Below are 57,671 nucleotides of genomic sequence, written 5' to 3'. Positions count from 1 at the left end.
CCTGCGACGCATGCGCCTTGGCACCATCGCGATGGTCTTCCAGCAGTTTGGTCTGCTGCCATGGCGTTCCGTGCGCGAAAATGTCGGCCTCGGGTTGGAGCTTGGCGGCATGGCCACAGCCGACCGCAACGCCAAAGTCGAAGAACAACTCGCCCTCGTGGGGCTCGCCGATTGGGCGGACCGCAAGGTGGGTGAGTTGTCCGGCGGTATGCAGCAACGCGTCGGCCTCGCCCGCGCCTTCGTTACCGATGCGCCGATTTTGCTGATGGACGAGCCCTTCAGTGCCCTCGACCCGCTGATCCGCACCCGCCTGCAAGACGAGTTGCTGGAGCTGCAACAAAAACTCAAGCGCACTATTATTTTCGTGTCTCACGATCTGGACGAGGCGTTCAAGATCGGCAACCGCATCGCCATCATGGAAGGCGGGCGCATCGTGCAATGTGGCACCCCACAGGACATCTTCACCAACCCGCAAAACGATTACGTGGCGGATTTTGTGGCGCACATGAACCCCCTTGGTGTGCTGTGCGCCCGCGACATGGTGGAACCAGTGAAAGGCACGCCCAAGGCCACCATCGACGCGGATACGGACGTGACCGAGATCATGGACCAGATGGCCGACACCCCCGTTCTGGGTGTCACCCGCGACGGGAAGTTGATCGGGCAGGTCACCCGCGACACGGTGCTGGCCAAGCTGGTCAACCCGCGCGGGTGATGACTTAAGGCACACACCAAAGTCAGTCCCCGACTGGTTTCCCAAGCTCTATCTGCTGATAACAAATGACTATTGCCGTCGGCGCATCATCATTTCTTGGCAAAACGTCACGACAAGAGTAGCATCGTGGCAATTATTTCATTTTTTAACCGGGTTCTATTTTCATGAACAAACCATTTTCCCAAGACAACAAAGTCGGCAAGCTTCACACCACGCTTGGCAAGGACCATTTGGTTCTTCTGCGATTTGACGGCCATAGCAGCATTGATGATCTGTTCGAGTTCAACGTCGAGGCGTTGTCTCACGAGGCGAATATCGACCTCACCAACATCATCGGTACCCACGCCACCGTGGAACTTGATTCCATGTCAGGCGATAAATCCTTCTTCGACGGGGTTGTTACCGAGGCCGAGTGGACGGGCGTCCAAGAGAACGGCAACACCTATAATCTAGTCCTCCGCCCGTGGTTCTGGCTGGCGTCACGCCGCCGCAACCAGAAAATCTTCCACAACATGAACGTAGTGCAGATCGTGGAAGAGGTCTTCGGGGACTATTCCGGCCATGGCGACACGCCGTTCGAGGTTCAGCTGTCCCGCTCCTACCCCGAGCTTGAATACACAGTTCAGTACCGCGAAAGCGACTTCACCTTCGTCGCCCGTCAGCTGGAGCGATTCGGCATCCACTACTACTTTGTCCACGAGGAAGGCTCTCATAAGTTGGTCCTCAACGACGACATGGACAACTTTCCGCAGATCGATCAGGAAACGGTGCCTTTCTACCCCGTCGACGGCCAGCATCGCCCGCCAGAAGAACACTTCTGGCACTGGCAGCCCCGCCGCTTGCTGACCACCGGCGCGATCACAATGACCGATTACAACTTTAAGACCCCTGTGTCGCAAATGCTGACGGAGCATGTGGGCGATGCGCAATATGACAACGGGCAGATCGAAAGCTTCGACTATCCCGGCGACTACCTCGATCGCCAGCGCGGCGACGCGGTGGCAAAATTGCGTACGCTGCAAGAGCGCTCCAACGACCACTTCCACTCGGTTGTGGGCGACGTGGTATCGCTCAATGCCGGGTGCCGTGTCATAGTGGGCGGTCAGCAGGTTCCAGGCATCCTCGACGAGGAGTTTCTGTGCGTTCGCGTTGACTACAGCTTCCGCTCGCAAGCTTACGGCTCGGGCAACTCCGGCGATGACGGGTATGCCTACACCGCCAGCTACATCATGACCCCGATAACCGAGCCGTTCGAACCCGAGCGGATCACCCCCCGCCCCATCGTACACGGCCCGCAAACCGCGACCGTCGTTGGCGAGGGTGAAATTGATTGCGACGAATATGGCCGCATTTGGGTGCATTTCCATTGGGACCGCCTGAAAGCCTATTCGATGCGATGCCGTGTGTCGCAAAATTGGGCCGGTAAAGGCTGGGGCGGCATGATCATCCCGCGCATCGGCATGGAAGTCGTGGTCGAATTCCTTGAAGGCGACCCCGACCAGCCACTGGTCACCGGCTGCGTCTATAACGGCAAGAACAACGCCCCCTACGCATTGCCCTCCAACAAGACCAAATCCGTGTTCAAGACCGACACCCATCAGGGCAGCGGCTTTAACGAGCTGACTTTCGAAGACGAGAAAGATCAGGAAAAGATCTACATGCACGGCCAGAAGGATCAGGAGATCCACATCGAGAACAATCGCGAAAAGCGGGTCGACAATGACCAGTTCGAGACCGTTGGCCGCGACAAATCAATCACTGTCGGCCAGGATCACACTGAATCCGTAGCACGCGATGCCCGCCACAACGTCGGGCGAGACGTGAATTACACCGTCGGTCGCGATCAGATTGAAAATTACGGCAAGGACCACGTCCACAACGTCGGCAACATCCACAAACAGGCGATCTATGCCGATCATCTCGTTTCAGTGGGCCGCAACGTGGAGCAGGAGGTGTCCGGCAAATACACGTTGAACGTGGTCGACAGTATCACCAACAACACCGGCAAACACACACTTATGGCTTACGAGAAGTTCACCATCAAAGGCCCGGGCTGTTCCATCACCCTCGGTGGTGGAACGATCGAGCTAAAGGCGGCACAGATCAACCTCAAAGGTCAGGTCTCAATGGGCGGCGCAGGCTCCGCACAGGTCCCTACACTGTCAGGTGCGGCGAACAAGGCCCTGCCCTTGGTCGAGGAATGCCCGAAAGAGGGGGAATAGAGCCTTCTCAGACTGGGGGCTCGCGATATGCGGGCTCTTTTACGTTCAGGAGTCTTCTTTTTCAATCTCCGCGGCAGCCTCCAAGAGCTTCGCGGCGCCCAGTTTGATCGCAGCGTCACGACACGGTGCGATCAAAGTACAAGCGGCACCCAAGTAGCCCGTCGCCACAAAGAGATTGATCATCGCGTTTTTGATTTCAACCCCTCCAACAATGATGGGGCGTTCGAATTTCATCATGCCAGTGGATATGTCGATACTCATCCACGGATCTGGTTTGGCCGCCTCTTTTGCCGCGATATCGGCGTAGCGCGCAACAACGCCTCGGGGCGTCAAAACGTCCAGCGCCTTTTGATCGGGCAGAACCATCGTAAGCAGTTCGGGGTTTTGCTTTATGACTGCTTCCAGACCAAGCGCAGTGGCTAATCTGGGATCAGTAAACAGTAGGTCAGGCTCTGCACGCAAAAGGGCCTGCCGTCTGACCTCTGGAGGAACCGAGCCAAAAAACGCCGCTGCCGCATCATCAATCTCTGATTGGCGCAAAGCCGCGCCTGCTCCTTGTTTGTTGCCCCGCAGTGCCTGGCGGGAACCGGCGTCAAGGGCATCATCCGTCGATTGTCTGAGGCTTCGCTCCACCGCTTCCCGCAAAAGGGTGCCGAAAGGAGTAGCGGAGGTCGACGAAGGGACTGAGCTGGCTACAATCATCGTCGCCACAATAACCGAATTTCCAAACGATAGATTGAGCATCTGCCATATCCAAACTGTAGGTGTTACAGGTGAGCCAAGTTTGTTTCACCTGACAGTATAGCAGATTTTCGGATCCGTAGCGCTACCGCGATTAGACCACCAGATACACCTTCGCCCGCCCTGCCCCGACACCTTCGAGCACGCCGGCCTCCTCCAGCGCCGTCAGGTCGCGGGTGGCCGTGGCGGGGGCGATGCCGCCCAGTTTGACGTAGAGACGCGCTGTAAGGCCCTCTGCGACGCTCTCAGGCCCCAGACCCCACCATTTGCGCAGCACAGCCCCCTGACGGGCATTCATGACACTCTCGTGGCGCAGGAAGAAGCGGTTGCGGGCCGCGAGGAACCGCGCCTCGGCGTGTGCTGCGTCAACACCGGCCAGCAGCGCCTCCAGAAACCAGCCGACGAAGGGGGTCGCGTCGATGCCCCCCTGCCCTTCCTGCCGCCCCGCTTGCAGCGCGTCATAGTAGCCTTGCTTGTCCGCCTCGATCTGGCGGGACAGCGAAAACGGCAGCAGGGCGGTTTGGGCGAAAACATACTCTATCAACGCCCGACCAATGCGCCCGTTGCCGTCGCTGAACGGGTGGATGCTCTCGAACCACAAATGCGCCAAGGCCGCACGAATGGCGGGCGGGCTGTCATCGGCGGCGAGCCAGGACAGGAATTCCCCCATCTCGTAGTCGACCCGCGCGGCGGGAACGGCGCGATATAGCACCTCGTTCTCCCGACCTGCGATATTGCTCTTGGCGATCACCATGTCGAAGCTGCGCCACTGGCCGAGGTCTTCGACCTCCGCTTTGGCGAATAACGTCGCGTGCCAGCCTTGCAGCCGTTCGGCGGTCAACTCCCCTGCCCCACTGCGCGCGTCGCGCATGACCGTGACCACATCATCGGCGCGCCTGTTGGCGTGGGTTAGAGCCTGATTTGCCATGCTCGCCACAATCGACGCCTGTATCTGGGAGGCATCCAATTCCACCCCTTCGATGGCGAAACTGTGGACGGCTTCACGGGTGAATTCGCGCAGAATGATCTGGTGCCGCTCGTCATCGGTGAGGCCCGCATACATGCCACGAACCTCCCCCACCGCCTCGGACGCGGCGGCCAGAAGCGGCGCAAGGGCGGTCGCGTCATAGGTAAAACGCGGCCAATAGGGGGAGGACCAGATTTCTGCCATGAGGTGCTTCTATCGGCTAATCAAATCAAAAACCAGCCCATTTTGATTTGATTAGCGCGAATAATTCCCTCAAACACCCCAAACGGTAACCCATGGGTTACCCTAGAGGCTCTTGATGGAGGGCTTGCCCTCCTCCTTCAACGCGTCTTCGAACGCCTTGATCGCCCGCTGCAACTGCGCCTTGGGGATCGACGCATAATCCTGCTTGGACACGATGCGGCATTCCCCCTGACGGGCGGTCACCTTGGTTTGGCCGACATGGAACTCGAACTTCTGCTTGGGGGCTTTCGGCGCAGGCTTGGCGACCGGAGCAGACCCGCCCGCGAAATCCGCCAGCACCGCGTTCTGTGCCTCCGGTGTCGACGCGACGGACAGACTGGTGCGCAGATCACTCACGCTCCCCTGCCCCGCTTTCAGCGCCCGTGCGGCGTCCACGCCCAGATTGCGCGGCACCGATTTGGGCCACGTCAAGTCGCCTTCCAGCGCGTCGAGCAGCGTCACGAAGCTGCGGATGTAGGACTTCTTCATCTTATGCAGCGCCCCATAGAGCCGCCCCACCAGCACGTCCGCCGATGGCTCGTCCACCTGCGGATCGTTCGCGGCGGTGATCGCCACCTGCGCCATTTCGGCAAAGGTCAGATCCTCGCGGACCACGTTCTCCTCGACCATGTCGATATAGCGAGTTAGGCGGTTGTCGTCGGCCCGCGCAATCCGCGCGATGATGCCCGCATAAGCGTCGTCGCCAGTCTCTGCGAACAGCTGCGACAGCGCGGTGAACCGGCGCCAGCCTTTCTTCAACTGCAAGCGCCCGTCTTCGCCGCGATAAAGCTCTACCGGTTCCTTCTGCCCCCGCGCCATGATCGAGGCTTTCAGCTCCTCCATCTCGTCGCTTTGGGCCACCGCGTCCAGCTCCAGACGGTCGCGCGGCAGGTCGTCGGTGTGGACCTCGGCGAGCGCTACACGCTCCAGCACACGGCCCTCGTCGGCGGCGGCCCGGAAGGCTTTGGCGTCCTCGGCATTCTGGCGGCGCTGCTCCACCTTTGCCTCGGTGCTCTCGGTCAGGTTCTCGGCGGCGTCGCGCACCGCGGCCCCCATCGGACCAACGGAGCGTTCGCGGGGTTTCATCGACTTGGTTTCCAGCGGCGCGAAGCCGAATTTGTTGTCGCGTGTCATGGGGTCAATCCTTTCCTTGCTCGGACTGGCGCTTCCACGAGGCCAGCAGAGTGTTGCGGAATTCATCATAGGCGCGGTCAAAACTTTGCCGCGCACGCTTCCACGTTTCGCGGGTCATTTGCCGGTAATCCTGCTCATAGACGCTCATCTGGAAGCGGCCCGATTGCTCCACCGCGCGGGTCATCTCGATCGGGTTCGCGCAGACATCCGCCCCGAACACGTTGCGAAAGGCATCCATCATGGCGAGGTGCAGCGGGTTGGTATTTTCAAAGCGCGTCATGAGGAGGCGTACATCATGGAAGCGTTTGGGAAGCGTTAACCCTGCGTCCTCTGCGAGCGTCGCGAAGCCTTCGGAAATGTCCTGCATCGCGTCGCCCAACTGGCCCAGATAGGAGGTCGTGGAGTCGTATTCCCAGTAGCCGGGGCCGGAGGGGATATAGAGGATATCGGCGGCGAAAGCGGCGTTCAGCGACTGATAGCCGATGGCGGGCGGGCAGTCAAAAATGATCAGGTCGTACTGGTCGTCCGGCAACTCATCAAGGTAGCGGGCAACGCAGCCGAAGAAGCTCCATGCTTTGTGGAGCGAGCGGTATTGCGCGGAGGCGAATTCGACAAAGGCCGCGTTGGCGCAGCTTGGGATGATGTCGATGGTCGGCCAGCAGGTGGGCTGGATGAAGTCTTGGAACCGTTGCGCGCCAATGGATTGAACATCCTCGGGCAACTCATCCGAAGAAGGGTAGGGGCAGTCGTCGGGGTCGTCATAGCTCTCCGTGATCCGGTCCGCCTCGCGGCACAGATCGCGGCACATGATGCCCCAGACGGTGTTGGTCTCCTTCACCTCGTTGAGGCCCATGGAGTGGGTCAACGTCGCCTGCGGGTCGAAGTCGATGCACAGCACGCGGTAGCCGTCGAGCGCGGCGGCATTGGCGAGGTGTTGGGCGACGACCGTTTTGCCAACGCCGCCCTTAAAGTTGCTGACCGCCACCCGCATCGCGCGGCCCTTGGGGCGCTCGGGCTTCAGGTTCTTGCCGCGGAACTTGATGCGCAGACGCAGCTCGTTGATCTCCTCAAGGGTAAACCAGCGCTGGCGACCGTCCTCTTGGGTCTCGCCCTGGGGCAGGGACGGGTCGTCCGCCAGCTTCTTGCGCAGCGTGTCGGCGGGGACGTCGAACATGAACTGGGAGATTTCCCAGATGGAGAAGGGGCGCAGCGTCTTGGTTTCCCCCGGCGAGAAGGTCGCGCGGCGCACAGCAGTCTGCTGCGCGAGGGAGCGTTCGTTCATGTCTTGAAGGTCTGAATGGTCTCTCATAATGCCTGCTCTTGTTTTTGTACGTTTTCTGCTGAATAACGGGAAAATGCGAAACAGGCAAAACCCAATTTCAGAAATATCGCGTTTTTCATCGATTCGGCGAATTTGCGGGATTTTCAGGATTCAGCGCGAGTCCGGACGCTAGATATGGTGACACCTTCTCTCGACAGAGCCGGAATAAGGTGACAGCAGACACTAAATAGGGTGACAGCAGTTATGTCCCCCTTCACCAATATACCTATATTTTCTTTTTGATTTGGAAGATTTGAAGATAATCCCGTTCTTGCAAACCTGTTGACAGAAAACGGGAAATCGTGCCTTTGTCATCCTCAAGCAGAATCGCATCCAAAGAAGGTGCAAAGGGCCGCTAAGGCTTTGAGGCAAAAGGCCGGACGACTTGGACCGGCGCTAGGTGACAGGCATGGTATCGTGGAACTTAAGAAGCTGACAGGCCCTCAGGCGGGGTCTTTGAAATATGATTTGCTGACGGCGCTTGGGGTCGCGGGGCTTCATGGCAGCCCAACGGTGCAGACGTCGCTGATGCGGCTGAGCGCTATGGTGACGGCGCGCTACAACTGGCGGTTGGACGAAGTGTCGATTGGGCAAGCCGAGCTGGCGCGGCTTTGGGCGGTGAACGAGCGGACGGTCAAACGGGAAATGAAACGATTGACCCAAGATGGCTGGATCATGTGTCTACGTGCCGGTGTGCGGGGCAGGGTAGGGGCCTACCGCCTGAACTATGCCCGCATCTACGAGAACACCCAAGCATGTTGGCCCGCCGTAGGTCCCGACTTCGCCGATCGCATGGAGGAGATGTCGGGTGCGCGCCGGGTGGTAAAAGTGGACTTTGCCGCGGCGACCCCAAAAGTGGTGCCGCTGAGTGCGGTACCGGAAGGGGCGCAAGGATGGCCAGCAGTTGCCCGGCGATTGCAGCAAACCCATCCGGAACTTTATGAAAGCTGGTTTGCAAAATTGAAGGAGGGGCGCGCGGCTGCGGGAGAGTTAAACCTTCTCGCGCCGAATGCTTTTGTCGCTGGCTACATTGTCACGCATCTTTTTCGATTTATTCAGGATGCCGCTGCAGTAGAGGCAAAGGCCGTGCAAAATCCAGTTCCAAGGGTTTCATTGTCGTCGAGTTCGTAACAGTGCGATTCGACGACACCGAATAATTCATTGATAATAAACGAAAAAATCACCCGTGTGGCTCCACGTCAACAGGAGTGATTAATAGACCCCTAATTTAGGCGAGATATTGCCTGACTGTTGAACAAACGTCACATCTGTGCGAGCTTCCGACAATGCGTTATCCGGAGCTATTTTAAATGTTCGTTTCAAATTCCCAAACTTTTATGCACTCATGTTTCCGTTCAAAGTTGCCATTACGCTCGACCACTTCGGCTCTCGCGGTTTTAGCGCTGATCGCTGTGACGGGAACTCACCCATCGCTTGCGCAGGATGCTCAATGGATCGGTCTTGGTGGGACTGTGACAGCAGGCGAAAGCGGGATTTGGGATACCGGGGCGAACGACGGTAACTGGGTTCCTGTTGGCCCGGGCGCACCGGGGTTTGATCAGCTAGATGATGTGGTCTTTTCACCGGGCACATACACGGTAACGCTTCTCGAAAACATTACGGTCGGGAATATGACCCTGAACGGGAATACAACGATCGTCGGTAACGCGTTCACGCTGGGTTTCGATAACTCGGTTGCTGGCGACGAGTCGTTAATCGTGAACACAAATTCCACAATTAACGCAACGATGTCGGGAGGTAGCTTTGCTATTTCGGGTGCCGGTGACCTGACATTCGGCAATAGTGTGACTGCCCTTGGGTTCAGCAGCCCCGGGATTGGCACCATCACAAATAACGGCACCGGTACCGTAACATTCGATAACGCAGTCACCGCGGGTGGCGGTATCATAAACAACGGCACACAGCTGACATTGAACGGTGCGTCTACATCTACCGTAACCAACAGCGGTAGCGGGACTGTAACGATTGGCGCCACCGGTTCGGCGGGCGATGTATCTAACACCGGCGGGGCTGCGGGTGTCGTCAACATCGAAGGTTCGGCAGGGGCTGTCTCGAATGGCACTACGTCGAACGGGACCATCAATGTGTCTGGCACGGTGGCAAGTGTTGCGAATACCGGGACTACGGTTGTTAGCACCATCAACTTGGAGAACGGTGCTAACGTTACGGGCACGGTTGGCAACGCAAGAAATGACAATCTAACAATTGAATCTGGCGCTACGGTTGGCGGCGCGATCAGCAACTTTGGTAACGTGACGCTGAATGGCGGGGCCCTTGCGGTAGTCATAAACCGAGCAAACGCCACGCTGGATGTCGCTGGGGACGCGACGCTAACTGGCGGACTAAATAACGCGGGTAACATTACCAACGCGACGAACGCGACTTCCGTGATTTCTGGTGCCACCTCTTTCACCAACACCGGCGACATCAACGCGGGGTCGGGTTCGGTGACGGTTCAGGCGGGCACCATCAGGATGAATACAGGCACCTCGTCCACCGGGACGGTGAACCTGACCACGACGTCTGGCAATGTCGACATTTACGGCAGCTACACAAATGATGGCACCATCACGAGTGCCAGTAATGTGATTGTCCGCACATCCGGCACACTAACCAACAGCGCTGGCGCGTCGATCAACGCTACAGAAATTAGAAACAACAACGTTCTAAACCTTGCGGGTGGCTCTTTCGGTGGTGGCATTACCAATGTGGCGTCTGGCGATCAGATTAACGTGACGGCTGACACTGTTGTCGCGGGCGCTTTGGACAACATTGGCGGTACGATCACCAACACCTCTGGCGCGAATGTGATTTCCGGCGTCAGCACCTTCACCAACTCTGGCAACGTAACCGTCGCAGGTGGCAGTCTAGATATTGACGCCGTCGATGTGGCGCTGAACACGGGCACAGTTTTATCTGGCGACGTAAACTTCGATGTGGCCAACAATCTGAATGTCGCCAGCGGCATTGCCGTTGAACTTGATGGGGCTTCCAGCGTCGCCAATGCCGTAAACAACGCAGGCGGGGCAGTTACGATTTCGGGCGCGACCGTGGGCGCAGTCAACCAGACCGTGGGCGGCTCGACCACGATCACCGGGGCCACATCTGTTGTCACCAATACGGTTGATATTGACGCGGGCACGTTCTCTTTGACCGACGGCTCCATCGGTGGCCTTGATCTTGCCAACGGGTTGAGCGGCTCCATCACCAACGGCACGGTTACAACAAACGGCATTCTTATCGGAACCGGCAGCACGGCGACGTTGAATGGCACAGTAAACGTGACCGGCGCAATCACCAACTCGGGCGCGCTTGGAGTAGCGGGGCCTACCACCTTGACTGGCGCATACGCCTATACTGGCGCTGGCAGCTTCGGCACCTCGGGTCAGACACTGACCTTTAGCGGCGCCGGTTCTGTGGAACTGGCAGCTGGCGCGACACAAACCGTCGGTTCTACTGTTATCTTCGAGATGGCGAACCTGATTTCGTCAGCCACCCTGACGCAAGGCGGGGCGCTTGGCTATGGTCTGACGAACAACGGAATATTCAATACCAACGCGACAACGACCTTCGGCACGGCTCTTCCAGCAGGCCCGACCCGCGATGTGGTCAACAATGGGACGTTCAACGCTAATAATGACACTACGATCACCGGAAGTCTGACCAACACCGACACTGTAGAAGTTGCAACAGGCACCACGCTGGCCGCCGACACCATCACCAATGACGGCACGATCAACGTGAACGGCTCCGGCACCCTGCAAGGAACTGGCAGTACGCTTGACAACAACATGACGATCAACGTGTTGGGGGGCGGCACCGTGAGCGGTGCGGGCGCTATCAACAACAACGCGGGTGGCACGATCGCCTTTACCAATGGCGGCACGTTGCAATCGGATGACGACGCGGCTGGTGGCGAAGCGATCAACAACACCGGCACGATCACAGTGGCGGCAGGCACCGTGGATGGAGCGGGCTCTGACCTGAACAACGGCACCGACGGCACAGGCGCGGTTTCGGGCGGCGGAACAATTGATTTGACGACCGGCTCCCTGACGGGCCTTGGTGATGTGGACAACTCCGGCGCCGGATCACAGATCAACATTGGCGCGGGTCAGACACTGGATGCCACTTCGGTTGCTAACGCGGCGGGGGCAACGATCACCAATGCGGGCACTGTCGGATCTGCCATTACCAATCCTGGTGTGGCGTTGACTGGCGGCTCTTTGGCCAACACAGGCACTGTTTTTGGCGATGTCAGCACCGCTGCAGGTGCTGCGGGAGGACAGGTCAGCAACGTTGGTGGCACGATCACTGGCAACGTGAATGCGTTGAGCACGAGTGCGATCAACAACCAAGGCGGCACGATTCAAGGGACCGCATCCGTGGCAAGCGCGTTTGATAACAGCGCGGGCGGTGACGTCGTTGGCACTCTGACGAGCACTGCGGGAGCAGTGAACAATAACGGCGGGTCGATCAACTCGGGCGGTGTCGTGGGAGACACCAACTCTGTGGCTGGCAATCTGAGCAATATCGGTGGCACGATTACCGGCAATCTGACGTCGACATCAGGCACGGTGACAAATTCTGGCGCTGGCTCGTCTATTACAGGTAATGTGGCTGCCACTGCGGCGGTCGACAATTCCGGCGGCGGGTCCATTGGCGGCAACGTAACCACGACGTCCGGCGGCTTGAACAACGCCGGCGGTTCGGTCACCGGCAATGCTACAGTTGCGGGCACGTCGAATAACACTGGCGGGTCCATCGGAGGCAATCTGACGAACACGGCGGGCACCTTCACCAACGGGTCAGGCGGGTCTGTTGGTGGGACTACCACGATTAACAACGGCACCGTCGTCGCGAGTGGCGGCACGTTTGGTGGCGACGTGACTGTGAATAGCGGCGCGAGTGCTACCTTCACCGTGGAGCAGAACACCACGATCAATGGCGATGTGACCAACAACGGCACCGTGAACAACGCTGGTGCAGCCGCGGCGGTGGAGCTGACGGTAGCGGGCACCAACGGGGCAAACGGAACATTCACCAATGACGGCAACTTGACTGATGCATCCGGCAACGGCCTGACCGTAACGTCGAACAGCATCGTGTTGGATTCGAACTCAAACGTAAGTGCAGGCGTGACGCTGAACGGCAACGTCTCCAACGCGGGGTCTCAGGATATTGCCGCTGACTTGACGGGTAACCTGATCGTCGCGGCAGGTGGTGACACCGACATCGTGGCGGGCATCGCGGCGAACGGGTTCGACATTACCAACAACGGTGACCTGACGGTCGAAGCTGCCGGGTCTGTATCCGGTGTACGCTCACTCGATAACAATTCGACATTCACTGTCGACGGTGACGTCACCGTCGATGGATCGAACGGGCCGACAACAACTACGGGTCTGGCCGCGGGCGAGTTTGCCAATGACGGGACGACGAACATCGCGGCTGGCACGACGCTGACGGCGGTGACCATTAGCAACAACTCGGGTTCGATCAATCTGCTTGGGGCAGGGGCGAGCCTTGTCGGGACCGGAAACACCTTGAACAACTCGTCTGCACTTAACGTCGCCGATGGCGGGATCGTTTCGGATGCGGGCGCGATCAACAACAATACTGGTGGAGGTGTCATAGCCTTTGCAGGTGGCGGAACGATCAACGCAGATAGCGACAACGTGGGCGGAGAGGCGTTGAATAACACCGGCTCTATCACCACGGCTGGCACGGTGAGCACCATTACAGTGGGCGACGGCACTGCCGATCTGCTCAACAACACGGGTGGCGGTACGATCAACATCGGGGCGGGCGACACATTTGGTGGCGCGGCTGTGACGTTGAGCAACACGGGCGCAGGATCGCAGATCGACATCGGCAATGGCTCCACCCTGGTGGTCGATACCTTTACCAACACGTCGGGCGCGACCATCAACAACGATGGCACGATTACCCAGACGGCGGCAGTTGTAACCAATGGCGCGGGCGGGGTGTTCAACAACACCGCCAATGGCACCACGGGTAACTTCGTGAATGGTGGCACAGCCAGCAACGCAGGCACCATGGGTGACGTGACCAACAATGCCAGCTCGACCTTCACGGCGACGGGCGCCAGCACGCAAGGTGATGTGTCCAACTTGGGCACAGCCAATCTAGATGGCGGCACCGCGGTGAACGTGAACCAAGGCACCGGCGCGACCGGCACATTGGCTATTGGTAACACCGGGACCGCATTTGCGGTGTCCGGCGCCCTAACGGCGGATGACGGCACCACCATCGTGGGAACAGACGGTACAATCACCGGGACGACCACTGTGGGTGATGCTGTTGGTGCGGCGGGCTCCGCGATTGTGAACTCCAGCGGCACACTGACGGGTGCTGCGACCGTGAATAGCGATGGTACGCTGAACGTAAATGGAGGCACTGCAAGTTCTGTCCAGGTGACAAATAACGGCTCTGCCTCTGTGGGCACCACTGGCACCGCAGCTTCGGTGACAGGCACGTTGCAGATCGACGAGGGCCAAGTGGCCGTCGGAGATGATGGTATGGTTGGCGGCCTGACCACCGTCGGTGACGGGGCAGGCGGCACGGCAACAGCGTCGATTGCCAGCACCGGCGACTTGGCGGCTGTCATTGTGAATGCCGACGGCTCCGCTGATCTTAACGGCGGTTCGGCTGACTCTGTTCAGGTTGACGGCGGCACCGGCTCGTTGGGTAACACCGGTACTGCGGCGCAGATCGACACAACCTTGGTCGTCAATGATGGTACATTTACCGTCGGCACCGACGGTGATGTGGTCGGTGTGACGACTGTGGGTGACGCGGCGGGGGCTGCGAATTCGGCCAATGTGGTGTCCGCTGGCGACCTAGCGGCGGTGAACGTGGTGTCCGATGGCAACCTTGATGTGAACGGCGGCACCGCAGGTGCCGTGGCCGTGGACGCAGGGACCGTGACCAATGCAGGCACCATGGCGAGCCTGACGGCAACCAATGGCGCGACCGTGACCAACGAAGGCGCGGGTGTCGTCTCGGGCGCGTTGAGCAACACGTCCAGCGCTGTAGACAACCAAGGCACTGTTGCGAGCTATGACCAAAGCGGCGCGGGTGCTACCGGCACCAACTCCGGCGCGATTACGGGTGTAGCTGCGGTCAATATCGGGACCCTGACACAAACGGCTGGTTCTATCGGAACGGGCGACGTAGCAGCGGGTACGACGCTGGATATCGACGGCGGTACTGTGACGACACTGGATAACGAAGGCACCACAACCAACGCAGGTACGATCACCACGGCGAACAACACCGGAGCCACGGCGAGCCTGACCAACGAGGCGGCAGGGGCGATCTCTGGCTTGACGACGAACCAAGGCACTCTGGTCAATGCGGGCACCATGGCTGGCCTGAACCAGAATACGTTTGGGACCGCGACCACTGCCAACACCGGCAGCATCACAGGTCCGGTGGATCTGGACACCGGTACGATCACCCAAACCGGAGCTGCGGCGTCGATGGGCGCGACGGATGTGGCGGCTGGTACAACGCTGAATGCCAATGACGGCACGGTTGGCGCGGTCACGACCGCAGGCACGACGATTATCGGTAACGGCGACGCCGTTGCCGCCACTGCTGACAGCCTGACGGTGAATGGCGGGGTCACGACTGTTGGCACCGACGGCACCGTCACCAACGCAAGCACCGTCGCAGCAGGCGCGCAGCTGGACAGCACCGGCGCTTTGGGCGCTGTCGCAAACGCGGGCACACTGAACGTGGACGCTGGAACTGCTGGTGATATCACAAACACCAACATCGCGAATGTCGATCTGGGCGCATCTGCGGGAGCGATCACCAACTCCGGCACCTTCGTGAATGACGGCACTGTTGCAAGCATCGCTGACAATTCCGGCGGTACCTTTGCCAACACCGGCACGGTGACCACGACAGCCAATGTCACAGGCGGCACGTTGACCAACACTGGCGCCGTAACGGGGGCCACCACGGTGAGCGGCGCGGGGACCGTGAACAGCACGGGCAGCTTGGGCGACGTCACCAACACGGGTGCGATCCTGAACATCAATGATGGCACCGCAGGGGTCGTCACCTCGACCGGCACCACGCTGATCGGCGACGGTGGGACGGCGAACTCGACCGTTGTTGCCGCGCTGAATGTCGGCGGTGGTGTGACCACGGTGGGCGCAGACGGACAGGTAACTGGTGCGACCAATATCACCGCAGGGCAGGTGGACAGCACAGGTAATCTGGGTGCTGTCACCAACGCGGGTATCCTGAATGTCGACGCTGGCACCGCTGGCGCGATCACCAACTCCGGCACCGCGAATGTGGATGCAGGTACGACAGTGGGCACAGTGAGCAACTCTGGTACGTTGACGGCAGACGGCACCTTGGCGTCGTTGAACAACACGGCGACGGCAACTGTCAGTGCTACTGGTGTGGTCACAGGAGCGACGGTCAACAATGGTGGCACGCTGGATACATCCGGTACGCTGGCGACTGTCGACAACCAAGCGGGCACGGTTAACGTGAACGCAGGTACCACAGGCGCGATCACCAATGCGGCTGATCTGAACTTGATCGCAGGCACCGTGGCGAGCGTTACGCAAAGTGGTGGTGACACCAACAACGCAGCCAACATCACTGGTGATGTGACGGTTAATGGCGGCAATCTCGACAACTCTTCCACGATCGGCGGCAATGTCGCGACGGCGGCGGGCGCTACTGCGAGCAACACCGGCACGATTGCGGGCAACGTGACCAACGCGGGCACGCTGACAAGTTCTGGTATCGTGACCGGCTCCGTGGCCAGCTCCGGGACAGCAAACCTGTCGGGCACTGTGGGCGCGCTGGACAACTCTGGTGCTTTGGATGTGGTGGGCGCGCTTGCGATCACTGGCGCAGGCACCAACTCTGGCACGCTGAACCTTGCGGGCGGTGAGAGCATCACCACAGGCGCGGGCTTTACCAACACGAATGCAACCGCTGGCGGCTTTGTGGTGGAGGGCACCATCAATGGCGGCACCACCAACACTGGCGCGATGCTGTCTAACGCGGGCACATTCAACGGCGGCTTGACCAATAGCGGCACGATCACCACTGCGGGTGGCTTCACTGTCGCCTCTGGTGGCATGGTCCACAACGGCACGGTCGAGATGACCAATGGCGTTACGACAGATCAGGTTAACATCGCAGGTGGTATGAGCGGGACGGGTGTCTTTAACCTAGACGCCAATCTCGACAGCTCCGCACCGGGCGGGCTTAACAGTGACACGATTGTTGTCACTGGCGGGGCCACGACCGGTAGCTACGTGCTGAACTTCAACACCATCGGAGCAGGGACGCCATCTATCGCCGATCCAGCAGTTCTCGTTTTTGACGTGGATGACTCCTTTGGTGCGGCGGGTAACAACTTTAGTTTCGGCGCGAGCGGGTTGCCGCCATCTGGCGGACAAGTGGTATTTGGCCTGTTTCAGAACGGTGCGGGCGATCTGAGCCTTGCGGCCCAGCCAAACCCCGGTATCGGGGCAATCGCGGGCAATGTGGTTCTAACACAGTCGCTTATCGGCACGGTAATCAACCGTCCGTCCAGCCCGTTTGTTTCTGGTCTTGCTTATGAGGACGACGACAGCTGTGGCGCTGGCACCTGGGGCCGCTTCGTAGGCGGTAGCGCCGAAGTCAGCGGTGCGACGCAAAACGCGGTGTCCAACATTTCCTCGACCATCGACGCCAAGTATTACGGCTTGCAGGTTGGTGGCGACTGGGGCTGCTTCAACGGCACCTTCGGCGGTTGGGATCTGGCCTTTGGCGGGATATTTGGTGTGAACCAAGGCACAACCACGCAACCGGTCTTTGCGGTGAACCAGAACAATGCAACGCAGGTAACAAACACAGTAACCTCGATCACCGATGGGGATTTCCGCCAAACCTATGCCGGGCTTTACCTTGCAGCGGCCAAGGGCGCGTTGTCGGCTGACCTGCAAGTCCGCACGGAGCAAACCGACTACGAGTTCACCAACACGGCGGTGGTCGCAGGGTCGGCTCTGGGCCTGACGAATTCGACGCTGAAGACCAAAGCGCTGACGGTGTCTGGCGCGTTGAGCTATTCCATTCCCTTGCAGCAAAGCGGGTTGACCTTCGTGCCGACCGCTGGGTTCGGTTTGACGCAAACCAAAGCTGCAACGCTGACCTTTACGGATGGGGCGACGCTGCAAACGCAAGACAGCACCACGGCGATTGGCTTTGTGGGTGGTACGCTTGCGAAAACATTCTTCGGCGACGATGGCACGTCGGCCACCAACATCTTTGCAACCGGCACCTACTACAACGACTTCGGTAAAGAGCGACGTTCGGTCTACACCGATGCGGGTGGCGCATCGCAAAACCTGACCTCCGAGAACCTTGGAGCGTATGGCGAGTTGAGCATGGGCGTGAACTACGTGAAGATTATCGACGAGGGCAAATTCGGTGCAGCCAAGCAGATGAACGCATCTATTCGTGCTGATGGCCGCTTCTCCGGTTCCGTAAGCAGCTACGGCGTGACCGCACAGCTGCGGTTGCAGTTCTAAGGCGATGGCGGACGGGTCCGCCTCTGGCATGCCCCCGGAGACGCCGGGGGGACCCGGTCCGGGGTTGAAGTTGACCGTTCATGATGGCGTGCAGCTTCTCGACAACCAGCGCGGAATCCACCCGCGGCTGTCTGTTCCTGAGAGCTTGCAGGACCTCATTTTCCCACCGGGCGAAACCGAAACGGTTCTCTATGCCATTTTGGATGCGGGCAAGATCGAGAACTTGCAGAACATGCTGGAAGATGCAGTTATCCCGCATCGCTGCCTGTTCAAGGGCGACGCCGAGGAAGAATATGGTGACGTTGCCCCTTGGCTGGTCGTTCTGTCCGAGGTCGATACACTGACGCGCATGCTGTTCACCCATCTTGAAGACGAAGACACACCGTGGAACATCGCGCGGCTTGAGCCGGGTATTTTGTTTCGCGCCAGCCCTGATTTCGACGCGGTCTGGCGGCATTGGCGCCGCTTCTACCGGATGAAATACGAGACCGGAAAAACCTACTATTTCCGCTTCTGGGAACCGGCCCCGATGGCCGCCTATCTTGGCCATATCAAGGATGACATGGCCCGCGTGGCACATTGGTTCTGCCGCGAGGGTGCGCGGATCAACCGTATGTTTTTATTGGAAAACAGACCTACTCAGTGGCGGTTAACCGAGATCGAGGCGGAGCCTGAGAACTATACCCGCCCACGCAGTCAGGACGGCAAACCTTTCCTGCTGACTTCTGGCGAGGTCGGGGCGATTGCGCGTGCTCGTCTAGAACGGGACATGGAAGAGGTCGCGCGCCGGATCGAGAAGACATTTGGGGAGCATCTGGACGAAGACCGCCCCGATGATTTGGTGTATCGCCGCGTTCGCGGGTTGTTCGATCGCATGATGCCTGCGGGTATCAAGCAGCTTGACCATCTATATCTGTTGGCCTGTTGGGAGGTCTTTTACGGGCCGGGGTTCGAGCAGAAAGACCCCGAGGACCAGCTGCGCCAAATTTGCCTGTCCAAAGCCCGCGAAGCCCGCAAGGTCGAGGCATTGCGCGACCGGATGAACGTGATCCCGCCAACAGTTCTGGCGGCGGATGAGCATATGCACGGGGCCGGCACATGATGCGGGTTTTCGCCATACCATGCGCCGCCGCATTTGGGGTAGCGCTGACTGGCGGAGCCTTCGCAATGGGCATGTTTGGCCAGAGCCGCCCGACAGAACTGACTTTCAATGACGCATCGCATCAAAGCACTCCGGTTATGGTGGATGGTCTGGCGATCAATGGTCGGACCATGGGGTCGTTTCCTATCCTCGCCTCGTCCAGCTGGATGAACCCGCGTGGCGGCAGCACGACGCTAACGGGGCTGCCATGGGACAACGCCGATGACCAGATCGTCGATATCCATGCGGAGTGGACAGAGATCGAAACGGGCCGCGCCTATACGGCGGATGCCAGCGTAGCTTGGGGCGAGCTGCATGTGGAGGACGTGGTTGGCGTGACCGCCTACATGACCTTTGTGTATGGTCGCAATGGCGAGTTCATGTTATTCACCAATGCTGAGGCAGATCCGAAGACCGGTCAATTCAACGGCCGCGAAGTGACACGGATGTGTGGCAAACGCACACCTAACCGCGACCAGAATTATGGGTTGCGGGTCAACGAGATACCGGGGTTGGGTCGGCTTATTGATCGCCGCGACCAATGGATGGCGGTGCCGGATATTGAAAGCAGTTGTTCTGGGGAGAATACATAAATGGGCGTTTTGCTTCGCATAAGCCAGAGTGCGTGCGCCGCACTGCTGATCGCCCCCGCCGCTTTGGCAATGGGTATGCTTGGGAACGCAGTGCCCACAGGTATGGTGTTGACCGACGCGTCCCACATCACCAACCCGATCATAGTACAATCGCTTGAAATCAACGGACGTGCCTACGGCGCGCCACCCTATCTTGCGTCGACTGACTGGGAAAACCCTCGTGGGGGCAATCGCACACTGACGGACCTTGCCGCGCCTACTCAGGACGGTGCGGCGCTTGTTGTGCGCGCCGATTGGGTAGAAGCCTATACGGACCGCGCCTACAGCGCCGAGATCGTCGTGCCCGATGGCAGGCTTCGCGTCGAAGACCGTACGGGCCCTACCGCGCTTGTGACCGTGGTGTTTGGTTGGAACGGGCATCTGGCGATATCTACAGACACCGGCCCCGATGCGGCCAGTGGCGAATATAACGGAACCATCGTGGCGGAGACCTGCGCTGCGAGGCGTGCCGACGCCGACGTGGATTTTAGCACGCGCCTGGATGCGCATGTGGATCTGGAGTGGGTGTATTCGCAAGAGAGCAAACGGCAGAGCATGCCGCGTATTGATACGCCATGCGCAGGGGAGGCGGGTTAGATGGCTGGAATGTCCACTGCTGCGATTGAAAGTGGCGCCGCCGCTGATATGGCAGCCCTTGGCTCGGCCCATGCGGGTGCGGTGGTGCAGACATGCCCGAAAGTTTCGCTGGAGATTGGTGTTTTCTTCGACGGCACGGGTAATAACGAACAGAACGCGCAAACCGGCGGGGAGGGGAGTTACGCCAACGCCCGCTCCAATGTCTCGCTGCTCAAGGACCTCTATTACAACGACGGCAACCGCTACGATACGACCAACGCCTGTGGTGGATACGAGCGCCGTTATCGGAACCTGTATGTTCAGGGCATAGGCACCGAGACGGGCGAGGAAGACGACGTCTGGGGCTCTGCCATGGGGATTGGCGAGCGCGGGGTCGAGAACCGCGTGATCGAAGCAGCACTGGATGTGGGCGAAATGATAAACCGGCTGTCGCCTGGCGTCGAGCCCGAGGAGGTCGTGCTGGACGTGTTCGGCTTCTCGCGCGGGGCGGCCGCGGCGCGACACTTCGTTAACGGCTTTAACGCGGGTAGGCTAGACTACAAGCGGGTTGGCTGGATTGACCTAATGCCGTTACTGGGCTGGACCAATGACAAGCATGCCCGCTTGCCCAAAGACCGCAATATCCGCCTGCGCTTCGTGGGGATTTTCGACACCGTGGCTGCCATCGCCGGGGACATTACGGCGGATAACGGTGACGTGGATGTTCATCTGAAGACCGCGTCGGCAGAGACGATTTTTCACCTGACTGCGGAAGACGAAATCCGGCACAGCTTTAGTCTAAACGATAACCAGCCTAGTGGTGGTGAGGTGGAGCGTTTGCCGGGTGTCCACTCCAACGTAGGCGGGGGTTATCCGCAAAATTTCAAAGAGCGCCCGGTGATCCGTATGCCGACCACTGGCGTCGGGTACAGCAATGCGCAGGCGCAGACGGCGCAGGCCGGTGCTGTCGCGCAGTTACGCGCAACCATGATGGCGGATGCAGCGGTGTTCATCGCCGAGGGCTGGATTACACCCGCTGACTTGCCCGGCGCATGGGAGTTGGAGTCGACCCCGATCGAGACGGAGACAGTGGCCTACGGGAACACCTACCGCACCTATTATCGTTGGTCGATCCTGACGCGTCTGAACCGCCCTTGGATGCGCCACGAGTTGTCGCGGATCGCGCTGCGGAAGATGTATGACAAGGCCACGTCGTCGGACGTGCCGATGAAGGCATTCCCCGGTAGCGGCGAATATGCCGTCCCCGGCGACCTGAGCTCTGCCAGCGACGCCGTGGTGAAACGGAACTTTACTCACCATTCGGCCAACTACAACGACATCTACCCCGTGATCGGTGCCCCGATGCGCGAGCGGCGAGGGCGGAAACGCAAAGTTCACCCCAATCAGCCGGGGCGTGCCAAGTAGCCGTGAAATAAAGGTGATCCTCGGGCTGCGGCCCTTGACCGTCTGACCCTCACACCGCATTGTTCATGCAGGGATTTTACCTAGCGTCAGCTGGGCTTTGTGTTTTGGATGCGCGCTTTTGAGAGCGGGCGATGACGGCAAGTTGGGAAATATATGTCTTGGTATAGCAAAGTTGCGTGGAAAGAGGGCCTGTTCCTTCAGCCCCATCACCTGCAACAGCAGGACCGCTACCTTGAGAAGCTGGTCGACAATCGCACCCGCACGATCACGCCGTATCCTTGGGGGCTGGCGGAACTGAAGCTGGATCGCGACATGGCGCAGCAAGGCCGGATCGGGTTGCGCTCCGCCGTGGGGATCATGCCCGACGGGATGCCGTTCGACGCGCCCAATATCAACCCGTTGCCAACACCCAAAGAGGTGCCGGAAAAGGCAGATGGCATGTCCGTCTGGCTGACCTTGCCGGATGCGGCGATGAACGGACGCGAGTTGGCACCTGATACCGAAACAACCGCCGCGACGCGGTTTGTGCTGGGTAACGAGATGGTCGCGGATAGCGCCTCCGCGATGCGGCTGGAACAAGACATCGAACTGGCGCAACCGCGTCTGGAAATCGACATTCGCAAGACGCCGAAACCCGGCTATCAGTGTATGCAGATCGGCCGTATCCAAGAGGTGCGCGATGGAGTGATTTCGATGGACGATACCTTCGCCCCGCCCGCCATGGTGGTCAGCGCACATCCGGTTTTCACCGGCTGGCTGGACCGCGTTATCGGCTGGGTCGAGACCAAGCAGGAAGGGCTGGCGCGCTATGCGGCTGATCCATCTGCGGGCGGCGGCTTGCAAGCGACCGACTATTTCATGCTGCTACTTTTGAATCGCGAGATCGGCGGGCTGCGCCATCTGCGCAATTCACGCTATGTGCATCCGGAAAAGCTCTATGTTGAATTGCTGCGCCTTGTGGGCGAGCTTTGGACCTTCGACAACGACAAGCGCATGGCGCAGGAATATCCTGCCTATGACCACGACAACCCGAAGGACACCTTCACGCCGGTCGTGCGCGACATCCAGCGCTTGCTAAGCCGCGATGTTGGTCGCGCGACACGTCTGGACCTCAAGATGGTGCGCCAGAATTCCTACATCGCGGAAGTCATGGACCGGAACCTGTTCCGCGAGGCGACATTTGTGATCGAGGTTACGTCCTCCAAGTCGCTGACACAAATCCAGCAGCAGTTCCCCGAGCTGTGCAAAGTGGGCCCAAACACCCGCATGAACGAAATCGTCAACAACAACCTGCCGGGCATCGAGCTACGTCATACCCCGACGCCGCCGCGCCAGATCAGGGCGGTGTCGACGAACGTCTATTTCATCCTCGATAAGAACACGCCGATGTGGCGCGAGTTCTCGACCGCGCCAGCGCTTGCGATGCATTTCGCGGGGGACTGGCCGGATCTGAAGCTTGAGCTTTGGGCGATTGCGGAGAAAGCTTAATGGCCAACGACAAGGATAAAACAGTTATCGGGGGCAAGTTGCCTACGGCCGAAGAACTGCGGAACTTGTCAGCGGGGCGTCCGGCCTCTCCTCCTCCGGGGTTGCAACAGCCGCCGTCTGCTCCACCTGCGGGCGGTGGCCAGCGCACGGTGATTGGCGGGGGATTGCCCCAGTCACCACCTCCCGCTGCCCCGTATAACCCACAACCGAAAGGTGGGTTTGGCACCAGTCAAAGCGCAGGTGACGCATGGATGGGCGGCGGCACGCCGTCGCCGGGGTCCGGCATTGGCGGGGCCAGCCAAGACGGCTTCTTCCCGGCGATGCAAAGCCGCGAACCGGAGCAGGTCGTACACACCGGCCCCAAGATCGCGCTGCATGAAGCATTGCGCGCCACGGGCTTGGGCAAGGGCGGGCCAAGCAACCCGATTGTTGCCGCTGCCGCCAATTTGCTGATCCTGTTTGGCCGACTGCGCACGCAGATGGTCGAGATGGACGCGATCCCGTTGATGGAGCATGTCACCCGCGAGATGGAAGCGTTCCATGCCAATTGCGTTCAGGCGGGAGTGGATTCTCATGAGGCGGACGTTGCTCGCTATTGCCTGTGCGGAACTGCGGATGACATCGTGCAGAACATACCCGGCACCGACCGCGATATCTGGATTCAGTATTCGATGGTCGCGCGGTTCTATAACGTGCGGACCTCCGGCGTGGGCTTCTTCGAGGAGGTCGACAAAGCCATGCAGGCCCCCGCGCAGCGCTTCAACGTGCTGGAGCTGATGCTGATGTGTCTGAGCCTCGGGTTTGAAGGCAAGTACCGCACCATGCCCGGCGGGGCACAGGAGCTGGCACGCATCCGCGCGTCGATCTACGAGAGCCTGCGCCGCGTGCATAGCCGGCCCGACGAGGATGTGTCGGTGCATTGGACTCCGGTAGAGTTGGGCAAGCGCAAACGGTTCGGCGCCAACCCGCTATGGATCGTGGCGTCGGCTGCGGCGGCGATATTGCTGGGCGCCTACCTGACGCTGAATATGCTGATCTCGAATGACAGCTCCGCGGTTGTGACGCGGTTGTTGGATATCCACCCCGAGGAACTGGTGGGTCTGCAACGCGCGCAAGCCTTCGAGGCCTATATCCCGCCCGAGATACCCGAAACGACGCAGCTGGAAAATATCCGCGCGAAGCTGGCAGACCAGATAGCGGATGGGTCTGTCGCTGTGGACACGAAGGGCGATTACATTTTCGTGCGGGTGAACAACCTTGTGCTATTTGGCTCCGGCTCGGCTGATGTGAAGCCAGAGTTCTCGGTGATCGCCGCCGAGGTGGCCAAGGCACTGGACGATGAGCCGGGACCGGTGCGTGTCGTGGGCTACACGGATAACATTCCGATGTCAGGCAGGGGCCGGTTCAAAACGAACCAAGAGCTGTCCGAGGCGCGGGCGAAATCTGTCGGCGGGGTGCTGGGCGAAGCTTTGTCCACGCCGGACCGTTTGCAAATCGAAGGTAAGGGCGAAGTTGATCCGATTGAGGACAACGCGACCAGCGAGGGCCGCGCGCAGAACCGCAGGGTCGAGATCATGATTCAACGTCAGGAGACGCTTCAATAATGCGTTACTTCGCCGCCATTGGCCGCTTCTTCAAAAAACCATGGATGCGCATTCCGCTGCTGATCCTGTCGCTGATCTTGTTCGGAGTTGTTGTGTGGGTCGGTGGCCCGCTTCTTGGCTTCGGAGAGTCGCGCCCGTTCGCATCGGTGTGGGTGCGTGTTGCGATCATCGCAACGGTCTTGCTGATATTCGCCATCGTGTGGTTCATCCGCTGGCGTCGTGCGCGCAAAGGGGCACAAGAGCTTGAAGAAGCTCTGATCCCGCAAGATCCTGTCGGCGACGGCGCCGTTTTGGGCGAGCGCATGACAGATGCCTTGGCGACGCTGAAGGCGTCGGGCGGCAAAAGCTACCTGTACGATCTGCCGTGGTATGTCATCATCGGGCCACCGGGCGCCGGTAAGACGACCGCACTGTTGAATTCTGGCATCAAGTTCCCGCTGGCCGAGAAATCCGGCACGGCGATGGAAGGCTTCGGCGGCACGCGCTACTGCGACTGGTGGTTTGCGGAAGAAGCGGTGATGATCGACACCGCAGGGCGCTACACCTCGCAAGACAGCGACGCGGAGGCCGACAAGACCTCTTGGCAGAGCTTCCTTGAATTGCTGAAACGCGGCCGCACCAAGCAGCCGATCAACGGTGTCATTCTGGCCTTCTCGGTCGAGGATATTATGAACGGCGATCCGGCCTCGCTGACGCGCCATGCGGAAGTGGTGCGGGCGCGGCTGGCGGAGATTCACGAGACGTTGAAGATCGACTTCCCCGTTTACGTGCTGTTCACCAAGGCCGATCTGGTTGCAGGGTTCCGCGAGTATTTTGCCAGCTTCAGCGCGTCGCGGCGGCAGAAAGTTTGGGGCACCACGTTCCAGACCAAGAGCCGCAGCGAGCAGACGCATACGCAGGTTGGCGAAGAGTTCGACCTGCTGGTCGCGCGCCTGTCGGACGAGGTTATGGACCGTCTGAGTGAAGAACCCGATGGCGTGAACCGCATCGCCATTTTCGGCCTGCCGGGCCAGATGGCGATGATGCGCGACAACATCGCGTCGTTCCTTGGGCAGGTGTTCGAGCCAACCCGCTACAAAACCAACGCGCTGCTGCGCGGGTTTTACTTCTCGTCGGGTACGCAGGAAGGCACGCCGATCGACCAAGTGCTGGGGGCCATGGGCCGCAGCTTTGGTGCGGACCCCGCATTGGCCGGGGGCTTCATGTCGGGCAAGGGCAAGAGCTTCTTCCTGCACGACCTGCTGAAACACGTCATCTTCCCTGAACAGGGCTGGGTGACTTATGACCGCAAAGCGGTGAACCGAGCGACCGGCCTGCGCTACGCGGGCTTTACGCTTGTGGGGTTGGCGACGTTGGGGCTTTTGGGCGCGTGGGGATATTCCTACTGGGCGAACGCGTCTTTGGTGCGCTCGGCGCAAGCGGCGATGGCCGATTACGAATTGGCCGCGCGCGAAGAGCTACAGGAAGTCGTGGTGGACGATACCGACTTCCAAACCGTTTCCGGCTACCTGCAACTGTTGCGTGACATGCCAACGGGCTATGCCTCCACGCAAGAGGTGCCGGAGGAGATCGACACTGATGGGGACGGCGTGCTTGATGCGGTCGCGGAAGGCGGCGGAGACGACCACGGCATTTTAGAAGGCTTCGGCCTGTCGCGCCGCGAGCAGTTGCAAACCGCCTCGCGGGCGTCCTATGCCGACGGGCTGGAGCGGATGTTCCGCCCCCGGCTGGTACTGCGTCTGGAAGAACAACTGGCCGAGTTCGTGCAAACCAACGAGACGCTGGCCATCTATGAGGGCCTCAAGGTCTACAAATTGCTGGGCGGAGTGGCCCCTGCGCCGGAGGATGATCTTGTGCGCGGTTGGTTCCGCGAAGATTTCAACAACCTCTACCCCGGACCGACGAACCGCGCGACGCGCCAAGACCTTGAGGCGCATTTGCTAGCGATGCTGGAGATGGATGGAGACCGTGACGTGCGCGTCGATCTCGACAGTGAGTTGGTCGATGCGGGCGAACGTATCCTTGCGCGCATGTCCGTCGCCGATCAGGCATATGCACTGATCAAGGCGACAGTGGAGTTTTCGGGCGTCGACAACTTCAATCTTGTGGACCGCGTGGGGCCGGATTCCTATCTGGTGTTTGAAACTGTCGATGGCTCTGATTTAGGGGAGTTGGGCGTTAACTCACTCTATACCTATGACGGATTCCAGAATTTCTTCCTCGATCAGTTGAGTGAAGTCGCCGGAAAATTGGACCGCGAGCAATGGGTGATGGGCGATTATGCAGAGACCGCCAAAGTTAATACGCAGCTTAGCGGCTTGGGGCGTGCGTTACTGACCAAATACCGTGAGGACTACCTGTCCGCATGGGAAGGTTTATTGAAGCAGTTGAAACTGGCCCCCATGTCCGCAGACAAGCCGGCCTACGCGTCGCTTGCGGCGGCGTCGTCACCGACGACCTCGCCTTTGCTGAAGCTGGTCGAGGCGGTTAGCCGAGAAACTAAACTGACCGCTGATCCGAATGAAGGTCTGGGTCTAGCGGGTGCTGGCGGCGATGTGGCTGGCGCAGTGGACGGCTTGGCCGAGTCCGAAGCGGCTTTGCGCGCTGCCGATCAGGTTAAAACCCGCTTTATCAACCGCACCAATGGATTGACGCGCATCGGTTTGACCGCAGCCCTTGGGGGCGGCAAATCGCAGCGCCGCGCGGGTGTGGCTGGCGGTGGCGGCGGAAGTGAGGCGCAAGCGCTTATTCCCGGTGCGACTATCGAGGCCCAATTTGCGGAGTGGCACGCCTTGCTGGAGGCCGGATCGGCTGGAACAGGTCGCCCGATTGACGCGCTTTTGGGTAATCTGGGGCAGGTGCAACAGAACCTCGTGATTGCGGCAGGGTTTAATGCCACGCAAGCGGCGGCACAGCTTCCGGTGCAGATTGGTATTCTAAGATCAACCGCGTCGCGTCTGCCGACCCCCTTGGCACGGATGGTCAACGAGGCTGTTGAGGATTTCGAGGGCGATGCGGCAAACACCACGATTGCGCAGCTGAACCAAGATCTGACCAACCAAGTGACCCGCGTCTGCAACGACATCATCACCGGTCGCTATCCGTTCAATGGCCCGACCTCGCGACAGGTGCCGATGGCACAATTCGCCCGCGTCTTTGCACCGGATGGCGTCATGGACCGCTTTTTCCTGCAACATCTTAGCCCTCATGCGGATCAGTCTGGCGGCGATTGGAAATGGTCGTCGGAAAGCCAACTGGGCGACCGACTGAGCCTTGGCACATTGAAGCAATTCCAACGGGCGGCACGCATCAAGGATGCTTTCTTCCCTGCCGGGGGCTCCAACCCCGAGCTGGAAGTGACCGTGAGCCAAGAATCAGCGCATGACCAAGTGCGCCAAGCGGTGCTGGAAGTGAACGGACAGGTGATCACCACACGTCAGGTCGGCAACGTGCCGCAAACGGTCAAGTGGCCATCGGCCGGCTCATCGACCACGTTGCAGTTTTTGCCGGGTTTGAACGGACGTCAAAGCTCGATCCAGTTCGACCAAGGACCGTGGGCGTTCATGCAATTTATCCGCGCAGGCTCGCCGCGCCAGCAGGGGGACGCCACGCAGGTCCGCTACACCATTGGCGGGCGGTATGTGAGCTACTCCGTGCGGGTCAACGCGCTGTATAACCCGTTCACGCTACGCGAGCTGTCCGAGTTCAAATGCCCGCAGGGGCTTTGATCTGACGGATGGGCAAAACGGGCATCTTCGGCAAACACCCCGCGTTTGGGGATTTCATCGGCGCGGGGATGTCCAAACCGATGCAAGTCGCGCTTGAAGAATGGATGGGCGCAGTGCTGCCGCGCGTACGCGATAATCTAGGTGACGTGTGGCAGCCATTATATGACATCGCGTTGCCCTTGCGGTTTTGGTTAGGGGAAGGCGTTGTGCCTGCGGCTGTTGGTGGCCCCGTAGCGGGCGTCATGGTGTTCAGCTACGACAAGGTGGGCCGCCGCTTTCCGCTGATCGCTTTGGCGGAAGGCGCGCAGTTTCCGCCACCAACATTGGTGCCAGAGCAGCGCTGGTATGAGGCATTGCAGGCGCTGATGCTGGAACATGACACACCTGAGACCGCCGCTGAACTGGCCGACATGCTAAGTCTGCCAAGCGAGCTGCTGCCTGCGCCGTTCGAGACTGGAGATGCGGGGTTCTGGGCGGTTCATACCGCAGGTGCAGTTGACGAAATGATGGCCAATGTCGCGGCAACCGACCACCGCAGGGCGTCGGCGCAGCGCAGCTATTGGTGGAGTGCGGGTGATCCGTCGCGTACGGCAACCTTTCACGCCACCGAAGGCTGGCCGGATGCGTTCGTGTTTCAATGGCTGCTGGCGGGAAATCCAGCGGATGAGCCTGCGGCGGAACCGGTTGTCGAGTCTGATCCGGAACCGGTTGTAACCCCCACTACCGCGCAATCTGATGAGCCGCTTGACGAGGCTGACCGTGAGCCGTCGGTTATTCCTGTTTCTGATCCGTGGTGGTCGGGGGAGGGCGCGCGACCTGTGCCAAAGGCGCTCTATGAGCCGGAGCCTGAGGCGGATGAAGACGACGGCCCGCAATCACCGTTTAGTGTTAAGCCTCAGACCAGCGACAACGACGCTACGGATGACAGCAATGAAATACACGATGCCTTGGCAGATGAGGCAGAAAAAGACTAGGTTGTTCGAATAGAAGAAAGTCTTGGCCTTGGGGGGACGCCGCAGCATCGGCGCGAGGTTAGAGATCGTAATTTATGAGCACCGCATTTTAAGCAGGAGTCGCCATGGGGACGGGCCAATTCACTTACGAGACAGGCGCTGGCAGCGACACCGGCGTTGTCCGCGACCACAACGAGGACAGCTATTTGTCCAAGCCCGAAAGCGGGGTCTGGGTCGTGGCTGACGGAATGGGTGGTCACGAAGCTGGCGACTTTGCGTCGCAAGCCATTGTTGAGCGTATCTCGTCTATTGGCCGTCCTGCATCCGCACCCGACTTGCAAGCCCGGTTTATGGAACGGTTGACCCGCGCTCATGATGTGATCGTGGAGCAATCCCAAGCGCTTGGCGGTGCAACCATTGGTGCTACGCTGGTCGCATTGCTGATGCATGAAGATCTGTTCGCCTGTGTCTGGTCCGGTGATAGCCGCATTTACATGATGCGGGACGGACAATTCCGGCAGGTTACCACAGACCACACCGAGGTGCAGGAGCTGCTGAACTCTGGTGCGATTACCGAAGAGCAGGCCGAACACTGGCCCCGGAAAAATGTGATCACCCGCGCCATCGGGGTCTCAAGTAAGCCGAATACGGATGAGACCTTTGGAAGCTTGCAAGCAGGAGATGTTTTCCTTTTATGCTCGGACGGTTTAACGGAACACGTGGAAGATCACGAGATGGCCAGCGTGTTGGCCAGCCACGAGCCGCAGGCGGCGTGCGATGCGCTCATACAAACCACTTTGTCGCGTGGCGCGCGTGACAATGTGACGGTAGTTGTTGTTCGGTGCAGCGCCCGCCAGCACGACCCCGCAGCGGCGCGCGAGCCGCTCGACTGGACGCAAGGATTTTAAGAGCGGATGAGCATCGACGACATCCCAGAAGAGCCAGACACACCCAAAGGCGCAGATGCGCCTGACAAGGGAGATGTCGGCAAGAAGGTTGCCAAGAAGAAGCCAGCGGCCAAAAAACCTGCGTCCAAGGCGTCGGCCAAAACCGAAGTTGCGCCCGCTGCTGTGAAGCAAGAAGCCGAGAAGTTCGAAGACGGAGCACCGGAGACACCGATCAAGGAAGCTCCGGTGAAAAGTGGCGACGGGGATGGCACGCCGTCGACCGCCGTGCCTGTCGGCACCCGGATCAACAACAACTACGAGATTGAGGAACTGGTCTCGGCTGGTGGCATGGGCGAGGTTTACCGCGGGGTGAACTACCACACCGGCGATCAGGTCGCGATCAAGATCGTTCTGCCAGCGCTGGCGCATGACGAGAAGATCATCAAGCTGTTCCGCCGCGAGGCGCGGATTTTAGGCAAGCTGTATGACGAGGCCATCGTTCGCTATCTCAACTTCGTAAAAGACGAAGAGCTTGGGCGCTTCTGCCTGATTATGGAGTTTGTCGAAGGCATCCCGCTGTCCGACATGATGGAGCAAACCGGCGCGCTGTCACTGCAAGACGTCAAGCTTTTGATCCGGCGCATGGCAACCGGTTTGAACCGTGCGCACGAGTTGGAAATCACCCACCGTGATCTTAGTCCTGACAACGTGATCGTGGAGGGCGGCAAGCTCAACCATGCCAAGCTGATCGACTTCGGGATCGCCAAGTCGACAAACATCACCGAAGGTACTCTGCACGGCCAGTTCGCAGGCAAGTTCAACTTTGTCTCACCTGAGCAATTGGGTCACTTTGACGGCGTGGTTGATGCGCGCTCCGACATCTATTCATTGGCGCTGATGGCCGCGGGGGCTGCTATCGGTAAGGCGTTGCCAATGGGGGCGTCGATCGTCGATGCTGTGCAATCGCGTGCCGGAATCCCTGATCTATCTGCGGTCTATCCAGAATTGCAGCCAGTACTGTGCTACATGCTGGAGCCTAATCCGGCCAATCGCCCCGCCACCATGGCCGATGTCGCGCGGATGATCGACGACCCGTCGCTTGTACCAGCGCAATACCGCCTTGGCGGAGCCGACGTGCCCGCCGTTGATGCGGACCCAGCGATGGGGCGTACGGTGATCAGCCCGATGATTTCCACCCCGCCCCAGATGCAAAACGGTGCGCCAATGACGTCGGCTGTGCCCTACGCGGCCGATAGCACTGGCGTCGCGGCAACGGGTGCCGGGCTAAGTTTGCCACCTGACCCGTCCACGATCGGGCAGCAAACAGGCGCGCCTTCAGGCGAAAGCCCGTTTGGCGCGGCACCGGTCACAACGGCACCGGCGCAGACCGAAGCACCCCAACCGGAGCCTGCCAAAAGTGGCGGGAACGGCAAGATCATCGGCATCGGTTTCGCAGCGGTTGTTGCGGGCGGTATCGGCGTCGCAGCGATGTTGGGCCTTGGCCCGTTTGCTGGCGATGATGGCAGTGAAACCGGCGGCGAAGAAATTGCAGTGGCGACACCCACGCCTACGCCTGACCCCATCCCTGATCCGGTTCCTGAGCCTACGCCGGAACCGGAGCCAGAACCCGAACCAGTGACACCCGAGCCTGCGCCACTTCCGGACCCCGAACCAACGCCGGAGCCAGAACCCGAGCCCGTTGAGCCAGCGCCCGAACCGACATTGAGCGACATCGGAACCCAGCTGGCTTGGCTAAAAGATTATATTACGGGTGACTGCGTCTATCAGGCGATCCGGTCCACCGACGGGGAAAAAGTCGCGATCGAGGGCTTTGCCACTTCGGCGGATCCGTTTGAAGAACTGTTGGAGGATTTCGAGGCGGCCCAAGGTGTCGAGCCTGACATCGGTGTTCGCCTGGTGCGTGATAGTCAGTGTCCGGTCTTGGATTTCGTTGCACGGTTAGACCGGTCTGGCGCGGCCGCACCTGTGCTGGAACTTGACACCGACGTTTTGAAAATCGGGGATACGCTCAGCGGCAGGTTGTCTGGTGTGCTTGGGCGTCCGGTTTACCTGTTCCTCGTGTCTGGCAAAGGTGGTGCGTTCAATCTGACCTCGCTGTTGCAGCCAGAGCCGGATGGGTCGCAGTCTTTCCGGTTCGGAATGAATAGTGCGGGCGAGGATGGCAGCGTGCCACAGATGATAGTTGCGGTGACAACGCGATCCAGATTGGTGACGGCTAATGCTGCGCGCAACGGTGCGGATGTCGCGGCATTGATGCCGATCATCGAGACGGAAATCCAAACCAGCGGATCCGAGGCTGCCGCGTCTGTTCAGTATTTCCGACTGGACAACTAGCGCACAGAGAATGCGACGAGGGCCATGTCCTCGCCGCCACCTTGCAACAGGATTTCTACCGCAAGCCGCTGGAAGAAGTCCTTTGCGTGCTGCCCTGACAGGGACTGCAATGTCTTCAACCGTGCCCGCGTTGACAGCGCCATAAGCAGTTGTTGCGTCTCAACGGGAGACCCTTTCAGCGTCATCGGTATATCAAAACCGGCAAAGCCCGCGCGGAATTTCAGGAAACTCCCGAGGTCTTGCACCACGCCTTCGTCGTCAATGAGCAGCAGAGACACGAACCCGCCTGATGTATTGCCAAGCTTGCCGGACAGCAGCTCCCCGCTGGGAATGTCGCGGGTGACAAGGTCAAGGTAGAGCTGGAATTCAGGATAGCGGGCGGCGGCGGTAACGAATGGCAATGCCTGACATTGGGCGTCGCTGACGGGCTTCATCACGGTGCCGGGAAGGGTCCCTGTCTCAATCTCTATTGCCTGCCGGAAGCGGGTCAAGTCGGCACGGCTATTGGCAAAGGTCTCGAATCGAAACGCGCCATCCTCAGCCAAAACGGGTAGGGCGGCAAAACAAGGCCCGCCATCGAAGCTGCGCAGAAAATTCAGCACTGAATTGTAGATGTCTTGCGCTTGCTCAGCCGACTCGTTCGGAACGCTGGCGGACGCAACGCCGGATTTCTCCTTGGTCAATGTGCCGGGTTGTGGCGGAAGGGAGTTGGCGACGGGGGACAGCGGGGTTGGGGCTTCGACCGGTTCTGGCTCCGCGACAACCTCCAGCACCGGTTCGGTTCCGGTGACCGTTGGCACCTCCATTGTGGCAATTTCCAAGGTCTCGCCACTGGCAACGACGTCAGCCTGAGCCATGGGTGTGTTTCGCAGCGGCGCCACACCCGGTTGGTTCAATGGCTGTTTGGAAGCAGGCGCAATGTCTGCAATCGCTGCGGGTAAGGTAGGGGCGGTGGCCACCGTGGCCGACAGGGTTTGCGAGGTAGGCTGGCTGGGTGCCGTCGGCGTGACCCGCTCGGCCGCCAACTGAGGTGGTCGAATTTCCTCCCCCGCAATCTGCAACGCCGATGCGAATATCTTGGTTTCGGGTCCGGGGTCTGATGCACCAGAAACTTGCGCCTGATAAGCGGCAATTCCGGCCTGCAACAAAGCCAGATGTGCGACGAAAGCAAGGGCGGCCACGGTCAGCCAAAGCAAGGGGTTGGCGTCGTGGCTCTCCCAGATTTCGGTGTCGCCTAAACTCATGGTTTTGTCTTGAACTGGCGCAAGGTGACCAGCTTGATTTCGATGCCCTGCAAATCTGCGCGTTGGATCAACGACACAAGTGCGCCTGCTGGCACATCGCGATCTGCGAGGATGTGCAGACGCGGTGTGTCCGCGTTCAGAAGGGGGTTGAGTGAGATCCGCAAGCTATCAGGCGTGACAAGATCGCCATTGAGTTGAAGCTTGTCGCCGACATCCATTAGCAAAAGTGGACGGGGCAGCCGGTCAAGTGGAAGTTCGGTGGTTTGGGCGAGATCGACGGTAAGCTCCTCGGTTTCAACCAGTGAGCCTGATACGAGGAAAAAGAAGATCAGCAGCAGCACGATATTGACGGTTGTTAGCGAGAAATCCAGCTGGATCTTGCGGGCAGCCTTAGGCAGCGTGTTGCGCTTTTCCGGAGTCATTGGGCGCTGCCTGCAATGACCTGAACTGTGGGAATGCGCGCGAGTGTCAGGGCTTCCAAGGCGGCGGCCATATCTTGCACCGTGGCGGAACGGCCTGTGAGTAACACGACACGGTCGAGGCCTGCCTCGACCAAAGGATCAACCAGATCATGGATGTTAGCCAGCGCCACTTTTTCACCACCAGCCCTCAAACTGCCACGACCGACGGACCAAATCGCGACGCGTTCTTCTTTGGTTGCTGTTTGCGGCACGTCCGGCGCGTCGCCTGCCGCGGGAATGTTACCCGCAGCACCGGGCGTGAGCGTCATCAAAGAGTATGGGGCCAACGACGAGGTGAGCATGAAGAACACCAATAGCTGGAACATGGCGTCGGCCAAAGGCGTGAAGGAAAACCCATAACGCCGTGCCCGATTAGACTGGGGAAGGCTGCGGATCATGCTCATGGCGGAGCCTTAACTGCGCCCGGACGTGCCAGTCACCCGCCCGTATATGGCCGCTGACATGAGCGTTTCCATCGAGTGGCGCTCTTGGTCAATACGTCCCTCCAGCCAGATGGCGACAAAGTAAAACACCAGCGCAATCACCAGGCCCACGGCGGTGGTTGTGAGTGCGGTCCAGATGCCGCCAGCCAGCAGGGCAGGGTCTACGGCACCTTGTGCCTGCGAGAGGTTGCTAAATGCGTCGATCATTCCGATGACAGTTCCGAGCAGCCCCAACATCGGGGCGGCTTGCACGACAGCTTCCAAAATGCGCATACGCCGCGACATTGCGGCCAGCTCGATCAGGGCGGTTTGACGGCCCAACTCCTCGGCATAGGATTGATCTCCGGGGCGGGCTTGGAGTCCTGAGAAGGTAGCTTGCAACACCCGTAACAGGGTTGTCTTGCGCGATGAGGCTTCGCGTAGGGCGGTGTCCGACTTGCCAGACAGCCAGTCGGACACGATAGCCTCTGCATGTTTGCGACGACCGACACCAAGCGACATGAACTGCGCGATTTTGTAAAGGGTGACGGTGGTTGCGACCATGGACAAAACGGCCAGCGCTGTGAACACCGCGATGGTCACCGGGTTCAGCGAGGAAAAGTCGGGGGCGTTCATGCGCGATGCTCCGCCCCCGGCAATATTGGACCAAATGCCTGGGGGTCTTTAGGTCAAAATCAGATGCCCAGCTGGATGTCGCCACGAGAATTGGTGATCAGGCCTGACATGCAGAAGTCATGGTCGCCGTCAGCCGATTTACAGGCGGACACGTCATTGATCAGAATACGCGAGATCGACGCGCAACTTTTGCCAGCGAGGTTGAACTGCACAACCTTAGTTTTGCCCACCGGTAGTGCGCCGAACTCCAGCACCAGAGTACCAGTCACAAGGCTATTTTCGTCGAACAAGGCCACCTGATACGCGGTCTCGATCAGGGCGATGCCGGTGTTATTGGTGGCGACGTAAGTGAGCTGGCACCCGTCACCGATATCGGTCGCGGTGTTCAGTTCCAGCGCAAAATTACCGCTTTGCGCCAGCGCCGGATTGACCGATGCCAGCACAGCGGTTGTTGCAGCGATTGCGGTTGCGTTAAAAATGGATTTGGTTAGCTGTCGCACGCGAGTGTCTCCCCCGAAGTATTTATGCCTATCCCCCGTGGCAGGGCACGAAGTCGTTGTGACTAGAAGGGCGCATAGCGGCCCGTCTGTCAACGGCAGATCGGAGGGTGTTCAGGGCAAAACTGCCTAGAAGGTGTTGATTTAGCGATAAACGCCCGTTGACCACACGCTGCGAAACCGGTCTAGACGCTGCGCAGTGCGGGCACTCGCTGCGGTCGTTGGGCGGCGAAGTTGTAGCGGCTGGAGTGCGGTCTGCGGGGTGAAGATTCTCTCGAATATCCCATCTTGATCGCTGCTCGACGTGCTGTTCTTACCAGTATTCTGTCCGCGAAAGCGGCGTAGCGTTCCCGGTGTGGTTATATTATGTGGCGCCGAGGCGACAACGACGTCGCGCGCAACTGGGCGGGCTTCCGCGGTTGGTTTTGGCAATGCGATGGCACGCGGGCGCGCGTCTAAAATGACGGCGTCTTCGATATGGGCAAAGAGCAGCAACGTCGGGGTAACGCTTGTCGCGTCATTGGTAGCGATCGGCGCATAGCGCAGGAGAGGTGGCTCAGGTTGGTCGGTGCCTGTAGGTAAGACGATCATTGGTGTCGGAACATTTGACTTTTCTTGTGGTGTCCACATGGTGACGCCAGCAGCTACAAACCGCGACTGCTCCGCAGTTTCAGACACCGCTAGCGGTTTTGTAGGGAGTGTTTGGGCAAGAGCCGGAGTGGCGACTTGCTCGGTCAGGCGTTGAAACAGGCCGTAGGACGTACCGGCTGAAATACCGATTATGACCATGCATGCGCCCGTGCTAAGGAGCTTCTTGAACGACATAATAAAATTTCTCCAAAAAATCTCTCCCCAGCTATGGCAAGAGTATAACAGAAATGACCCAATTTTTCTAGTTTTTCAAGAAAAACTGAAAACCGCGACCGTCTCTTTAGCTTTTGGATAAAGGACATTAGCTTACGATGTATGAAACCTTCCACCACTTCATTGAGTTACCCAATTCGCTGCGTTGCAGCGCTGATCTCGATTTGGGTGGGCGGAATTGCGCTTGGCACAAACGCAGCGCATGCCGAGTTTGCGATTTGCAATCAGAGCTTCGATGTCGTGAATGTAGCTATCGGGCATGACGTTGACGGCGCGTTTCAGACTGAAGGCTGGTGGACCATCGGGACCAACCAATGCGCCAACGTAATCCGCGACGAGCTGGAAAGCCGGTATATCTATGTCTATGCCCAAGACGTCTTTGGCAAACCGATTCTTAACGGGACAACGACCATGTGCATCGAGGCCAAACGATTCACAATCCGTGGAATATCAAGCTGTTGGTCGCGCGGGCATATTCAAGCGCGTTTCATCGAAGTGGACACCGAGAAGACCCAACGCTGGTCCCTTTTCCTTGCGCCGCCCAACTAGTTGCCGTTCGGCCTTGATCAATTCTGGTGCATTTTCCGAACTTGTGACTCGCTCGTCAGGTTGGTTTTGGGCTAGACTTGGGTAACGGTCTTGAATGGAGCAGATTGCCAAAAATCTATGGCGCATGTTTTTACGAAGGTAGGATTTTTATTTGAGCGTTTGATTGCCATTGCGGTGATCGCGGCCTTTTGGCTTGCAGGACCGGTGTTTGCGCAAGACCGTTTAGCGTTGATCATCGGAAACTCGACCTACGAGGCTATTCCCAAGCTGAAGAACCCCCAAAACGATGCAACTGCGGTTGGCGAAACCTTGTCCGCTCTAGGCTTCGAAGTGACATTGCTCACCGATGCGACGTCCGACCAGTTCTGGTTGAAGCTTGATGATTTCGTGAAGCGGGCGGAAACAGCGGAAACGACGCTATTCTATTACTCTGGTCATGCATTCCAGCTGGAAGGGGCCAATTATCTGGTTCCGGTCAACGCGCAGCTAAAATCGCGTCAGGCGATTTTCGACGAAACTTGGAGCCTCGATGGCATCATCAAGCGCCTGCAAGCGCGCAATCGCCAGACGCTGATTTTCCTTGATGCCTGTCGGGACAGCCCGTTGCCGCAAAACATGACGGCGAACGGTGGTGGTCTGGCTCGGTTAAACACCGGGATTGGCACATTCGTTGCGTTTGCCACGGAGCCGGGAGCCGTGACTTTTGATGGGCAGGGCGATAATAGCCCATTTACCACGGCGCTGCTGAACCATCTCGAGACGCCGTCGATTTCGATATCTGACATGATGATCCGCGTGCGTAACGAGGTTGAGGAACGGACCTTGCGCCGGCAAACCCCGTGGGATCAATCGTCGTTACGGGCGCAGTTTTATTTTCAGCCGGAATATGAAAATGCGCCAACACTTACCGCCGCTGACTACGAGATGCTGGCCCAGCTTGACCCCAAAGGTCGCGAGCGGTTCTTGGCCTTGCTGGCCGAAAGCGGTATCGCCGTCGACGCCCCCGCTGAATTGATTGAAGGTGAAAGTCTGGAACTGGCGGTGGCGGACGAAAACTCTCTGATCTTCGCGGCGCCGATCCCCGCAAGCTTGCCTAAGGAAGTGCCCGCCACGTCGGTCGAGATCACTGAGGCTATTCGCCCCGAAGACGTCGCAATCGTGGACGACGCAGGCCTGATCTTCACTGTGCCAGATGTGGTCAAAACATCGGAAACGGCTCAGGCCACGAGCGGATTTGCCGAAAATGTAGGGCCGGTCGTTATTGAACTGGCGTCGCTTGAGCAGGCGCCAAGCAACACGCTAAACCGCCAGACCATCGACACGTTTTTACCTGGCTCCGCGCCTGCGGCGACTGCGGACGGCTCGGTCGATATTCAGAATCTGGAAGCCTCAAGCCCAAGCGGATCGGCGGCTATTGCCTCGGCTAGCGGCGCGTTGTCAGCCTCGACCGGTGGCGGGGCACTGTCAGCGACTGCCAATTCCGGACGCGCCACCGCGCTGGAACGTGCGGGAACGGCAATCGCTGCGCGCGCGCAGGGCGAGATTGTCCGCGTTGCGGCTTTGACGTCGTCAACCCGCAGTTTGCCACCGTCGATCTTCGAAGCCCCGACCGTGACGGGTCGTGAAGTGTTGCCTGACTCGGATGAAAGTCGCGCCATTCTAGCTAGCATCGACCCATCGTTGCTTGAAGAACTAAGCATACCAACCGAACCGGGGGTTGAGCAGCCTGTTCTGCCGGAAATTGACCCCGAAGAGTTGGCCTCCAACGTCCAAACAGAGCTGTCGCGTCTTGGCTGTTACCGGATGCGCATTGATGGCGATTGGGGCAACGGTTCCCGACGGTCCCTCACCAGCTACTTCTTGAACAAACGTATCGTGCCCGAAAGCCTTGAGCCCAGCTTGCCGCTGCTGCGTCAACTGAAGTCTGAGGGCAAAGTGGTATGTCAGGTTCAAGTCGCGCGCGCCAAGCCGTCGGTGAAAAAGACCACAGCGAGAAAAGCAGTAAAGAAAGCCGCTCCGAAGAAAACAACGACGAAAAAGAGAACAGTGCGCAGAATCTCGAAGCCCGCAGCCGCGGCAACGGGGACAACAAAAAAGCGTATCACCAAGCTGAGCACTGGCGTGTTCCGCTAAGGCTGGCTTAGGCTCTGCCCATGGAAATCGACCCTCGGTTCAAACAAGCCAAGAAAAAGTCTTCGCGACGGAAATTCCGGCAGGAGCATGGCCCTGCCTTGCTGATTGGCAGTGGGGTTTTGGCGGTGATCGGTGTGATAGTTTGGATAGCGATGAGTGGCTTCATCACGATTTCCTCCCCTCCTGAAAACCTTGCGCTGACGGACGAGGAACTGACCGAAAACCTTGAAGAGTTGGGGGAGGATATCGAGGAAGATATCACCGCCACGTCAACGGCGGATACCTTGGCCTACGCGTCTGCGTTTATTGATGTCGCGGGTGACCCAATGGTGTTGCGCTTCGACGCAAGTTTGGCCACCAAGGCGCGGCCGTTGCCCAGCCACCCTGATTTGCCATTGGTACGCGTCGGGCAATTCGCCGTCGACACATTGGTTTTGGTGCAGGACGACATGATTACCCGTCAAGAGACACTGATCACCACGTTGCCCTCGAGCCGTGAGGAATTTGCCTTCTTTCAGGCTCAACGCACTCAGTCTCAAACGTCGAGCGTTGTCAGACCAGTCAACTTTGACGTGCCTGACCTTGAAGATGCTCCGGTCGATGTGGGCAGCCTTGAGGGCGACAGTTGGGGCGAAAGCGTCGATGGCGAGGATGCTAGCGCAGATACCTACACTCAAACCGTAATCGAGAACACCACGAGCCTGACGATTGTGAAGCGGGAGGACAAGCGGGTGCTTGGCTATAACGACCTGTTTTTGCGCCTCAAGGACAATCGTGCGTTGGTTGATGTCCTGAGTGACAACGATTTCGACCCGGACGCGGCCAAAACCTTTCAGGAAAAAGGTGCGGTGCATATTGCGGAACTGCTGGAACTACCTGCGGACTACGTGTTGGCTGTCAGGTCCATTCCGGGCAGCAATGGTGCGCGGCCCGTCCAGATATCAGTTTACACTCGTGATACCTATATCGGTTCCGTCGCTTTGGAAGACGACGGCAGCGTGGTGCAGGCGGCAGACCCATGGGTGCAGGACGAACTGTTTTCCTATGCAGACGAGAACACCAATACCGGCGCAGTTTCCGCCCGCAAATACCGCCTGCTGGATGCGTTCTATTCTGCCGCAATCCGAAATGGCGTGCCGACCTCGGTTGTTGGCGAAAGCATCGTACTTCTGAGCCAAGACAACGATCTTGAAGCTTTTGCCACGACAGGTGACCGGATGACGCTGCTATATGCACGAGAACCGGGGCCGAATGGTGCAGGGCCAGGTCAGGTGCTTTTCGCGTCCATTGAAGGCCCGTCCGGCGACAAGATCTGCTATGTCGCGCAGGTGCCGGGCGAGGGGTTCAAGTGCTTCACTGAAAAGGGGATAGCCGGATCGTTTGGAGGGGGTGCTAACGGCATGGTGACCCCTGTTTCAGGTGTATTGACCTCGCCTTTCGGGCCTCGCTTCCATCCGATTTTGAAGAAAGTGAAAGTGCATCACGGGGTCGATTGGGCCGCTCCTACTGGCACCCCCATTTTGGCGGCATTTGACGGACGGGTCAGTTTTGCAGGAAATGGTGGAGGATACGGCAATGTCATTAAAGTCGCCCATGCGGGCGGGCGAGAGACGCGATATGCGCACATGTCCAAATTCTCACCGTTGGGGAAGGTCGGCACGGTGGTACGCGCTGGCGATGTGATAGGTTTCGTCGGGACGACAGGTCGATCCACCGGACCACATTTGCACTTCGAGCTGCGCGAACGCGGTCAAAGCATGGACCCCTTTACGGCACCGCCACCCGGGGCCGCTCCGATCACTATGGCATCCGCATCTAACGCGGTTGAAAGTTTGGTTAACCAGATTATCCGCGTCGAAAGCGCGGGCAATGCGACTGCCAAGAACACGCGGTCGTCTGCTACTGGGTTGGGGCAATTCATCTCCAGCACGTGGATCAGGATGATGCGGACGTATCGCCCCGATCTTGCCGCAACCATGAGCCGTGAGGAGCTGCTGAAGCTGCGTTTTGATCCAACGCTCAGTCGTGAGATGGTCACCAATCTGGCACGGGAAGGCGAAGCATATCTGCGCGCGCGTGGCCATGCGATCAGCGCGGGGCGGCTATATTTGGCTCACTTTCTTGGGGCTGAGGGCGCGCATGTGGCGCTCAGCGCGCAGGATGATGCGTTGATTTTGAACGTGATGGGGGCAGGTGTGGTCAAGGCTAACCCTTTCCTCAAGGGACGGAACATTGCGTGGGTAAAAAATTGGGCCGAGCGCAAAATGAACCGCAAGGGCGGGCCGCTGGCAATTACCAACGCCGCTCCTGTTGTCGCGCGCATTCCGCCGGAAGTCGCCGCTTATAAGAAGGCAATCAAGGCCGTGTTGGAAATGGCGGGCTAACCGCCATCTTCCGTTACGCGAAATTGTATTCGAATGCGCCGTCTTTCAGCGTCACCTCGACCGCGCTGATCTCCTTGCCAGCCACCATCTTCGACAAAACCTCGCGCGACAAGTCGGGCAGGATCGAGTTGGTGATGATGTTGTCGACCATACGTCCACCGCTATCGGGGTCGCGGCATTGATCGACGATATGGGCGATGACCTCGTCCGCATATGTCATAGTCGCGTTGTGGTTGGTCTTCATCCGCTTGACGATAGAGCCGAGCTTCAGTTTCGTGATACCCGTCAGCACCTCCGCCGAAAGCGGGAAGTACGGGATATTGACGATGCGGCCAAGCAGCGCGGGCGGGAACACGGATTGAAGCGCGGGCTTCATGGCTTCCTCCAGCGCCTCAAGATCGGGGTTCGCTTCGCCGCTTTTTGTCACGTCCATGATCGCATCGGTGCCGACGTTGGACGTCAGCAAGATCAGGGTGTTCTTGAAGTCGATGGAACGACCCGTGCCGTCCTCCATGATGCCTTTGTCGAACACTTGGAAGAACAGCTCGTGCACGTCGGAGTGCGCTTTCTCGACCTCGTCCAGCAACACGACCGAATAGGGCTTGCGCCGCACCGCTTCGGTCAGACGACCACCTTCGCCATATCCAACATACCCCGGAGGTGCGCCTTTCAGAAGCGATACGGAATGGGCTTCTTGGAACTCGGACATGTTGATGGTGATGATGTTCTGCTCACCGCCATAAAGACTTTCTGCCAGCGCCAGCGCGGTTTCCGTTTTACCGACACCCGACGGACCACAGAGCATAAACACACCGATAGGTTTGTTCGGGTTGGCCAGTTTCGCGCGGCTGGTCTCGATGCGTTTCGAGATCATTTGCAATCCGTGATCCTGCCCGATGACGCGCTCTTTCAGGCGGTCGGCAAGGGTCAGGATGGCCTGCAATTCGTCCGTCACCATGCGGCCGGCGGGGATGCCGGTCCAGTCGGAAATCACAGACGCCACCGCCTGCTCGTCCACGTGGGCGTAAACCATGCGGTCGTCAGGATCGCCCGCTTCCAGCTCGGTGATTTTGGCGTGCATGGCAAGGCGCACGGCTTCGGGATCTTCCTCGGCCTCTGCAATCGCGTCTTTTGCTTCCTCCGTCAGCGGAACCGGTTCGTCATCTTCAGGCGGTTGCTCGTTGTCGGCGGAGGGCAGGTCTTCACCTTCGGCCTCCTCGCCGATTTTCGGCGCGTCTTCCGGAGTCAGTACTTCTTCGCCCGCAGGTTTCAGATTCTGGCGCAGGTCCAGTATTTCGTCGACCAGCACTTTTTCCTTGGCGTATTTCTCTTCCAAGATCACCAATTCTTCTTCGGCCTTGGCCTTCTCGATTTCCGCCTCTTTGATGCGGTCTTCGTTCTCTTCGCCCAAGTCACGCTGCGCGGTTTTGGCACCAATCTCGGACACAAGCGCCGCGATGGTTTCTTTCAAATCCGCCAAGCGGGCAGGGGTGGAGGATTGCGAAATCGCCACCCGCGCACAGGCGGTATCCAGCAAGGACACCGCCTTGTCGGGCAGTTGGCGCGACGGGATGTAGCGGTGCGACAAGGACACGGCAGCCACAATGGCCTCGTCGGAAATCCGCACGCCGTGGTGGTCTTCCATCGGCTTCATAATGCCGCGCATCATGTAGCAGCATTGCCCGACGCCGGGCTCTTCGACGTTCACTGGCTGGAAGCGACGGGTCAGGGCGGGGTCTTTTTCAAAGTGGGTCCGGTATTCTGCAAAAGTCGTCGCCCCAATGGTACGCAAAGTCCCGCGCGCCAACGCAGGCTTCAGCAAGTTGGCCGCATCCCCGGTGCCGGCAGCACCACCAGCACCAATCAAGGTATGCGCCTCGTCGATGAACAAAATAATCGGCGTAGGGGACGCTTGCACTTGGTCGATAACCGATCGCAACCGCTGCTCGAACTCGCCCTTCATGGAGGCACCCGCTTGCATCAACCCAATGTCGAGTGCGTGCAGCCGCGTGCCTTGCAGCTTTGGCGGCACATCGCCAGAGGCCAGTCGTTGGGCAAAGCCCTCGACCACGGCAGTCTTACCAACACCCGCTTCGCCTGTCAGAATCGGGTTGTTCTGGCGGCGGCGCAAAAGAACATCAACGATTTGGCGTATTTCTTCGTCACGACCAACGATAGGGTCCATTTTTCCGGACGCCGCATCCGCCGTCATGTCGATGGAGAAGCGGTCCAACGCAGTTGTCCCGCCTGCGCCGGTTTCGCCAGCCGCGCCACCCGAAGGCGCAACAAGGCCAGAGCCATCCATTGGACGCATGTCTTCTTCATCAGACTCGGCCCAAGCGGAACGTGCCTCGGATACCAAAGACTCCACGTTAAGTTTCTGAAACACAGGCGAGCATTGAAACAACGCGCGCTTCAGCTCTGTTGATTTCAGGCAGGCGACCAAGGCATGACCGGTGCGAATTTGGGTTTCGGAGAACAGCAACGTGGAATAGTGCCAGCCGCGATCAAGCAGATCGGTTACATGGTCGGACACTGATGGCATCTCGGTGGCGTTCTTGCGCATGCCGTCGATAACCGCGCCAAGATCCTTGAGCACCTGACCACGATCCAGCTTGAAATGGTTCAGCGTTTTCGAGATGTCGGAATTCTTGTTCGACACTACATGAAACAGCCAGTGGGCTAATTCTACATGACGGTTACCCTCGCCCTTTGCATGGCGCAGCGATTGTACGAACGCGTCATAGCCAACCCGATTGAGTTTTCCGGCCACGGTTTCCATTGAAATGTCACTCATAATATTATCCCTGCTGTCGGTAATAAATTTTTCACGCCGCGGTTTTTGCCGGGGCCCGGTCGGTTGAGAACTGCGCCGCCTGAACATAGCGTCGAGGCTCATCGTCTTTGGGGATGCCGGGTTTTATCCAACCCGTCCATCCAAGCGCGGTTTGGTCACCCAACTTTGCTGCTGGAACCTGATCCGCGGGCAGGGACAGGGACACGTCTACTTCGACGGTCACACCCAGATACCAGAGGATGATGTCAGTCAGGCGAGTGAAGTTGTCGCCGCCTGGCAAGTAGCTGCGGTATTGTTTAAGGCTTTCAGTGCGCACATGGATGCAGATTTTTTCGTTCACCGCCGGCACGCGACTGCCCAGATGCACGGTTTGTCCCAGATGACTGCCACCAACGCCGATGCGGGTCAAATCTTGTGGCTCGAAACTCATCCAGCTTGGAACGTGTTCTTCAATTTTAATATGAACCTTGAGTAGCAATTCCAGCATCTGACGCAAACGAACTGCTGACTTTATTCGCCCCGAAAACAGTGCGATTAAAGGCAATTTGGCGACATCCGGCACGTGATCGCGATCTTGAAAAGCAGGCGTTCCGAGACCTGCAAGCGACCCGACATAGGCCTGAAAGCGATCACCTGTCGGGTGGTCGAACTGCGCAATCGGGCGCGCGTCAGCCCACGCGCGATAGAACAGCTGCAAGAATCGGTTCGCAAAAATATCGGTAAACCGTGCGAAGCTGGAGTCGCGAGCATTCAGCCAGCCATGCACTTCAGCAGTGGTGTTCAGCGGCAACGCGCCTTGCGGGCCGTAGAAGCCCAAAAACTTGGAGTTTAGCCGCGCGGGCTTCCCGCCGGGTTGCTCCTCAAACGCGGTGATGTTGGATGCAGGAAAGTCCATAAACGGATCTTGGCCAAGAGAGACAACTTCTTCCTTGATCGTCGCATTTTGCCCGATGCGCGGCTTGTCGGGATAGGTTCGCTCCATCTCGCGCAACGCCGCGAGAAAGCCAAAGCGCCACGGTGTCGCGTTCAACATGGCCCTACGCGACAGACCCTCGAAATCCTTGGCCGATGGAGCAGGCGGACCCATCGCTTGGGGCTTTTTCTTTTTGGGGCCTTTAGTCATAGCAGCGGGCCAGAGCCCGAACGCGGCGGCCAGCTTTTTACCTCGCCACGTTGCTGCGAAACGATGACGGTCTGGGTGAAGCTGTTTATCGCAGAATAATCCGCAAAGAAGCGGTCCAGAATGGCCCCCAGATACATGATGCCGGAACCTTCATAGCCGCGTTCATCAAAGGTCACGCGCACCTCAATGCCGCGCGCCGCGTGATAGCCCCCATCACGTTTGACCGACCGCACGACCGGACGCGTCTCGATACCCTTGATCGCCTGTAGCTGCTTTTCTGTGACCTTATTTGTCAGGTCAGAAAACAGCTGCAACATCTCGCGCAAACCCGCCGCCTGATCGCGGCTGCCGCGGTCTGACAGGCCGAACTGGTTTAGCGACAAATGGCTCACAAGCCGCCAATACACATCGCCAGACCGTGTTCGGTGGGGCGCATCGCTTTCCAGCTCTGCCACGGCTTCACGAGGTGCTGTTGGGCCCGCAATACAGCTCAGGTTGACGGTTAAATCATCGTTAAGGTTAAAGTCGGTACCCTTCTGGTTCAGCGGCAAATACTCGGGCAAGTGACGGTTGGAGCATAGCGTCTTGACCTGTAAGCGGCGGACCCGTTGGTCGTCATCCAGACCTTCAGGCTCATAGATCGAAATGAACGTCTCAGTCCCTTTGTAATTATGCTGCACACCAAACCGCCGTTCGTTTTGAGTCAGACGGCGTTCCTTGCGGCTGTAGGTATAATATAGCGCCTCGCGCGGGTTAATTTGCTCGGCGGGCACGCCATATAGCGGATGCACGGGCACCTTTGTCGACACGCCGGTGTAATAGGCGAATACGTCGGTGATGCGGTGGACTTCATAATTCGATGAGGGGCTACTGTCGGGCGTGACAATATATTCATGGCGCAGCGGGTCGACCTTTACCTGAGACGAATTTTCCTCGAACAGGTTCACCGCAGGCACAGCAAACAGTGCGAAATGCTGCTTGCCCACGCGCGATGGAAGGGACGGTTTCACAGTGTTTAACTCGATAATCAGGTCAAATTCACTGGCTTCAATTCGTTTCAAAGCGGCATTGATGCCAGCCAGCCGGAAGCCGATGAATTTTTGCGGGAACAAAAATGCCTCGCGCAGGGTGGTGTATCCGCGAAACACGCGAATATCTTCGGGGAATAACGCCTCGTCATCATCGAACCCGATCTGCTCGATCACACTAGGATCAAGGCGAATGAAGGCCGCGTCGCCGTTGTTATCCAGATAGCGCAGGGTGATCCGGTTCACATTGCAAAACAGCTGTTCATATAGGGCAACGGTCTCGCTCATATCTCCGAGAAGGTGGATCGGAAGGCAATCGACATCCAACTCCGACATCGGCCCTTCCGGCTTGTCGGGGTCTTCCATCGACGGTCGCATAAAGCTGATCTTCAACCCGCCAGCAGTACCAGAGGCAACGTCAAACCCAAGTGCCTGAAGCGGCGCGGGGCCATCCAGATAAGCAGCATCCGCGATTTTCAGCGGCCATAATTCCAGCGGCGCAGATAGGCGAAAGCGGGCGGAAATCCGTTTCTCACGGTCAACATAACGCGCATCCATATAAGAGCCCGGTGGGAAAGACATCCCATCCACAAGCTCTTGGTTGTCATAGGGCGGGCTGGCTTGCACCAGCATCGCAGCGGGCGTTGGGGCCAACATGTCGGGCAAAAGCTGTTCAAGCAACTCGTTGGTAAACGTGCGGAATTCTTGTTGCATTTTCAACTGAACGCGGGCGGCCATAAAGGCAGTACCTTCCAGAAGGCCCGCCACAGCAGGGTCCATGTTGTCTTGCACCAAACCGCCAAGCCGCTCGGCAATACCCGGATAATCGGCAGCAAAATCCTGGCTGCGCTCATAAAGCAGCGCCAGCTCACGCTCATACGCGTCAAGGAAAGCCTTCTTCATCGGTTAACTTTCAATTTAGCGAGACTGACCTTTCCGCCACCCACGTCAATCTCGGCCACGAATTCCAACGGGACATCCACGGGGTTGGAGGCAAGGTCTGCTGCGATGTCAAATGCCAGCTTCTGGCTCAAGTCTTTATCCTGATCGCGCATTGTCACTTCGATAGTCTCGGGGATAAGGCGCGGTTCATGATCGATCAACGCTTGACGCAAGCGGCGCTCCAAGTGACCGCGATCTTCCGAGTTGGAGGACATGTTGGCCATGTCGTCCATGCCGAAGTTAAGCACAGACCTGCCCACATATTTGTGTTTGCTCACATCCAGCGCCGCATCGAGCCGGATAGTATGCATCAAGTTAGAAAGATCTTCGTTGAGGTGAGCCTTGAGCGTGCCTTGATCTGAGCCCGACCGGCGTGCAATGACGCGCTGGTTGATCTCACGCTCGCCCTCTTTGTAGGTCGCACCGTCCGATTTTGCGTCTTTCTTCCCAACGGCGTCACGAAAAACATGCATCAGCGAAATTTGATTTTGCTGGGTAGATTTGCGTTTGGATTTGGGTGGAGACGTCTTCATCGGGCGGGCCACACTCTGGTGATGTTCATGTCAGACCATCGCTCGGAGGGAACACTGCGGCACGCTGGGCAACATGCCTCCAGCTGCGGTCCGCGGGAGAGACAGGGCCGCCGCGCAAGATATTCGCGGCGTACCCCAATTCGTTTTGCAAAAGTGGTGGCCCGCAAAGACCACCAGTCTAGACTTAGCTTGGAACTGTTTGGCCAGTGTAGACTTTGTTTTCTGCGATATCCCAGCCAGCAGTCGTCTCGCCAGCAGATACACCTTTGTCGTCTTGCATCGTGTACACGATGTTAAACGCGCGGAAGTTCAGCGTCAGGTTCTCTTCGATCCGGTCGAGACCATCCTTGGAGCCGCCAGTGTTATAGCTGGAGACGATGATCATTTCCATGAACAGCTTGAAGTATTCGATCGGAGCGTCGCCACCGGATTTACGAACGGTCAGCAGGCCGTTGTCGATATGTTTGCCGGATGTACATTTGTTGATCAGGTCGTTGGAGGACTTGTCCACATACTTAACGATGTTGATGTCCTGCACGTCGACTTTACCGCCGCCACCGCCGCCGCCCATGTGGGTGGTACCGGATTGAGTCATGCCGAGGCCCCAGTTCAGCACATCGATCTCGTTTGCGTGTGCGGAATCCTGCGATTCGCCTTTGATGTCAGTCAGTTTGAGAAAAATATCGACAGCCATTTGGCTTCTCCTTCAATTACAATAAAACCAGTAGGAAATTTCGCTAATGAAATTCTTTATTTCCCACCGGGTAGTTTAGACACCAGGCTCATCCCGATGTCCATTCCTTCCATTTGGAAGTGTGGTTTGAGGAAGAATTTACCCATGTAGTAGCCAGGGTTTTCCTCGTCCTCAATAACTTGAACCTTCGCCCCTGCGAGCGGCTTGAGAGCCTTTTCGGCCTCCGTCGCGTTGTCAGGGTTGAGGTGGACGTATTTCATAATCCAGCTTTGCAGCTCGTTTTCGATCTGAGCGCGCGAGCGGGACATACCGATCTGGTCGCGCACCATGCATTTCAGGTAGTGGCTGAAACGGGACACGGCAAAGATGTAGGGCAAACGGGCGGACATGTTGTCCGACGCAGTTGCTTCTTCGTCTTTGTAAACCTTCGGCTTGTAAATCGACTGAGCGCCTATGAAGGCCGCTTTGTCGGTGTTTTTGCGGTGCACCAGCCCGATCAGGCCAGCTTTGGTCAGCTCACCTTCACGACGGTCGCTGATCGCAATTTCGGTAGGGCATTTCAGATCTGTGGTTCCGTCACCAGTATCGAACGTGTGCGACGGCAGGTTGATCACCTCACCACCAGACTGAACGCCACGGATCTGCACAGTCCAGCCATGCATTTTGTGTGCACGGTTAATGTTGGCCGCCATAGCGTGGGCGGCGTTCATCCAAGCATACTGAGTACCATCGTGACCGTCGGTGTCTTCCTCAAAGTTAAACTCGTCCACCGGCAACGAGTTCTGGCCGTAGGGTTCGCGCGACAAAACGCGCGGCATGGTCAGGCCGATATAGCGGGAGTTTTCACTATCGCGCAGCGAATTCCATGCTGCATAGTCCGGGGTGTCGAACACAGTGGACAGATCGCGTGGGTTGTTCAACTCGTTCCAGCTGTCCATGCCCATCAATGTCGGTGCGACAGATGACAGGAACGGCGCCATAGAGGCGGCTGCGATTTTGCCTAAATCGCGCAGCAGACGCACGTCAGCCGAGGATTGGTCAAAGTAGAAATCACCAACAAGCGCGCCGTAAGGCTGTCCGCCAAGTTGCCCGAACTCATGTTCGTAGATTTGCTTGAAGATCGGCGATTGATCCCACTTGGCACCCGGGAAAGACCGCAACTCGCGCTCCAGCTCCGCTTTGGAGACGTTCATCACGTTGATCTTCAGCGACGCGTCAGTCTCGGAGTTGTTGACCGTGTAAGCCAGCCCGCGCCATGACGCTTCGATCTTTTGAAACTCTTCGTGGTGAATGATGGCGTTGACCTGCGCGCTCAGCTTTTCGTCAATAGCGGCGATCATTTGGTCGATCGTATCAATCACATCATCGGCGACAAGATCCTGATCTTGCATCGCAGTCGCCACTAGCGTGGTTACGGCGTTTTCAACTTCTTTGGCAGCAACGTCAGAGCGCGGCTTGAAGTTCTTTTTCAGAACATCGGAAAACTCGTCGAGCTCACTAAGAGCACCACCAGCTTGGGCGCCATCCTGTTGGGCTTCTGTCGCCATTGTCGTTCCCCTTAATTATTATTCAACCGCGCAGCATCACCGGCGCACGGCATCTTTTCTTAATTACTCTTCGGCGTCGTCAGCTTTGGGCGTACGTTCGGCCAAGGCTGCCATCAGTTCCGGGTCTTCCAGCAGCGCCTTCATCTGATCTTGCGCAGCGGATTTGCCATTCATGTAACGCTGCAGGTTAGCCAACTGGGTGCGGGCCTCCAGCAGTTTGGCAAGGGCAGGAACCTGACGGGCGACTTCGCCGGGGCTAAGGTCTTCCATCTTCTTGAAGTTGAGGTTCACGCTAAGCTTGCTATCGGAGTCCGCCTCAAGCGCGTTTTCAACCTGCATGGCGATGCCAGGCGACACAGAGTCCATATAATCGTCAAGGCTGTCTTGATCGACCCGCGTAAATTCACGCTCGGATACCGGTGGCTTCTCAACCTCGGATGCGTTGCCGCTCAGGTCGGACATAATGCCCATAACGAACGGCAATTCGACCATTTTGTCGGATTCATAAGGATCAGCGTATGAGATGTTTACCCGTGGCGGGCGGTTGCGCTTGATAAAACCAGTCGCTGAATCTGAGGCCATATTTCCTCTCCCTAAAATCTACGCGATAAGAAAGCCTTAATCACCTTTTGCTGTCAACGCATTTAGGCGATTATTCACTCTATCTTCACAATCAATTCGCATTAAACCCGCAGAAGTGCCCTTGGGTCAGTGTTATTCGCTCTGACCTTCCGGTGAGGGCATCAATTCCTTAACAATAGCATGAAAATCTTTATCCAAAAACCCGCGTGCTTTCAACAAAAGTATCGGGATCGGGCTCACCGGCTCGCTACGGCGGTAGAAATCTTCCACCGCTTTGATGACTGACGCCGCATCAGGGCGCGTGCTTACCATGTCGGGGACTTGGCCTTCTGCCTCGCTTGGATCAGGCCCTGCCGCCGCCCGCATTTCGCCCGATAAGGCGCGCAGCCGGTCCATCGAAATCACAAATCCTGTTTCCGCGCCAAAGTCGATTTTCGCTTGGCCGGAATGGTCCGGCAACAAGGTGTCCAATGCCTCTACCAGCGGTTTGCCGATGAGCAATCGCGCCTGCGTGACCAATAGCAAAGCCGCCGCCGACGGCTCTTTCGTCGCGAAATATTGCTCCACCACTTCCAAGGCCGCGCGGGCGGCGGCGTGGGTGGGAATGACAACCGGACCTGACAGTGTCGACACCTGTGCCGGGATCGCCGTGTCGACATCACTGGTGACTTCATCACCGGGCAGCGCGTCGTCCTCACCGTGCCCAACCTCGTCCTCGGCACTAGAGCCGCCCAGATCAGGGCGGGCTTGCGCGACAAGATCCAGAAGCTCACCTAGGCGCGCATCTAGCTTTTCGATATCGGGCGTGAACGGACTATCTTCCTGCGCGTTGGACACCGCAATGATCCGCGCAATCGCGCTTTTGGCAGCGGTCAGCTTTTCGTGCGTCTTGTCCACGTCTTTCTGGTTCGCGTCATTACTAAGCGCTGCGAGCAAGACTCCAGCGTCACCGGCCTCTTCATCCTCACGTGGCTCAACCTGACCAGTGGCCAGAAGGTACATGCGTTGGTTGACCACGCCGGCGCGGCGGTCTTCGACCAGCGGTGCGTATTGCAGCGGCATGGTCACCGTGGCCAGTGTGTTCAACTCTTCCAGCGCATTACGCCGCTCGTTATTGTCGCCGTTCACTTGCGGATGAACGTCCGCCGGATAGGCGTCCAGCACATCAGCCATTGCTGTGAACGCATCGCAAAACCCGTGCAGCCGACCGGCCAAAATCTGGAACCGCGCTTGAATACCCAGCAGCCGCAAATCACGGGTGCGTTTGAGCAAGGCCTCGATTTTCTTTTCCTCGGCCTTGAAATCTATCGACTTGGGATCAAACAACTCCTCACGAACGAGGTCGTAATATTTGGTTGGCATCCGCTCCGGTGCCTCGAAAAAATAATCCAGAAAATCCGGATCATCCTCAATCAGCAGGTCCGCGCCGCAAGGCGCGTCGGGCGAGATAGGGTCAGTGATCTTATCGTAATTCATGCGAAGTCCTGAAATGCCAACGGCCACCCACCCCTACAACAGGGCGGGTGGCCGTTTGTGTCAAGTCGTAGCTAACTCAAATCCGCTTAGCGCAGGTCGATACGCAGCTCGACCCGACGATTTTCCGGGTCAAACTCGTCTGCGACGCGTGGTTGCGATTTACCAAGGCCAATGGCCGACAGGCGTTCTTCCGAGATGTTCTGATTGGTCAGAAATTTGGACACCGCAGCAGCGCGAGCTTCAGACAAATCCAGATTGTACCCTTCGGAGCCCCGCGCATCGGTATGACCCTCAACAACGAAGCGCGCAATTTCCAGACGCTCGTCCTGCATCATGCGCGCGAAGACCTTCAGGCTATCCTGTGCTTCTGCGGTCAGGTCAGCCGAGTCCAACTCGAAGTTTATTCGCATATCCAATCCTTGCGGGACGGATGGCGTTGCCTCGGTATCGCATTCTTGCGCGGTGCCGATACAAATGCCACGCGTGGCACCCATGTCGATTGAACTAATGAAAAAATCGACCAACTCTTCGGTTGTGTATTCTGTGTCAGCAGAAGCTGGCGCAGACAATGCTACAAGCACAGCGGCAGTCGTAAGAAGACGCTTCATGATAACACCCTTCAATAAAATACTAGGTAAAGCATAGGGACCAGCTTCCCTACGGTCAATGAGACGGCGCTGAACACTATGTTTCCAAAGTACGAATTCACGTTCGTGAACGAAGTGTGACCAAGGGCGCCAAACGCCCGATCACCGCACATCCCAAGCTGCTATTCAGCGCCTCCGCCAGCTCGTCGACCGTTTCTGCCGGATAATATCGCCCGCCGGTCCGTGTCGCCAAGCACTCCGCCACGGTCCCATCGGTAAAGCCGGCTTGTTCGGGACTGTCCCAACTAAAGAAATCGCTACGCACCTTGAAGCCGATCACATGCACAATCAGGTCCTCGCCCTGTGATGCCAACTGTTCCCCCAGCTGGCATGGCGTGCCACCGCAGGTTTCATTGCCGTCGGTGACCAGCACCACAACACCCGGGCGTGTGCGGTAATCCAATGCTTCCGCGGCCGCCTCCACTGCGGCTGACAGCGGCGTCATCCCATCAGGCTGCAAAGCGTCCACCGCATCGACGATTGGTGCCGCCGCATTCGCACGCGGCCCGAAGCGCAGATCAATGTTTGAGCAGCTGTCCCCCTCGCCAGGCCCGTAGACCAGCAAGCCCACGCGGCGATACGGGGTGATCTGCGGAATGGCCCGGCGCACCGCGCGTCGGGCTTCGAAAATGCGCGGCTCGTCCAAGGTGTTAAAGCCCATCTCCGACATGGAGCCCGAGCCATCGAACACGATCATCGCGTCCTCGGTGCAGTTAATTTCGGCGTAACTTGTGATAGGTGTCAGCGCCAAGAGCGTTGCCAGACTGGCGGCGGGTATGACCTTCAACCCGCCCATTCCCTATCGCCCGCCACTGGCCTTGATCGAGGCGTCGTAGGCCTCCGCAAAATAGGTAAGGAACACGTCGAGCATCCCGTTCTCGTAGGGGTGGGTCTTGGCGTCCCACCGTTCCACGAACACGTCCCAGTTGCGGGTCTTTTTGCCACCGCCCACGACCGCTAATTTGCTTGCCGCACCGCCAGTGCGTTTCTCGATTGCCTCAGGCGACAGATCTTCCAGCAGTCGCGCCAATGCCGGTTGGATGGCAGAGTACACCGCCGTCTGATGGCGCTTGATGTCGCCGAACGCCTCGACCAGCGTCGACGTGCCGTTCAGATAACCCGGACGCGGATTGATATACATAACATCCATCGCCTGAATGGCGTCGGGCATGAACTTCAGCGGGTTGTTGTCGGTCTGCCCCATCATGGTCCGCGAGCCGCTTTTGACAAATTGCTTGGTCGCAGCGCGTGCACCAAGCAGAGCCTTCAATTCTTCAGTGGTGACGCGCAAGGACTGCCCCAGCTCGTGCGCCAGTTCCATCGGGTCTTTCGCGGGCAGGTTCTGCATCGGCAGGCCCGCCCCCTCGCAAAACGCCCGCAACATCGCATCCGCGCTCGGACCGGTTGGTGCGGCGGCTGGCGGCGGGGGGCGTTGTGGCGTTGCCGAGGAAAACCCCTCGGGTGCCGGAGCCGCAGGCGCGGGATTGGCCGGAGCAGCACCCGCGAAGGGCGACGCATCATTCGCCACCGGTGCCGGGATAGGAGGCGCAGGTGGCGGCGTCGGGGTCGGCGGGGGCGTTGGGTTGACGATGAAGTTATCGCCAAAATCACCACGCCAGGCGTTTTCTTCCACGGGTGTCACATTCACCGGCTCCGCCGGCCCGCCGCCCAAATTCCACGGGTCACCACCGGACGCGGCAGGGGCGTCAATTTCAGGTCCGCCCGCATCCCAGCCTGCAGCCGCGCCTTCCAGCACGACCACAATTATATAGTGACCCACCTGAAGCCGATCCATATGCGCCAGCTGGTAGGGGCTTTCCACCCGATGCGAATGGCCCTGCAAATAAGTCCCATTGGTCGAGGTGTCGTACAACCAGTAGACCCCGTTTTGAAACGTAACCTCGAAATGCTGGCTTGAGATGTGGCGGGCGGGGTCAGGCAGCGTCCAGTCCATCGCGCCGTCACGGCCAACGCTGACCCCACGTCCTTCGACGACAACCTCAAGCGGGCCGCCATCTTCCAGAAAGTCGTGGTTTTCAATTTTCAGGGTCAACTTCATCGGGGACAACCTTGAGCAAGTAACGGGTGATTAGTTCGGTGAGCGGGGTTCGCATGACGCGGCGCACTGTTCACTAGATAGGATAGTTTTCAATCGCCGACCAGAGTTTGCGCGAGGGTGATAAACCGCGCAAGATTGATCGAGCGTTGCTGCAACCCCCCGCGCGCAAGGCACGATAGCACGCCCGCGTTAATCGCGCGCGGGGTGCTGAGATCAATAGGCTCGTCACGTCGCCCGCCGCCTGACGCCCCCGTCGCCAAGCCCAGCCAAACGCCCGGCGTCTTGGATGGAGCCTGCAAGGCAATATCGTAAATTTCGCGGCGATTGGCGTCGGACGGGTCGTGTGCCCAAGCGCCGATCAATTCCAACAACTGATGGTCAACAGGGGTCAAATGTTCGCGCATGGTGGTCACGCATTCATGCGCCCACCAAACCGCAATACGCGGCTGGAACGCGTAGGCCGCCATCGTCACCGCCTCTTCGGGTGTGGTCGAGGACCGCAGGCGGGCTAGCAGGAACGACACCGTTTCACCCTCGCGGGGCTGAAGCTGGATGTCTTCCTTAAGCTCTGGCACCATCGCATAGAGATCAGCCGCCAAGACCGTGCGCAGATTTGACGACGGCGGAACGGTGCGATCACCATCAATCAAGCCGTTGCGGGTTTCAGCGCTTGGGGTCTCGGTCATCATGCCAGCCACTCTGGCAGACATATGGGGAAATTCACAAACTGCATACAACGTCGCTTCAATAAAAATAAAAATCCGGCGATGGCCCATTCAAAGCCAAATGCTCCAGCCCGTCAATCTTCGCGTGATCACAGCTCGGCTTTCCTTAGGGTTTTGGCATATGAAAGGCCAAGCTGTCTCCGTTGGCATGCCGAAGACCCGCCAAAGGTAGTCGAGTCACCCCTGCTTGTCAGGAAGCCCTAAGACGACTTTCGCGTCCTTATCCGACAATGTCATGCATATGACCCACGATGACAGATTCCTCATCGGTGGGCAGCACACAGACCTGAACGCTACTCTCGGGCCTGCTAATCATCTCCTCGCCGGCAGCATTGGCGTCGGATGACAGCGATACACCCAACCAACCCAGATGCGCGCAAATACCTGACCGCACACGGGCAGAGTTCTCACCGATCCCCGCAGTAAACACCAAAGCATCCAAACCGCCGATACAGGGCAGCATGCGCGCCAGTTCTTGTGCCGCGCGCAGGCAAAACAGCTCAATCGCTTCGCTGGCTTCTGGGGCGGGGCTGTCTTGCAGCAATTGCATTGCATTGGACACACCGGACACTCCTAAAAGACCGGACTCCTTATATAACAAGGTCTCGATCTGCCCGATGGTCATCCCCAGACCCTGCTGCAAATACAGCAACACTCCGGGATCAAGGCTGCCGCAGCGACGCCCCATCACCAAACCGTCCAGCGCTGAAAACGCCATGGTCGTCGCCACGCTACGCCGCCCTGTCATCGCGCACATACTGGCCCCGTTGCCAAGATGCGCGACCACCACTCGACCATCCGCATTCTCACCCAAATGACGGGGCAGAATACGCGCGATGTACTCATAGGACAGCCCGTGGAAGCCGTAGCGGATCACGCCCTGATCCGTCAGCTTGCGCGGCAGGCCGAACATGCGGTTCAGCTTGGGCTGGCTGGCATGAAATCCGGTGTCAAAGCAGGCAACTTGCGGCAGGTCGGCCTTCCAGCCCCTTACCGCGCGAATGGCCGCCAGATTATGCGGCTGATGTGAGGGCGCCAGTGGCTCCAGTTCTGTTAGTTGCGCCAGAACATAATCGGTCACCAATACGGGCTTCGAGAAATTCCGCCCGCCATGCACAACGCGGTGGCCCACAGCCGTGACGTCGCCAAACTCCGGATGTGCTGTCAGCCAACCCAGAACCCGCTGCACCATTTCGTCATGGGTCGTGTCGGCGGTCAACTCGCCAAGCGCATCCGGCTGCGCACCCGTCGCGCTGAACTCAGGCGCACGCCTGATCCCCGAGACTTTGCCTTTCAGAACCGGCTTGTCGCCTTTGGCCATGTAGGCCGCAAATTTCAGGCTGGAGGAGCCTGCATTCATCACAAGTTGGACGTCGGACATGATCGTAGGTTTCCTCGCGTTGCGAATTTATGCGCTGGCTCAAGGGGTAGCCGGACAAATCCGCAGCGGCAACCGTCGTTAATTGTTAACATAATGCTAATTACGGGGCGTGCAGAGCTCGCACGGGTGGATTCACAAACGAAGTGCAAATTCTGTATCAAAACAGAACCTTGCATGGAGAATGACAAATGGGAAGCTGTTACCCTCACCTGAGTTTGGA

At 58.5% G+C, this 57,671-nt stretch carries 40 protein-coding genes (1 of these 40 running past the window's edge); 17 read left to right on the top strand and 23 right to left on the bottom strand.

Annotated features, from left to right (window positions below):
- Both choV and BCF46_RS18660 read left to right on the top strand, forming a co-directional pair.
- Positions 1 to 715 carry the 3' portion of a choline ABC transporter ATP-binding protein gene (gene choV, locus BCF46_RS18665; RefSeq protein WP_121028109.1) on the top strand. The gene continues 308 nt to the left of window position 1, outside the view, so only the last 715 of its 1,023 coding nucleotides appear in the window; its start codon lies beyond the left edge, outside the window; it ends in the stop codon at positions 713 to 715.
- A gap of 164 nt (positions 716 to 879) precedes the next feature.
- Positions 880 to 2,937: a type VI secretion system Vgr family protein gene (locus BCF46_RS18660; RefSeq protein ID WP_121028107.1), complete on the top strand. Its 2,058-nt coding sequence runs from the start codon at positions 880 to 882 to the stop codon at positions 2,935 to 2,937.
- A 45-nt stretch (positions 2,938 to 2,982) separates the two neighbouring features.
- Here the strand turns inward: BCF46_RS18660 and BCF46_RS18655 are convergent, their stop codons facing one another.
- The 4 genes from BCF46_RS18655 to BCF46_RS18640 form a co-directional block, all read right to left on the bottom strand.
- Complete coding sequence (locus tag BCF46_RS18655; protein ID WP_121028105.1) at positions 2,983 to 3,681, bottom strand: hypothetical protein; 699 nt, start codon at positions 3,679 to 3,681, stop codon at positions 2,983 to 2,985.
- Between the two features lie 91 nt (positions 3,682 to 3,772).
- Entirely contained in the window at positions 3,773 to 4,849 is a 1,077-nt protein-coding gene (locus tag BCF46_RS18650; protein ID WP_121028104.1) for a Fic family protein, read from the bottom strand.
- Positions 4,850 to 4,951: 102 nt separating this feature from the next.
- Positions 4,952 to 6,022, bottom strand: coding sequence for a ParB/RepB/Spo0J family partition protein (locus BCF46_RS18645; protein WP_121028103.1), 1,071 nt, complete (start codon positions 6,020 to 6,022; stop codon positions 4,952 to 4,954).
- Between the two features lie 4 nt (positions 6,023 to 6,026).
- The gene (locus BCF46_RS18640; protein ID WP_121028101.1) at positions 6,027 to 7,331 is read right to left on the bottom strand and encodes an AAA family ATPase; all 1,305 of its coding nucleotides are present in this window, start codon (positions 7,329 to 7,331) and stop codon (positions 6,027 to 6,029) included.
- 429 nt (positions 7,332 to 7,760) lie between these two features.
- Between BCF46_RS18640 and BCF46_RS18635 the strand changes: the two genes are divergently transcribed.
- From BCF46_RS18635 to BCF46_RS18580, 12 genes are all read left to right on the top strand, one after another.
- A complete protein-coding gene (locus BCF46_RS18635) occupies positions 7,761 to 8,474 on the top strand; it encodes a DnaA N-terminal domain-containing protein (protein ID WP_121028099.1) in 714 nt (237 codons plus the stop codon).
- 281 nt (positions 8,475 to 8,755) lie between these two features.
- Positions 8,756 to 17,938, top strand: coding sequence for an S-layer family protein (locus BCF46_RS18630; protein WP_147436022.1), 9,183 nt, complete (start codon positions 8,756 to 8,758; stop codon positions 17,936 to 17,938).
- A gap of 70 nt (positions 17,939 to 18,008) precedes the next feature.
- On the top strand, positions 18,009 to 19,040 hold the full coding sequence (locus BCF46_RS18625; protein ID WP_170157984.1) for a DUF4123 domain-containing protein: 1,032 nt from the start codon (positions 18,009 to 18,011) through the stop codon (positions 19,038 to 19,040).
- On the top strand, positions 19,037 to 19,672 hold the full coding sequence (locus BCF46_RS18620; RefSeq protein WP_121028093.1) for a hypothetical protein: 636 nt from the start codon (positions 19,037 to 19,039) through the stop codon (positions 19,670 to 19,672). The genes BCF46_RS18625 and BCF46_RS18620 overlap by 4 nt, the downstream gene beginning before the upstream one ends.
- Positions 19,673 to 20,308 carry a hypothetical protein gene (locus tag BCF46_RS18615; RefSeq protein ID WP_121028091.1) on the top strand — a complete coding sequence of 212 codons (636 nt, stop codon included), beginning with the start codon at positions 19,673 to 19,675 and terminating at the stop codon, positions 20,306 to 20,308.
- On the top strand, positions 20,309 to 21,712 hold the full coding sequence (locus BCF46_RS18610) for a T6SS phospholipase effector Tle1-like catalytic domain-containing protein (RefSeq protein ID WP_121028089.1): 1,404 nt from the start codon (positions 20,309 to 20,311) through the stop codon (positions 21,710 to 21,712). It begins immediately after the preceding gene.
- A 153-nt stretch (positions 21,713 to 21,865) separates the two neighbouring features.
- Positions 21,866 to 23,200 (top strand): type VI secretion system baseplate subunit TssK, encoded by a 1,335-nt coding sequence (gene tssK, locus BCF46_RS18605; protein ID WP_121028087.1) that lies wholly within the window; start codon positions 21,866 to 21,868, stop codon positions 23,198 to 23,200.
- Complete coding sequence (tssL, locus tag BCF46_RS18600) at positions 23,200 to 24,804, top strand: type VI secretion system protein TssL, long form (RefSeq protein WP_121028085.1); 1,605 nt, start codon at positions 23,200 to 23,202, stop codon at positions 24,802 to 24,804. The genes tssK and tssL overlap by 1 nt, the downstream gene beginning before the upstream one ends.
- A complete protein-coding gene (gene tssM, locus BCF46_RS18595) occupies positions 24,804 to 28,532 on the top strand; it encodes a type VI secretion system membrane subunit TssM (protein WP_121028083.1) in 3,729 nt (1,242 codons plus the stop codon). The genes tssL and tssM overlap by 1 nt, the downstream gene beginning before the upstream one ends.
- 8 nt (positions 28,533 to 28,540) lie before the next feature.
- Positions 28,541 to 29,506 carry a type VI secretion system-associated protein TagF gene (gene tagF / locus BCF46_RS18590; RefSeq protein WP_121028081.1) on the top strand — a complete coding sequence of 322 codons (966 nt, stop codon included), beginning with the start codon at positions 28,541 to 28,543 and terminating at the stop codon, positions 29,504 to 29,506.
- 104 nt (positions 29,507 to 29,610) lie between these two features.
- Positions 29,611 to 30,393 carry a PP2C family protein-serine/threonine phosphatase gene (locus tag BCF46_RS18585; protein WP_121028079.1) on the top strand — a complete coding sequence of 261 codons (783 nt, stop codon included), beginning with the start codon at positions 29,611 to 29,613 and terminating at the stop codon, positions 30,391 to 30,393.
- 6 nt (positions 30,394 to 30,399) lie between these two features.
- The gene (locus BCF46_RS18580) at positions 30,400 to 32,727 is read left to right on the top strand and encodes a serine/threonine protein kinase (protein WP_121028077.1); all 2,328 of its coding nucleotides are present in this window, start codon (positions 30,400 to 30,402) and stop codon (positions 32,725 to 32,727) included.
- Here the strand turns inward: BCF46_RS18580 and BCF46_RS18575 are convergent.
- The 6 genes from BCF46_RS18575 to BCF46_RS18550 all read right to left on the bottom strand — a co-directional run bounded on the left by BCF46_RS18575 (position 32,724) and on the right by BCF46_RS18550 (position 36,812).
- On the bottom strand, positions 32,724 to 33,971 hold the full coding sequence (locus BCF46_RS18575) for a hypothetical protein (protein ID WP_121028075.1): 1,248 nt from the start codon (positions 33,969 to 33,971) through the stop codon (positions 32,724 to 32,726). The two genes, BCF46_RS18580 and BCF46_RS18575, sit on opposite strands and share 4 nt — an antisense overlap.
- The gene (locus BCF46_RS18570) at positions 33,968 to 34,393 is read right to left on the bottom strand and encodes an ExbD/TolR family protein (protein ID WP_121028073.1); all 426 of its coding nucleotides are present in this window, start codon (positions 34,391 to 34,393) and stop codon (positions 33,968 to 33,970) included. The genes BCF46_RS18575 and BCF46_RS18570 overlap by 4 nt, the downstream gene beginning before the upstream one ends.
- Positions 34,390 to 34,836 (bottom strand): ExbD/TolR family protein, encoded by a 447-nt coding sequence (locus tag BCF46_RS18565; protein WP_121028071.1) that lies wholly within the window; start codon positions 34,834 to 34,836, stop codon positions 34,390 to 34,392. Before BCF46_RS18565 ends, BCF46_RS18570 begins: the two co-directional genes overlap by 4 nt.
- Before the next feature lie 9 nt (positions 34,837 to 34,845).
- Complete coding sequence (locus tag BCF46_RS18560; RefSeq protein WP_121028069.1) at positions 34,846 to 35,490, bottom strand: MotA/TolQ/ExbB proton channel family protein; 645 nt, start codon at positions 35,488 to 35,490, stop codon at positions 34,846 to 34,848.
- A 59-nt stretch (positions 35,491 to 35,549) separates the two neighbouring features.
- Positions 35,550 to 35,990, bottom strand: coding sequence for a hypothetical protein (locus BCF46_RS18555; RefSeq protein ID WP_245990274.1), 441 nt, complete (start codon positions 35,988 to 35,990; stop codon positions 35,550 to 35,552).
- A 141-nt stretch (positions 35,991 to 36,131) separates the two neighbouring features.
- A complete protein-coding gene (locus tag BCF46_RS18550) occupies positions 36,132 to 36,812 on the bottom strand; it encodes a hypothetical protein (RefSeq protein WP_121028067.1) in 681 nt (226 codons plus the stop codon).
- 141 nt (positions 36,813 to 36,953) lie between these two features.
- Here BCF46_RS18550 and BCF46_RS18545 point away from each other — a divergent pair, with 141 nt between their 5' ends.
- The 3 genes from BCF46_RS18545 to BCF46_RS18535 all read left to right on the top strand — a co-directional run bounded on the left by BCF46_RS18545 (position 36,954) and on the right by BCF46_RS18535 (position 41,917).
- Positions 36,954 to 37,400, top strand: coding sequence for a DUF1036 domain-containing protein (locus BCF46_RS18545; RefSeq protein ID WP_121028066.1), 447 nt, complete (start codon positions 36,954 to 36,956; stop codon positions 37,398 to 37,400).
- A gap of 117 nt (positions 37,401 to 37,517) precedes the next feature.
- Complete coding sequence (locus tag BCF46_RS18540; protein ID WP_121028064.1) at positions 37,518 to 39,533, top strand: caspase family protein; 2,016 nt, start codon at positions 37,518 to 37,520, stop codon at positions 39,531 to 39,533.
- A 20-nt stretch (positions 39,534 to 39,553) separates the two neighbouring features.
- Positions 39,554 to 41,917: a peptidoglycan DD-metalloendopeptidase family protein gene (locus BCF46_RS18535; protein ID WP_121028062.1), complete on the top strand. Its 2,364-nt coding sequence runs from the start codon at positions 39,554 to 39,556 to the stop codon at positions 41,915 to 41,917.
- Between the two features lie 13 nt (positions 41,918 to 41,930).
- On the opposite strand, the gene tssH is transcribed toward BCF46_RS18535, so the two are convergent.
- From tssH to BCF46_RS18470, 13 genes are all read right to left on the bottom strand, one after another.
- Positions 41,931 to 44,714: a type VI secretion system ATPase TssH gene (tssH, locus tag BCF46_RS18530; protein ID WP_121028060.1), complete on the bottom strand. Its 2,784-nt coding sequence runs from the start codon at positions 44,712 to 44,714 to the stop codon at positions 41,931 to 41,933.
- A 31-nt stretch (positions 44,715 to 44,745) separates the two neighbouring features.
- The gene (gene tssG, locus BCF46_RS18525; RefSeq protein WP_121028058.1) at positions 44,746 to 45,837 is read right to left on the bottom strand and encodes a type VI secretion system baseplate subunit TssG; all 1,092 of its coding nucleotides are present in this window, start codon (positions 45,835 to 45,837) and stop codon (positions 44,746 to 44,748) included.
- Positions 45,834 to 47,768: a type VI secretion system baseplate subunit TssF gene (tssF, locus tag BCF46_RS18520; RefSeq protein WP_121028056.1), complete on the bottom strand. Its 1,935-nt coding sequence runs from the start codon at positions 47,766 to 47,768 to the stop codon at positions 45,834 to 45,836. The genes tssG and tssF overlap by 4 nt, the downstream gene beginning before the upstream one ends.
- On the bottom strand, positions 47,765 to 48,280 hold the full coding sequence (gene tssE, locus BCF46_RS18515) for a type VI secretion system baseplate subunit TssE (RefSeq protein WP_170157982.1): 516 nt from the start codon (positions 48,278 to 48,280) through the stop codon (positions 47,765 to 47,767). The genes tssF and tssE overlap by 4 nt, the downstream gene beginning before the upstream one ends.
- A 244-nt stretch (positions 48,281 to 48,524) precedes the next feature.
- Entirely contained in the window at positions 48,525 to 49,034 is a 510-nt protein-coding gene (locus BCF46_RS18510) for an Hcp family type VI secretion system effector (protein ID WP_121028052.1), read from the bottom strand.
- Between the two features lie 56 nt (positions 49,035 to 49,090).
- On the bottom strand, positions 49,091 to 50,581 hold the full coding sequence (gene tssC / locus BCF46_RS18505) for a type VI secretion system contractile sheath large subunit (protein WP_121028050.1): 1,491 nt from the start codon (positions 50,579 to 50,581) through the stop codon (positions 49,091 to 49,093).
- A 63-nt stretch (positions 50,582 to 50,644) separates the two neighbouring features.
- Positions 50,645 to 51,163, bottom strand: coding sequence for a type VI secretion system contractile sheath small subunit (gene tssB / locus BCF46_RS18500; RefSeq protein ID WP_121028047.1), 519 nt, complete (start codon positions 51,161 to 51,163; stop codon positions 50,645 to 50,647).
- Positions 51,164 to 51,295: 132 nt separating this feature from the next.
- Positions 51,296 to 52,639, bottom strand: a complete 1,344-nt coding sequence (locus BCF46_RS18495; protein ID WP_121028044.1) for a type VI secretion system protein TssA — start codon at positions 52,637 to 52,639, stop codon at positions 51,296 to 51,298.
- A gap of 86 nt (positions 52,640 to 52,725) precedes the next feature.
- A complete protein-coding gene (locus BCF46_RS18490; RefSeq protein ID WP_121028041.1) occupies positions 52,726 to 53,247 on the bottom strand; it encodes an OmpA family protein in 522 nt (173 codons plus the stop codon).
- 97 nt (positions 53,248 to 53,344) lie between these two features.
- Entirely contained in the window at positions 53,345 to 54,082 is a 738-nt protein-coding gene (locus BCF46_RS18485) for a vWA domain-containing protein (protein ID WP_245990272.1), read from the bottom strand.
- Between the two features lie 3 nt (positions 54,083 to 54,085).
- Positions 54,086 to 55,345 (bottom strand): type VI secretion system-associated FHA domain protein TagH, encoded by a 1,260-nt coding sequence (gene tagH, locus BCF46_RS18480; protein ID WP_121028036.1) that lies wholly within the window; start codon positions 55,343 to 55,345, stop codon positions 54,086 to 54,088.
- 89 nt (positions 55,346 to 55,434) lie between these two features.
- Positions 55,435 to 56,055: a DUF6931 family protein gene (locus BCF46_RS18475; RefSeq protein WP_147436021.1), complete on the bottom strand. Its 621-nt coding sequence runs from the start codon at positions 56,053 to 56,055 to the stop codon at positions 55,435 to 55,437.
- Positions 56,056 to 56,290: 235 nt separating this feature from the next.
- Positions 56,291 to 57,451, bottom strand: a complete 1,161-nt coding sequence (locus BCF46_RS18470; protein ID WP_121028030.1) for an acetate/propionate family kinase — start codon at positions 57,449 to 57,451, stop codon at positions 56,291 to 56,293.
- Between the last annotated feature and the right edge of the window lie 220 nt (positions 57,452 to 57,671).

This window comes from Litoreibacter meonggei (genome assembly GCF_003663885.1).
Classification (GTDB): domain Bacteria; phylum Pseudomonadota; class Alphaproteobacteria; order Rhodobacterales; family Rhodobacteraceae; genus Litoreibacter; species Litoreibacter meonggei.
The sequence above is the reverse complement of the archived record's forward strand: the minus strand, read 5'-3'. Positions and strand labels throughout refer to the sequence as shown.

Coding starts and splice junctions, on each gene's coding strand:
- BCF46_RS18645 (WP_121028103.1), bottom strand. CDS start 6,022: ATGACACGCGACAACAAATTCGGCTTCGCGCCGCTGGAAACCAAGTCG.
- tssK (WP_121028087.1), top strand. CDS start 21,866: ATGTCTTGGTATAGCAAAGTTGCGTGGAAAGAGGGCCTGTTCCTTCAG.
- tssF (WP_121028056.1), bottom strand. CDS start 47,768: ATGAAGAAGGCTTTCCTTGACGCGTATGAGCGTGAGCTGGCGCTGCTT.
- tssE (WP_170157982.1), bottom strand. CDS start 48,280: ATGCATGTTTTTCGTGACGCCGTTGGGAAGAAAGACGCAAAATCGGAC.
- BCF46_RS18640 (WP_121028101.1), bottom strand. CDS start 7,331: ATGAGAGACCATTCAGACCTTCAAGACATGAACGAACGCTCCCTCGCG.
- BCF46_RS18615 (WP_121028091.1), top strand. CDS start 19,673: ATGGGCGTTTTGCTTCGCATAAGCCAGAGTGCGTGCGCCGCACTGCTG.
- tssC (WP_121028050.1), bottom strand. CDS start 50,581: ATGGCGACAGAAGCCCAACAGGATGGCGCCCAAGCTGGTGGTGCTCTT.
- tssM (WP_121028083.1), top strand. CDS start 24,804: ATGCGTTACTTCGCCGCCATTGGCCGCTTCTTCAAAAAACCATGGATG.
- BCF46_RS18485 (WP_245990272.1), bottom strand. CDS start 54,082: ATGGGCGGGTTGAAGGTCATACCCGCCGCCAGTCTGGCAACGCTCTTG.
- BCF46_RS18620 (WP_121028093.1), top strand. CDS start 19,037: ATGATGCGGGTTTTCGCCATACCATGCGCCGCCGCATTTGGGGTAGCG.
- BCF46_RS18490 (WP_121028041.1), bottom strand. CDS start 53,247: ATGAAGCGTCTTCTTACGACTGCCGCTGTGCTTGTAGCATTGTCTGCG.
- tagH (WP_121028036.1), bottom strand. CDS start 55,345: ATGAAGTTGACCCTGAAAATTGAAAACCACGACTTTCTGGAAGATGGC.
- BCF46_RS18660 (WP_121028107.1), top strand. CDS start 880: ATGAACAAACCATTTTCCCAAGACAACAAAGTCGGCAAGCTTCACACC.
- BCF46_RS18510 (WP_121028052.1), bottom strand. CDS start 49,034: ATGGCTGTCGATATTTTTCTCAAACTGACTGACATCAAAGGCGAATCG.
- BCF46_RS18540 (WP_121028064.1), top strand. CDS start 37,518: ATGGCGCATGTTTTTACGAAGGTAGGATTTTTATTTGAGCGTTTGATT.
- tssB (WP_121028047.1), bottom strand. CDS start 51,163: ATGGCCTCAGATTCAGCGACTGGTTTTATCAAGCGCAACCGCCCGCCA.
- tssG (WP_121028058.1), bottom strand. CDS start 45,837: ATGACTAAAGGCCCCAAAAAGAAAAAGCCCCAAGCGATGGGTCCGCCT.
- BCF46_RS18475 (WP_147436021.1), bottom strand. CDS start 56,055: ATGTCTGCCAGAGTGGCTGGCATGATGACCGAGACCCCAAGCGCTGAA.
- BCF46_RS18535 (WP_121028062.1), top strand. CDS start 39,554: ATGGAAATCGACCCTCGGTTCAAACAAGCCAAGAAAAAGTCTTCGCGA.
- BCF46_RS18575 (WP_121028075.1), bottom strand. CDS start 33,971: ATGAGTTTAGGCGACACCGAAATCTGGGAGAGCCACGACGCCAACCCC.
- BCF46_RS18560 (WP_121028069.1), bottom strand. CDS start 35,490: ATGAACGCCCCCGACTTTTCCTCGCTGAACCCGGTGACCATCGCGGTG.
- BCF46_RS18565 (WP_121028071.1), bottom strand. CDS start 34,836: ATGAGCATGATCCGCAGCCTTCCCCAGTCTAATCGGGCACGGCGTTAT.
- BCF46_RS18550 (WP_121028067.1), bottom strand. CDS start 36,812: ATGTCGTTCAAGAAGCTCCTTAGCACGGGCGCATGCATGGTCATAATC.
- tagF (WP_121028081.1), top strand. CDS start 28,541: ATGGGCAAAACGGGCATCTTCGGCAAACACCCCGCGTTTGGGGATTTC.
- BCF46_RS18545 (WP_121028066.1), top strand. CDS start 36,954: ATGAAACCTTCCACCACTTCATTGAGTTACCCAATTCGCTGCGTTGCA.
- BCF46_RS18655 (WP_121028105.1), bottom strand. CDS start 3,681: ATGCTCAATCTATCGTTTGGAAATTCGGTTATTGTGGCGACGATGATT.
- BCF46_RS18570 (WP_121028073.1), bottom strand. CDS start 34,393: ATGACTCCGGAAAAGCGCAACACGCTGCCTAAGGCTGCCCGCAAGATC.
- BCF46_RS18585 (WP_121028079.1), top strand. CDS start 29,611: ATGGGGACGGGCCAATTCACTTACGAGACAGGCGCTGGCAGCGACACC.
- BCF46_RS18495 (WP_121028044.1), bottom strand. CDS start 52,639: ATGAATTACGATAAGATCACTGACCCTATCTCGCCCGACGCGCCTTGC.
- BCF46_RS18650 (WP_121028104.1), bottom strand. CDS start 4,849: ATGGCAGAAATCTGGTCCTCCCCCTATTGGCCGCGTTTTACCTATGAC.
- tssH (WP_121028060.1), bottom strand. CDS start 44,714: ATGAGTGACATTTCAATGGAAACCGTGGCCGGAAAACTCAATCGGGTT.
- BCF46_RS18580 (WP_121028077.1), top strand. CDS start 30,400: ATGAGCATCGACGACATCCCAGAAGAGCCAGACACACCCAAAGGCGCA.
- tssL (WP_121028085.1), top strand. CDS start 23,200: ATGGCCAACGACAAGGATAAAACAGTTATCGGGGGCAAGTTGCCTACG.
- BCF46_RS18610 (WP_121028089.1), top strand. CDS start 20,309: ATGGCTGGAATGTCCACTGCTGCGATTGAAAGTGGCGCCGCCGCTGAT.
- BCF46_RS18470 (WP_121028030.1), bottom strand. CDS start 57,451: ATGTCCGACGTCCAACTTGTGATGAATGCAGGCTCCTCCAGCCTGAAA.